Genomic DNA, 57671 nt, shown 5'->3' with positions numbered 1-57671 from the left:
CGATGAAAAAAACGGTTATTGACATAAACGACCTTCAAGGAATGTCACCTTTCTTCCGCACCCGCTTCGGGACGTTCCTGGGAAAACTGGCTATCCGATGGTTCCGGATCGACCGGGTGAACCGGGTGCATGAGAACAGTTGCCATCTGCGCGGGGCTGACTTTACCTCGGGCTTACTGAGCGATCCATTGATCGACCTCAACTACCGGATTCATAATGAAGAGATTCTTGATACGCTGCCCGAAGGGGCGTTCGTCACGGTGTCGAACCATCCGATCGGATCGCTCGACGGCATTATCCTGATTGATATCTTTGCTCGCCGGCGTCCGGACTTCAAAGTGATGGTGAATGGCTTCCTGACGAATATCGGGGCGATGGCGGATAATTTTATCTCCGTGGTGCCCGAAGCGACCAAGACCGATCCCGACGCCTTGCCTTCGACGAATATCAACGGGGTGCGCCTTTCCCTGCAACGCCTGAAAGAGGGGCATCCGATGGGATTCTTCCCGGCAGGGGCCGTCTCGATGTATAATAAAGAACGCCGCATCGTGACCGATCTGCCCTGGACGCATAGCGTAGTGCGCCTGGCCCGCAAAGCAAGGGTGCCGATCTATCCGGTTCTTTTCGACTTTTACAATACCCGCTTTTTCTATTTCCTGGGCACGATCGATTGGCGGATCCGCTCGCTGCGTATGCCCTGGGAAGCCTTCAACAAACGTGGCCGTACGGTCGATGTGTATATCGGTCAGCCCGTTATGCCCGAAGAGATTGAAGCGCTGACGGATGAAGCGCTGGCGGAATTCCTTAACCGGCGGACTTACGCATTAAAAAAGTAATCACTCTCCTCTCACGAGTCCTCTCTGATTACCTTTGTTTTTTCGGAGAAGATTTGTAATTTTGTCAGGTAAAACGGAAATAATTGCAGTTGCAAAGAAAGTAACGCGTTTCATGGTAAAAACAGACGTACAACAAATCAAACAGCGTTTTGGCATTATCGGTCATAATCCGAATTTAGACCGGGCGATCGATGTGGCTCTGCAGGTGGCGCCTACCGATCTGTCGGTTTTGATCACCGGAGAGAGTGGAGTAGGGAAGGAGACTTTCCCGCAGATCATCCACCAGAACAGTGCGCGCAAGCATGGACAATATATCGCCGTGAACTGCGGCGCGATCCCCGAAGGCACGATCGATTCGGAACTGTTCGGGCACGAGAAAGGCTCGTTTACCGGCGCCTTGGCCGACCGGAAAGGGTATTTCGAAGTGGCCGACGGCGGTACGATCTTCCTCGATGAGGTAGGCGAATTGCCCATCCCGACGCAGGCGCGCTTGTTGCGTGTGTTGGAGAGCGGGGAGTTTATCAAGGTAGGCTCTTCGAAAGTGTTGAAGACCAATGTGCGTATTGTGGCGGCAACGAATGTCAACCTGGTGCAGGCCGTGGGCGAAGGGAAGTTTCGCGAAGACTTGTATTACCGCCTGAATACCGTGCCTATCCAGATTCCTCCTTTGCGCGAGCGGGGGGCGGAAGATATCCTGTTGTTGTTTCGGAAATTCGCCGGCGACTGCGCGGAGAAGTACCGGATGCCGGCGATCCGCCTGGACGATGAGGCGAAAAACCTATTGGTCGCTTATCGTTGGCCGGGCAATGTGCGCGAACTGAAGAACCTGACCGAACGCATCTCGGTGATCGAAGAAGACCGGGACCTGACGGGACCGGTATTGCGGCAGTACCTGCCCGACCTGAATATGGAGAAGTTGCCCGTATTGGTCAGGCAAGACCCCGATCAGAAGATCTTTAACAGCGAACGGGAGATCCTTTATCAGGTGCTTTTCGATATGAAGAAGGATGTGACTGAACTCAAGAAGCTGGTACACGATATCATGACCGGAAGCCATCCGTTGGTGCCGGAAGAAGATCCGGGCTATTCGCATCCGATCAATGCCCGTCCGATGCCGATGGAGCCGCATATCCAGGAAGCGGAGGATGTGGTGGAAGAAACCCTTTCATTGGAAGATGTGGAGAAAGAAATGATTCGCAAAGCCCTGGAAAGACATAACGGACGGAGGAAGAATGCCGCCGCCGACCTGAAGATCTCCGAGCGCACCTTATACCGGAAAATAAAAGAATATGAATTGGAATAATATACCGAAGAAACGGTTGGCCGGCGTCCTTTCGCTGGTCATACTGTGTCTGGCAACGGCTTGTACGATCTCGTATAAGTTCAATGCCGCCTCGATCGACTATACGAAGATCTCGACGATCACGATCAATAACTTCCCCAATCAGGCAGCGATGGTCTATCCTCCGTTGGCGCAGGTGTTTACGGAGAATATGAAAGACCTGTACAACCGGAAGACCCGCCTGCAGCAGGTGAACCAGAACGGCGACCTGGAACTGGAAGGCGAGATCACGGGATACGACCTGACACCCACGGCGGTCAAAGAAGATGCCTGGGCTTCGCAGACCCGCTTGAATATCACTGTGCGGGTGCGCTATACAAACCGGAAAGAAGACGATAAAGACTTCGAGCAGTCGTTCTCCGCTTACCGCGAATTCGACGCCAGCCGGATGCTGACCGATGTACAGGACGAATTGATACAAGAAATCTCGGAAGAAATAGCCGACCAGATATTTAATGCGACAGTAGCCAACTGGTAAAATGAAAACGGATGATTTTTATCGACTGATGAAGGACTCTTCGGAACTTACGGAAACAACACTTCCGGTTTTGAAGGAGATAGTCGATGAATATCCCTGGTTTCAGGCTGCCCGCATCCTTTACCTGAAGAACCTGATTGCGACGGAAGACATCCGTTTCCCCTCCGAACTGCGTAAGATGGCGGTATCCGTTCCGGATCGCCGAAAATTGTTCCTGTTGTTGGAAGGGGAGAAATATGGTTTGACCGTTCCCGTCCGGGCGGAAGAGCCCGCTCAACCGCAGGAAGACAATACCTTCTCCCTGATCGATACCTTCCTTTCGACTTACGAAAAAGAAAAAGAATCCGGCGAGTCGCTGCTGATCCATTCCTCCGTCTCTTCGGATTATATCTACTGGACGATGACGAATAAAGAGGAAGCCGAAACTGAGCAAGCCCAGGCAGCGGATGTTCCCCTGAAGCATCAGGACCTGATCGACCAATTTATCCGCGAAGAGAAAGAAAGGCCTGCCGGCAACGTGCGCTTCGGCCTCGAAGAACTGCCGGCGGAAGCCCCCGAAATTACGCCGGATAAAGCGCCGGATGAGGGGGAAGAAGAGGCATTGGACGATTCGTATTTCACGGAAACACTGGCCGGTATTTATGTCAAACAGAAAAGATATGACAAGGCTTTGCAAATTATTAAAAACTTAAGCTTGAATTATCCGGAAAAAAGTATTTACTTTGCAGACCAAATCAGATTTTTGGAAAAGTTGATTATTAACACTAAAAAATAAGACTAAAGATGTACGTATTTATTGCTATCTTAATCCTGATTGCCGCAATCCTGTTGATCTTGATTGTGTTGATTCAGAACTCCAAAGGCGGAGGTTTAGCATCAGGATTCTCTTCTTCAAACCAGATCATGGGGGTACGGAAGACGACTGACTTTTTGGAAAAAGCAACCTGGGGATTGGCCGGTACGGTGATTGTACTGAGTATCCTGATCACTGCTTTTATCCCGCGTGGACAACAAACGCAACAATCGGAAATCCGTCAGCAGGTAAACGATGCGGTGGTGATCGACCCGAACATTGTGGCTCCCGACTTCGGTACGGCGCAACAGCCCGTTGCTCCGGTAGAAGAGACGGAAGGCGAATAAGTCCGTATAAAAGATAAAACGAAGAGACACGCTGGGGCAATCCTGGGGTGTCTTTTTTTTTGATAGGAAGTAGAACTTTTTTATATTTACCAAATAATCCATTAAAAGAGAACGTATGAGAAAGAAATGCTTTTGTGTTTTGTTTGGCCTGATGGCAGCGGTGAGCCTGCAGGCGCAACTCCGGAATGAGGAGGTGTATGAGGTGACGGAAATGAACCGCTCGGCGGTTCGTACCGAAGTGCGTATTCCCGGCTTTGACGGCTGGCAAACGCTGAAATGTGATTTTCATACCCACACGGTGTTCTCCGATGGACAGGTCTGGCCGGATATCCGGGTGGGCGAAGCCTGGCGGCAGGGATTGGATGCGGTGGCTATCACCGATCATATCGAATACCGGCCGAACAAAGAAGTGGTACTGGGCGATCTGAACCAATCCTATATCCTTGCGAAGAAAAGAGGCGATGCGATCGGCTTTATTGTGATCAAAGGCATGGAGATTACCCGCAGCAAACCGTTGGGGCACCTGAATGCCTTGTTTCTGGACGATTCTTTGCCATTGGATGTAGAGGATCCCTTGAAAGCGATCGATGCGGCAATCGCTCAGGGCGCGTTTGTGATGTGGAACCATCCGGGATGGCCCGATGATCGGTCGACCTTATATCCGGTGCATGAGCAATTGATCCGGGAGAAGAAGATCCACGGCTTGGAGGTGTTCAACAGTATGGAGTATTATCCGGTCTGTTTCAACTGGGCCCGGGATATGAACCTGTCTTTTATGGCGAATTCGGATATCCATGGATTGATCAATGACGATTACGGCACGGGTATGCGTCCGATGACCCTGGTCTTTGCCCGCGAAAAGAGTGCGGAGGCGATAAAAGAGGCGTTGTTTGCCGGTCGTACGGCTGCCTGTTTCAATCATGAGTTGGCCGGCCTGGCAGAATACCTTCGTCCGCTGGTGAAAGCCTCGTTGCAGGTCCGCAAGATCCATGAGGGCGCGTATGAAGTCATGAATGTGTCCGATATCAACTACCGGATGACGGCGGGTGGACAGCTTTTCATCGTGCCGGCGGGCAAAACGATCGCTTTCCGGCAGCCGCAAGCCGACGCGCTGGTGATCGAGAACTGCCATGTCGGATCCGCCGAGAGATTAACCCTGTCGATGGATGAGTTTCTGAACCGATAAATAAAAACAATGGATATACATTTCAAAGGCCTGCTGATTGGTATCGCCACCTTCCTGATCATCGGATTGTTTCACCCCGTAGTGGTGAAAGCAGAGTATTATTGGGGAACAAAGTCGTGGTGGTTGTTTCTTCTCATGGGCATTGCCGGCTTGATAGCCGCCCTGTTGATCGCGGATATCTTCTGGTCGGCATTATGCGGGGTGTTCGCTTTCTCTTCTTTCTGGAGCATAAAAGAGATCTTCGAGCAGGAAGAACGTGTAAAGAAAGGCTGGTTCCCGCGCAATCCGAAGAAGAAAGAGTAAGCGCTTAGATCCGCAATCTTCTGCCTGCGATTTCCGGGAGTCTCCTTCGGATTCCGGTAAGGCTGGCAGGAAAAAATAGTATGAGGTACCTCTAAAACGATTATGAGGTACCTCATAATTGTTTTTGACGTACCTCATAATCGTTTTTGACGTACCTCATAACAAAATTAGAAGACCTCTTTCTCCTTTTTGGAATCTCCCCGGAAAAGAAATCCCCCCCCGTATTATGGTGGGGATTCCATCCTTAATGATAACAGGGCCGCAGATGACGCAGACTAAAATACGGATTTCGCCCACAGCTTTCTGGGGTGCTCCGAGTTTCGACTGTTGGGAGTTGTATAAACAAAAAAAGAGACCTGAAATTCAGATCTCTTTTCATGAGAGCGGAAGACGGGGCTCAAACCCGCGACCCTCAGCTTGGAAGGCTAATGCTCTATCAACTGAGCTACTTCCGCATGTTAATTGACAATTGACAATTATTAATATGAAATAAAACATTTCATTGTCAATTGTCAATTTTCCATTGTCAATTTGAGCGAGCAAGCTCGCTCAGGTGGGCAGTGATGGATTCGAACCACCGAAGTCGAAAGACAGCTGAGTTACAGTCAGCCCCATTTGGCCACTCTGGTAACTGCCCCTATTCTAATTGACAATTAATCGTTCGTCATTCTTTCAAAAAACACCCCGACCGCTGTCGGTTATTGTCGTTGTTTTATTCATTGTCAATTGCCAATTGTCAACTGCCAATTAATTCGAGTGCAAAGGTAGGATTAATTTCTTAATTTGCAAGAAAAATCGATCATTTTTATTGCAGTAATTGCTGCTTCGTCGCCTTTGTTTCCGTATTTGCCACCGGCTCGATCCTCGGCCTGCTGCATGTTGTCGGTGGTTAAGAGACCGAAAATGAATGGGATATCATACATCAGATTGAGTTCGGTGATGCCTTGGGTCACACTGTCGCATACGTAATCAAAATGTGGTGTATCGCCTCTCACGACGCAGCCCAAAACGATGATGGCATCCAGCTCTTTGCTTTCGGCAAGGCGTTTGGCACCGAATACCAGTTCGACGCTACCGGGTACCCGTCCGATCACGATATTTTTTTCGCTGACCCCGTGCCGTTCTAACGTGTTACACGCACCTTCCAGTAGCTTCTCTGTGATGGTCTTGTTCCACTCCGCTACCACAATGCCTATATTCATTTCCGATGCGTCGGGAACGCTGTTGAAGTCGTAAGCGGATAGATTCTGATAAGCTGTTGCCATATTGTATGGGTTTTTAGGCTAAAAAACACGGAGGCATTTGGGTGTCTCCGTGTCTTTTTATAATGAGTTGTTGTTTTGTTCTTTTATTTTGCCGATAGCTTCGCGCGGGTGATATACTTATCGATATCCGCGGCTTCCATGGAGGTACTGTACTTTTCCTTGATCGTGGTGTACGCTTTCTCGGCTTCCTGGAATTGTCCCAGGCTTTCGTGCGCGATACCTGCTTTTTTCAGGAAAGAGGGGCTGACAACGGTGTTGTTTGCCGCTTTGGCTGCTTTCTCAAAATAAGAGATGGCGTCTTTGGCCTGACCCATATTCACGTAGCAGTCGCCAATCAGTCCGATAACGGCCGGAGAGATCATCTGGTCCTTTCCTTTGAATGCTTTCAGGTTTTTCATGGCCTGATCGAGTTCGCCCAGTCTGAAATGGCAGATGCCTGCGTATGCTTTAGCCAGGTTACCGGCTTTTGTATTTCCGTATTCTTTGATGATCGCTTCGAAACCTTCATAATCGGCTCCGTTTCCATTCAATGCCAAGGCAAAAGAGTCACGGGCAAAGTACTGTTCTCCTTTAAACAGGGCGCTTGTCGCTTTCTTTTCGCGCGGCATAAGATAGCCGTGCCGTACGCCCATGAAAAGAGCGATAACTGCCGCAATACCCAGGATAACATACAGGATGTGTTTTGAATGTTTTTCAATAAACTGTTCCGATCTGGAAACAATTTCTCCCACTTCCGCTTCTGCTTGTGTGCCTTTCTTTTTATTCGTAGCCATACGTTTATTTATAGTTTTTGTTTTTATTTTTTTCTTCTTCGGAATGCGCTGGGCAATTCAAAGCGCAAAAGTAGTTTTTTTTACCGAATAATCTACACATACGAAGTATATTTTTTAATTTTGTACGTCTAATCGCGGTATAGATGATACTAAATAAGCTTTCCATTCTTAATTACAAGAATATACTCCAGGCGGAAATCTCCTTTTCTCCCAAGATGAATTGCTTCTTCGGCAATAACGGGATGGGGAAGACCAATCTATTGGATGTGATCTATTACCTTTCTTTCTCCAAGAGTCATCTGCATACGACTGACAGTCAGATTATCCATAATGAACAGGAATACTGTGTCATACAGGGGGAGTATCTGTATGATGAGCGTCTGGAGGATATCTTCTGCGCCATCCGTCGACGTCAGCGCAAGCAGTTTAAGCGGAATAAGAAGGAATACGATAAGTTGTCGGAGCATATCGGGCTGTTGCCGTTGGTGATGGTTTCGCCGGCCGATGCGGTATTGATCCAGGGGGGGAGCGAAGAGCGTCGCCGCTTTATGGATCTGATCATCTCCCAGCACGATAAGTCGTATCTGCAGGCTTTGATCTGTTACAATAAAGCGTTGCTTCAGCGCAACTCCCTGTTGAAAGAGCAGTCGCACGACGATGCCTTGTACGATATCCTGGAGATGCAACTCGATCTCTACGGAACCGCGATCTACGCCAAGCGCCAGCAGTTGATTGAAGAGTTTACTCCCCTGTTTAATTCCTATTACCAGGCGATCTCCGGGCCGGCCGAGCAGGTCGAACTGGCTTATCTCTCCAAGCTTGCGACAGGCGACCTGCCCACTTTGTTGCGCGAGAACCGGGAGCGCGACCGTATCCTGGGTTATACGAGCAATGGCATCCACAAAGACGAATTGGAGATGACTCTGGGCCATAGTTTGATCCGCCGTATCGGTTCGCAGGGACAGAACAAGACCTATCTGATCGCCCTGAAGCTGGCGCAGTTCGCTTTCCTGGCCGAGAAAGGCACGACCACGCCGATCCTGTTGTTGGATGATATCTTCGATAAGCTGGATGCTAACCGGGTGGAGCAGATCATTCAGTTGGTGAGCGGTAATCGTTTCGGACAGATCTTTATCACGGATACCAACCGGAAATACCTGGATGAGATCCTGGCAGCGATGCATCACGATTATGCCTTATTCGAAGTAGAACAAGGAGTTGTTACCCCCTTAGACCAGACCACATGAAACGGAAAAATGCACAAACACTGGGCGAAGTCATCCGTGATTTCCTGGAAGAAAACCGGGCGTTGCGCGAAAAGATCTATGAAAGCCGTGTGGAACGCGCCTGGACGGAAGTGCTGGGCGATATGGTGATGCGTTATACCCGGAATATCTATGTGAAGAACCGGATCCTCTATGTTTCCCTCTCTTCGTCGGTTCTCCGCAGTGAGTTGAGCCTCTCCCGTGAGCGCCTGGTCAAAAGTCTGAACGAACAGGCCGGCGCCGAGGTGATTGATGATATTATTATTCGGTGATTGCCGCCTCTCTTCTCCAAAGAACGGTTTGAATAACCCCTCTTAAGATCAGATAAGTCAGGAAGGCCAGCCATAAGGCATGGTTTCCCATCCGGTCGTAGAAGCTATAGAAAAGGATAAAGAACGTGGCCGAGGAGATCAGCATGGCATATAACATCAAGCGGGAGGCAGTCGCCCCGATCAGGATCCCATCCCAGAGGAACGCCGCAAATCCGGCCAAAGGAATGGCCAATACCCAATAGTAATAAGCCGCAGAGGCCTCGATCACCGACGTGTCGTTGGTCAGTAGCCCTAGGAATTGCTGTCCCCCTATACTATATAATAAGGTAAAGAACAAAGCCAGGCTGATGCCCCAGATGAAAAGGTAACGAATCATGCGCTGTAAGGCTTTCGGGTTGCGCCCGCCGATATAAAGCCCCGTCAACGCCTCGCCGGCATACGCAAAGCCATCCATGAAATAGGAGAATAAGGTGAAAAGCTGCATCAATAGCGTGTTTACGGCCAGTATCACATCGCCCTGCCGGGCACCGAAGGAGGTGAAAAACGTTGTGACGGCAACCAGGCACAACGTGCGCAGGAAGATATCACTGTTCAGGCTGAAGAAACGTTTCATTTCTTTCCTGTCCCATACTTCTTTCCACCGGGCATACACCTTCAGGCGACCGTAAGCATGAAACCACAGGCCGACAGCCATAAAGAAGCCACTGTACTGCGCGATCAGCGTTCCCCAGGCTATGCCTTCGACTTTCATGCCCAACCCAAACACAAAGATCAGGCTGGCAAGGATATTCACAAGGTTCTGGGTGATGGCAATAAGCATGGGGAAACGGGCGTTCTGCATGCCGATAAACCAGCCCGAGAAGCCATATAACCCCAATACCGCCGGCGCTCCCCAGATACAGATCCGGAAATAAAGGTCGGCCCAATAGGCGATTTCATCGCTCGTTTGGAGCAGGAAGAAAGCGATCTTCCGGATCGGATATTGCAACACGATCAGGGTGGCGGCAATCAGCAGCCCGACGCCGACCGCACGCAATAAGAGACGCATCACCTCCTGCAGATCATGCCTCCCGTAAGCCTGCGAGGTGAATCCGCTGGTCCCCATCCGCAGGAAACCAAACAGCCAGTATATGATATTGAACAGCATCCCGCCAATTGCAATGGCCCCGATAAAGGAAGCCGAGCCCAGGTGTCCGGCTATCGCCACGTCGATCAGGCCCAACAGGGGCACGGTGATATTGGAGATAATGGCTGGAAGTGCTAACTGAAGTATCTTTTTATTCATGTTTTCCTCTTTCTGACGTCGTAACAAAAACAAAGGTCGCGAGATTCACATCCGACGACCTTCTACACTAACCCTTAACTTTAACCAATGAAAAACAATAATTTCTTATTAATCGGTATGGCAGCATTAATACTGCTTCTACCTCGATGCAAACATATCGATAATGTTCGAATTATACAAAAGGATGGTAGTTAAAGCTTGTTGTTTTAACAAATTTTAATCCCGGAAAGGGGTTGCAAACTCTATATTTGCGCCCAAATAGAAGTGAAAATGAAAAAGCGTCAAATCCCCCATACGTATGTAATCGTATTCTATATCATTTTGTTTTGTGCGTTGCTGACCTGGTTCATCCCGGGCGGGCGTTACCAGGAGACTGTCGATCCGGCCGGAAACAAGGTGATGGTCTATGAAACGGTCGAGAGTGTGCCGCAGAGCTGGCAGGTCTTTGCCGCGCTTTTTGACGGATTCGTCGAGCGGGCGGATATCATTGTTTTTATCCTGATCATCGGCGGAGCCTTTTGGATTATCAACGACAGCAAGGCTTTTGATATCGGTATTGCCGGTTTCCTGAGGCGGGCGCGGCGGTTGGAGAGCAATCGCCTGATACGCCGACTGGGCATCGAGAATGTGTTGCTGGTCTGCATTATGCTGTTGTTTAGCCTTTTCGGTGCGGTTTTCGGGATGAGCGAAGAGACCATTGCCTTCTGCTTGGTGTTGGTCCCCCTGGCCATCTCGATGGGCTACGACTCGATCACCGGGGTGTGTATGGTTTTTGTTGCGGCCGGCCTGGGTTTTGCCGGCGCGATCCTCAACCCGTTCACGATCGGGATTGCCCAGGGGTTGGCGGGACTGCCTTTGTTTTCCGGCATCGAGTATCGGATCGTTTGCTGGCTGGTGATCAATGCGGTCGGCTTTGCCTGGATCCTGACGTATGCGAATAAGGTAAAGAAAAATCCCCGTTTGTCGCCGGTATATGAAGAAGATCAGTACTGGCGCGATCTGCATGGGGCGGCTTCGCCGGAAGAGGCGGGGCATACGCCGCGGGTGGCCTGGGTGAGTCTGCTCCTGGTGGCTGTGATTTTGTTATTCTTCTCCGTTTTTTATCCTTCGACGGATATCCGGATCGGCAATACGGTCTTCAGCGATCTGCCGCTGGTGCCTGTCCTTTCGGTACTTTTTGTGGGCGTTTCTGTTTGCTGTCTGCGCCGGACCGTTCATTATTATATCCTGAATCTATTGTTCTTCACTATCTTTTTCCTGATCGTGGGTGTGATGGGATATGGCTGGTATATCATGGAGATCGCTACGCTCTTCTTCGCTTTGGGCCTGGCAGCGGGCCTGGCGGCAGGTCGTTCGCCGAATGAACTGGTCAAACTTTTTCTCGACGGTTGCAAAGATATCCTGAGCGCGGCGATGGTAGTCGGCCTGGCGGGTGGCATCATTGTGATCCTGCGCAACGGCATGGTGATCGATACGATATTACACCGTTTGGCCGGTGGCATGGAAGGGCTGGGTGATGTGGCTACGGTCGAAGTGATGTATGGAATTCAGACATTGATCAACCTGGTGATCCCTTCGGGTAGCGCCAAGGCAGCGTTGACGATGCCGATCATGGCTCCTTTCTCCGAACTGATCGGGCTCTCGAAGCAGGCTACGGTCATGGCTTTCCAGTTTGGCGACGGCTTTACCAATATGATCACCCCGACTTCCGGCGTATTGATCGCTGTTTTGGGCGTGAGCCGCATCCCTTACGACAAATGGTTTCGTTGGGCCTGGAAATTTATTCTCGTCCTGACCCTCCTGGGTGCTATATTGTTGATTCCTACGGTGTTGCTCTCGATGAACGGCTTCTGACCGTCTGTCTTTCCCCCGAACAATATCCAACTGTGCCGAAGCTGCAGTAAACGGGCTTTTTTTACCTTGTTTTTCGTAGGGTTGTAAATGCCAAATTACCACTGCAGGTAATCCGCAAAAGTCATGCCTTCGAAATTGGGGATAACGTCGTGTACTTTGTCTTTCAATGTTTCGGCGGGATTGGTGGTGGAGAGGCCGATCACGCGCATGCCGGCCGAGTTGCCGGCTTGTATCCCGGCGAAAGAGTCTTCGAAGACCAGGCATTCGGCGGGAGCGACATCCAAATCCGAGGCAGCCAGTCGGTAGCACATCGGGTTGGGCTTTCCCTGGGTGATCCGGTCGGCGGTGACGATCGTGTCGAACAGGTCTTTCATGTCGTACATCTCGAAGGCACGGTCGATCTTCCGTTGATCCGAGCTGGTGACTAAGCCCATTTTTACTCCTTCGGACCGGAGCAGTTTCAGGAATTCCAACGAGCCGGGCATCAACGGGAGCGGCATGGTGCTTTCATAGGCATCGGCTTCGTCCCAGACTTTTTGTTGGAATTCTTTCGTGTGAGCGGAAAAATAAGTCTCCATGATATTCGGCATGGTCGTGCCTTTGATCCGGTCGGCGAAGTCGGGGATACCCAGTCCGTAACGTTCGCCTGCTGCATTCCAGAAAATATCGTAGATCGGCTCCGTATCTACGATCACACCATCAAAATCAAATAATGCGGTTTTAAAGTTTGCCATTGTTGTTTGCTTTGAATTCGGGCGCGAAGTTAGCCCTTATTCTCTGTTTATTCCTGTTTTTTAGCATTTTTATGTCTTCTCATAGCCTTTGTAATTCCAAATACTATATCTTTGTGTGCGAACACAATCTCAGAATCTTTTACATATATAATATAATGAAACATGAAAAAGCTTTTTAATTTATCAGTGATTGCAGTGTTACTGTTCTGCAGTTGCCAGCCGAATGACGGTTGGCAAAAACTATTCAACGGGAAAGACCTCACCGGTTTTGTTCAGTTAAACGGGGAAGCCCCTTACCGGGTGGAGGATGGTTGTATCGTGGGGACTTCGGTGTCCGGCCAGCCGAACAGTTTCCTGGCGACTGATCGTAACTATGGCGATTTTATCCTGGAGTTTGAAGCCTGGTGCGATCCGAGTTTGAATTCGGGTGTTCAGTTCCGCAGCCAGAGTTATCCGGAGTATCAGAATGGGCGTGTGCACGGCTACCAATGCGAGATGGACCCGTCGGACAGAGCCTGGAGCGGAGGCATTTACGATGAAGCAAACCGCGGATGGTTGGTTACGCTAACGGATAATCCTGCCGGGCAGGCCGCTTACAAACGCAGCGACTGGAATCAGTTCCGGATCGAAGCGATCGGCCATAATATCCGTATCTGGCTGAACGGTGTGAATACCGCTAATCTGACAGATAGCCAGTATCCGGAAGGCCTGATTGCTTTCCAGGTGCATGGCATTGGCAATAATAAAGAACAGGAAGGCAAAGAAATCAAATGGCGCAATATCCGCATCAAAACGGAAGACCTGGAAGCCAGCCGTCTGACGGGACAATTGGTGGCGGAAGTGAACCGCGTGCCGAATACCTTGAGTGACCAGGAAAAGGCGGAAGGCTGGAAATTGCTTTTCGACGGAAAAACAACCAACGGATGGCGCGGCGCGCATAAAGACGCTTTCCCCGGTCACGGTTGGAAAATCGAGAATGGCGAACTGATCGTATTGAAATCCGGTGGCGGCGAATCGACCAATGGTGGCGATATCGTGACGGTGGATGAATTTAGCGCTTTTGAACTTTCAATCGAGTTCAAGATTACCCCGGGAGCCAATAGCGGTATCAAATACTATGTAACGGAAAAAGAAAAATCAAGCGGTTCGGCCTTTGGCTTGGAATATCAGCTCCTGGACGACAAACTGCATCCGGATGCCAAGCTTTATACTTCGGTTCCGGGAAGCCGTACGCTGGCCAGCCTGTACGATATGATGCCGGGCAAGAACAAACGTTTCAGCGGCGTGGGAATCTGGAACCAGGCGGTATTGAAGGCATTCCCCGACAAACGGGTGGAATATTGGTTGAATGGCTTCAAGACGTTAGAGTTTGTGCGCGGTTCGGATGAATTCCGTGAAGCGGTGAAAGGCAGCAAATATGCCGCTCCGGCTTATAATGAATTCGGTCGTTTCGGCGAAGCGGAATCCGGGCATATCCTCCTGCAGGATCATGGCGACGAAGTGGCTTTCCGCAGTATAAAAATCAAAGAACTGAAATAAATAAAGAAATATTCCCATGACAACACGAAGAAACTTTTTGAAGCAGAGCCTGATCGGAACGGCTGGGCTGACCCTTGGCGGGCTGACCTTCAGCCGCGAAAGTTATGCCCGCATCGTCGGGGCGAATGAGAAGGTACGGGTTGGGATTGTCGGTTTCTCCGACCGTAGCCGGCATTCATTGATCCCTTCTTTTCAGGCGTATGCTGATGAGCTGGGCTTCGAGATCGTGGCGGTATCCGACCTTTGGAGCCGCCGCCGGGAAGAGGCAGCTCAATTCTTCAAGGAGAAATATGGGAAAACAATCCAGACATTCCGCAACAATGAAGAACTGTATGACGCCAAGATCTGTGACGCGGTGATTATCGCCACGGCCGACTTTCAGCATGCGCTTCATTGTGCGGAGGCTGTCCGGGCGGGTTGCGACGTGTACGTGGAGAAACCTTTTGCCGAAACCATGGCCGATGCCCGCGTGGCGCGTAAAGCTGTGCAGGAAACGGGCAAGATCGTGCAGGTCGGTTCGCAACGCCGTTCGGCACCCAACTATCATGCGGCAAACGATTTCATCCGTTCCGGAAAGTTCGGGCAGGTGACGATGGTCGAAATGACCTGGAACGTCAACCAGCCGGGACGCTGGCGCCGTCCGGCCCTGGTGGCAGAGTGTTTCGAGAAGGATACGGACTGGAAACGCTACCTGATGAATCGCCCTTTCGAGGCGTGGGATCCCCGCAAATACTTGGAGTACCGCTTGTTCTGGCCCTATTCTTCCGGCATACCCGGACAGTGGATGGCGCATCAGATCGATACGGTCCATTGGTTTACCGGCCATGCCCATCCCCGCAGTGTCGGAGCAAACGGAGGCATCTATCAATGGAAAGACGGGCGAAGCAATTACGATACGATGACGGCAGTCTTCGATTATGGCAATGACGACGGCTCGAATGCTTTTCAAGTGGTCTATTCCTCCCGCATGCACAATAGCGCCGGCGACGTGAAGGAACTTTATTTCTCGAACGGCGGCACATTGAATCTGGATACGAATAAGGTCACGCCGGAAGGCGGCTTGACGCAGCGCTTTGCCCAAGCGATGGGAATGGAAGCCAACCTGATCGAACCGTTCGACCTACCGTCCATCCAGGTCGCAACCGACTCGAATACCGGCTCCGACCCGATGACCAATCTGCATATGCGCAACTGGATGGAATGTGTACGCAGCCGCAAACAACCGAACGCCCCGGTCGAAGCCGGCTATAACCATTCGATCGCCAATATCATGTGTACCGCCGCCTTGCGCACCGGCGAAAAGGCGACCTTCGACGAGGCCCGCCAGGAAGTGTTGGCTGGGGGGAAGGTGTTTCAGTTTTGAGGATTTTAAGTCTTTTAGGTCTTTTAGGTCAGCGGGAAGGCTTAAAAGACCTAAAAGACCTAAAAGACCTAAGATCCTATCTCCTCTCAAAACTGCTCAATACAATCTTGCGACGAACCTCCTTGTTCCTGTCCGGAGTGATTGCCAGGGGTTGGAATACATAGGTGTCTCCGTATTTGAGTTCGATCTTTTTCAAATCACTTTCGGTGGAGAGAAAATAACCGGCGCCGGGTTGTACGGTCTCGAAGTTATGGAAGATATTACCCATATAGAAGTTCATTCCATAGAGGTTGGTGTATTCACGCAGGTCGTTTGTGACGTAGATATTCTTTTTATTCAATGGGAACTCGTTCATGATCTTCTCGGCAAAAGGGCGAGAGGAATTGCTCATGCGTTCTCCACGCATGATGATACCGTCGATCATAAAGTGGATGCAGATCATCAAACCGATGGTCGCATAAAGGATCTTGAGGTTGATCTTCCGGAACATCTGGTAACAGACAACGCCCAGTGAGGTGGCAACACTCAGAAGGATGACGATAGTCAATAGGTCGGGCGAAGTGAACAGGCCGGCAATCGTACTGACGGTATGATGTATATCTGTTCTTGGGGTGAACCGGGCGGTGAGGGCTACCGGATCGATCACGCCAAAGGCGGTCAATAGCAATGCGACCAGTGCAATAGCGGTGACCGAAGCCATGAAAGCGGCGAAGATCCGGGTCACTTTCGTCCGGTATTCGGCCAGATACAAGATATACTGCGCCAGGAAAAGAGCGATAAACGGGTAAGCGGGCATCAGGTACACGCTTCGTTTGCTGGCCGGGATGGAGTAAAAGAACAGGACACAGACTACGACCGCCAGGCTGAAAAGATAGACCTTTTCCATCGAACGTATCTTCTGCCAGCAATCTGCCAGGATCTGCTTGAACGACTTCTCCGGTTTACGGATCTTTAGGCCGAAGAGCGAAAAGAATACGATAAAGGTCCAGGGGATAAATCCGGCAATCAAGGTGGTGAAGTTGTAATAAATTGGTCTTTCATGCCCCAATTCGTAATGGATATCCGGCGTATCCATGCTAAAGAAGCGGCCGAAGTTCTCGGCTAAGACCACTTCGAGGAAGTCTTCCCCTCCTTGCTGCCAGGCCGCTACGTACCAGATCATCGGCAGGAACAGCGAAGAGATCGTGATATAAAATAAAGCTTTCACGATTCGCCAGAAACGATACTTGCCCAGGATCAACAGGTAAACGAAGAACACAAACAGGGGAAGGATAAGCCCCACGGGCCCTTTGGTCAGTACGGCGCATCCCAGAAGGATCGGGATGGCGATAGGCAAGCCCTTTAATTCCAGCATCTCTTCCCACCGGAAAAGCTGGATCAGCCCGATAACCATAAAAGAGGTCAACAGCATATCGACCCGGGTGGTCATGGCCGCCCGGTGGATCTCGATACAGGTGATCAACAGGAAAGCGGCTATGATGGGGATCTGAAACTTCTCTATCCGCTTGCCGAAGAAGCCCAGGATAAATCCGATCATCGTGATAAAAGCTAAAGCGGAAGGCAGGCGCGCGGTGAATTCCGATACGTGTCCCTGCGGCAGCGAGAATACGGCCATCAGCCAATGCGCCATGGGAGGCTTGTAGGCAAATTCCTCGGCATACGTCTTGGGTAAGATATAATTCCCTGTCTCCATCATGGAGATGGCTACGGCTGCTTCTCGGGGTTCTCCTTTGGTAGAAAATTCCCCCAAACCGATCCAGGGCAATACGGTTAGCGCGCAAAGGAGAATCATAAGGGTTACGGGCCTTTGCAGGTAAAGACTCTGTAGAAAAGAAGTACGCATAGAACTTGTTTTTATCTTTTATAAAGTACAAAAGAACGGCTTTTTACCGACTTTTCTTATATCCCGCTCAGACTTTTTTACCTTTTGATTATTTTACTATATTTGCACGTACTAATTTGAATACCAATTCTAAAAATTAAAACAAGATGAAACAAGGATTTATGGCTGTCAGTTTAGCGCTTTTAGTGTGTGCCTCTGCCTGTACGGAGAAGAAGGTAGAGAAAGCAACGGGAGGAAACCCATTCCTTTCCGAATATACTACTCCTTTTGGTGTGCCTCCTTTTGAGGAAATCAAACTGGAACATTACAAACCGGCTTTCCTCCAGGGAATGGAAGAGCATATGGCCGAGATTGAAGCGATCTGTAACAATACGGAAGCGCCTACTTTCGAGAATACCATCGTGGCGATGGACCAGGCCGGCGAACTGTTCAGCAAGGTACGTATCGTGTTCGGTGGACAGAGCAGCGTGAACTCAACGGATGAACTGGAAGCCCTGAGCCGCGAGATGTCTCCTTTGTTCTCCAAACATAGCGATGATATCCGCCTGAATCCGAAGTTGTTTGCCCGTGTCAAAGCGGTTTATGAAAAGAAAGACCAGTTGGGACTCGATAAAGAACAGGCTAAACTCCTGGAAGAAACCTATAAGAGCTTTGTGCGCGGTGGCGCTGACCTGCCGGCCGACAAGCAGGATAAACTGCGTGAGTTGAACAGCGAACTCTCTATGCTTCAGCTTACTTTCGGTCAGAATATGCTGAAAGAAACCAATGACTTCCTGTTGCTTATCGATAAAGAAGAAGACCTGGCCGGACTGACTCCTGCCCTGATCGCCAATGCGGCAGCAACGGCTAAGGCCAAAGGACACGAAGGCAAATGGGCGTTTACCTTGCATAACCCCAGTGTGATGCCTTTCCTGCAATATGCTGAGAATCGTGAGCTGCGCGAAAAGATCTTCAAAGGATACACCATGCGCGGCAATAACAACAATGCAAACGATAACAAAGAGGTCGTTAAACAATTAGTTGAGAAGCGCCTGGAAAAAGCCCGTCTGATGGGTTATGATACCTATGCCGACTTCACGCTGGAAGAACGGATGGCGAAGAACGAAAAGAATGTATTTAACCTCTTGAACGAACTCTGGACGCCGGCTTTGAATAAAGCGAAAGACGAACTGAAAGATATTCAGGCAGAGATCGCCAAAGAAGGTAAAAATTTTACCGCCGAAGGTTGGGACTGGCGTTATTATTTCGAGAAAGCAAAGAAAGCGAAGTTCGATCTGGATGAAAACCAGGTACGCCCGTATCTGAAACTGGAAAACGTGCGCGACGGGGCTTATTATGTAGCCAATAAACTGTATGGCATCACCTTCACGCAGTTGGATAATATGCCTCTGCCTCACCCGGATGCCACGGTGTTCGAATGTAAAGACAAAGACGGTACGCTTTTAGGCCTATTGTATTGGGACTTCTTCCCACGGGAAAGCAAAAAGGGCGGTGCCTGGTGTGGCAGCTACCGTTCACAGACCTATGACGAGAAAGGCAAACGTGTTGTTCCCCTGGTGACGATCGTATGTAATTTCAGCCAGCCGGCAGCCGGTCAGCCCGCTTTGTTGAGCGCCGACGAAGCCAATACCTTATTCCATGAATTCGGACACGGCTTGCATGGCTTGTTCCGCGATGTACATTATTATGGTATCGGCGGTGTGCCTCGTGACTTTGTGGAGCTTCCTTCACAGATCATGGAGCATTGGGTGTTCGAACCGGAAGTATTGAAAGTATATGCCAAGCATTATGAAACGGGCGAAGTGATCCCGGCTGAACTGATTGAGAAATTGGATAAGAGCGGCAAGTACGGACAGGGTTTCGCTACGACCGAATACCTGGCGGCTTCTTTGTTGGATATGGATTTCCATGTGTTGAAAGAGGTACCGGCGAACTTCGATGTGGTGGCTTTCGAAAGTAAAGTATTGGGCGATCGCGGCCTGTTGAAACAAATCCCTTCCCGCTATCGTACGACCTACTTCAATCATACGATGGGTGGTGGGTATACGGCTGGTTACTACAGCTATATCTGGTCGGAAGTATTGGATTCCGATGCTTATCAGGCATTTGTCGAAACCGGTGATATCTTCGATCCCGAGACGGCTCGTAAGTTCCGCAACTATGTACTGACACCGGGTGGAATCGACGACGCCATGGTGATGTATGTCAACTTCCGCGGCAAAGAACCGAATACGGAACCGCTGTTGAAGAATAGAGGACTTAAATAATAATTGATAATTGACAATTGACAATTGACAATTGACAATTGCTTTGCGCTTCGCTAAGCGAACGTTGTATGACAATTAGAAAAACAAAGAGGATGAACAACCCTGTGTTCATCCTCTTTTTTTATATCTTTGCCCGTACGAATCTAATATAGAAGCTTAAACAATTTATGAACGCACAAACTAAAGATCAGATAATTTCCCTGATTAAGAGGGAAGTAATACCGGCAATTGGCTGTACGGAACCTGTAGCCGTTGCTTTAGCAGCCGCCCGCGCTGCCGAGCTATTAACAGAAACTCCCCAACAAATCGAAGTCTGGCTCTCGGCCAATGTGTTGAAGAATGCGATGGGCGTAGGCATTCCGGGAACCGGTATGGTCGGCCTGCCGATTGCCATTGCATTGGGCACGCTGATCGGCAAGTCCGCCTATGGATTGGAGGTCTTGCGCGACCTGACACCCGAAGCGCTGGAGCAAGGCCGGGCGATGGTCGATAGCCGTTGTATCACGATCCACCTGAAAGAGGGAGTGGATAAACTCTATATCGAAGTCCGGGCTAAAGCCGCGGGTGCCGACTCATGCGCCATTATCGCTTGTTGCCATACGGATATTGTCTACGAAGAGAAAGACGGTGAGGTGGTTAAAGACAAACGGAAAAAAGACTGTTCGCTTACAGAGGAGCCAGAAGAAGAACAAGACCTGACGCTGACATTCGACCAGGTATATACCTTTGCTACCGAGACTCCCCTGGACGAGATCCGCTTTATCATGCAAGCTGCCGATCTGAACCGCAAAGCCGCCGAAGAATCGATGCATAACAACTTCGGGCATACGGTAGGTAAGATCGTGGCCGGTCCGAACGGTCGGAAATGGCTGGGTGATTCCTCGTACACCCGGATGCTGGCGATGACAGCTGCTGCCTGCGATGCCCGTATGGATGGGGCGATGATCCCCGTGATGAGCAATTCGGGAAGCGGCAACCAGGGCCTGGCGGCAACGCTTCCGGTACTCTCTTTTGCCGAAGATATCCAATGCGGGGAAGAAGAATTGGTCCGCGCGATGATGTTAAGCCACCTGATGGTGATCTATATGAAACAAAGCCTGGGCCGGTTGTCGGCGCTCTGCGGCTGTGTGGTGGCGGCAACGGGCGCCAGTTGCGGCATCACCTACCTGATGGGTGGCAGCCGCGAACAAATTATCTATGCGATAAAGAATATGATCGGTAACCTGACGGGCATGATCTGCGACGGCGCCAAGCCCAGTTGCGCCATGAAAGTGTCCAGTGGCGTGTCGACGGCCATGCTCTCCGCCCTGATGGCGATGGAGGATAAGGTGGTGTCCTGTGTCGAAGGCATAATCGATGAAGACGTGGATAAATCGGTGGCCAACCTGACCGTTATCGGCTCGAAAGGAATGGAAGCGACCGATAGGCTTGTCTTGGATATTATGATCGGAAAATGAGGTGATCTTATATTATAACCAATGAATTCATAGTTGAGAAGAGATAATATGAACGAAAAATATTACCTTAGCCTCGTTTTTTCGATGTTTTATGTATAACTAAAGAATAGAATTATGAAGAGGAATCTATTGTATTTATTCACCTTATTGTGTAGTTTGGGATTGTTTGTGGCTTGTAGTGATGACGATGATGATCCTGTGATCCCCACACCGGAAGAACCTGAAGTGCCGGTTGTTGATGAAAGCTGGAAAGATCTTTCAAAGACGTATAAGGTTGCTGAGCATAGTATAACTTTGACAGGAGTTGCTTTGACGAGCGCTGAAAAGGAAGTCGTGGTTGCTGCTACTTCGGCTACAGCGGCTTCGGTTTCCCTGAAGAATGTTGTGCCTGATGCAGCGGAGGTATCCATCTCGGCTACGTTGGCCAAATCGGGTGAAACCTATTCGGTCAATGGAAATGCGACTGTTGACGATTGCAAGATCGTGATCAGCGGTGAGATCGACGCCTCAAAGAAGATGACGCTGGCTATTACGCGTACCCTTTCTTCTGCGGTGACCGGTAATCTGGCACTTTTGGTTACCGAAGCGGAACTCTATCCCGAGCAGGCGCCGGGCGTGATGATGCCTTATGTGCCGGTGTACTGGCATGCGGTTACGGGTGATCCGGCAACGGATGCAGCCTTGGAAACTGTTGGCCCGATGTTGGGTGGACTGATCGCCGGAAAGGTGAGCGCGGTGAATGCAACATTGAGCCCCGAAGGTGTATTCAATGTGAACTGGACCAAACTGGGTGAGACTGAACCGACCGGAATGCCGGAATTTGTCGCTCAGCTTACTAATATCTACTACACAGCTAAAGACGGTGTGATCTATGTCGCATTGGATAAATCAATCGTGGCAATGGTTGGAATATTGGGTGGTGCGTTGGAGCAATACGGTATCAACGTAGAGCAAATCCTGGCGCTGTTGACTGATATGGGTGGCTATTACGGATTGCCGATCGCTTATGTCGAGGCGGATGGTATCATTACCTTTAAGCTGGCCAAAGAGCAGTTATTGGCTGTCTTGGAATTGGCTGGTCCGGCTTTGGTTGGTAGTCTGCCCGAAGAAATGCAAGGCTTTGCTCAACTCCTTCAGGCACTGCCTATGGCGCAGGAGCTGGAGCTGGGGTTGCCTTTTATTAAGCAATAAGGAGATTAAGGGGATTAAGGGGATTAAGGAGATTAAGGGGCTTAAGGGGTCCAAGGGGCTTAAGGGATCCAAGGAGTCTAAGGAGTCTAAGGGAGCCAAGGGCCTTAAGGGATTTCTTAAAAAAGGAGAAGGGATAACCGCTTAGTGGTTATCCCTTCTTTCTTGTGTTTTTTAGCTTCCTTAGGCCCCTTAAGCCCCTTAAGCCTCTTGGACCCCTTAAGCCCCTTAGGCCTTTTAGCTTCCTTAAGCCCCTTATTTCTCAATCCTTATCCGCGCATCCACCGCAAACAGTCCGCGGTCGGTTGAGATCAACGGATTGATATCCATCTCTTTGATCTCCGTGGCGAAGCGCAGCATCAATGACAACCGCACGATAATATCGGCATATTGTTGCTGGTCGATGCCTTTCTGTCCGCGTGTGCCCTGAATGATCTTATAGCCGCGTAAGGCTTGGATCATCGAAGTGGACTCTTCGTAGGAGAGAGGCGCCAGACCGTAGGATACGTCTTTCAATACCTCCACAAAGATACCGCCCAAGCCGCATAAGACCACATGTCCGAAGCGCTCTTCGTATTTCGCGCCCAGGAACAATTCCTGTCCGCTCAACATCGGCTGCACCAGGATGCCGGTTACTTCCGGCAGTTTCATCATGCGCTCGATCTCCAACAACAGATGGTCTTCCGTGCGGATATTCAAGGCTACCCCGCCGATATCACTCTTATGTACCGGTCCGACCACTTTGGCCACCACCGGATAACCCACCCGTTTGGCAAAGGCCAAGAGTTCTTTTTTGTCGGCCGAGGTGATCTCTTCCGCCATCGGAATCTGGGCAGCGCCCAACAGGATCCGTACGTTCTCCGGACTCAGGTAGCCGCTACTGGGCAGTTCGTCGATGATGCGCCGGATCTTGGGCACGTCTACATTATATAATTGTATATCGGTCGATGCCGGTTTGGGTGTGTTGATGATGCGTGAAAGTGCCGCTCCCAGGGTTACCTCGTCCGAGAAGTTGACATGGCCTTTCTTAACGAACGCTTTGGTTTCCGGCCCTGCCGTAACGATCGACGGCAATACGGGGAAGATCGGTTTCTGGCATTCTTCCATCTTTTTATGCAGTGTCTCGTAGGCATCGTACACCTGTACCAGTCCCGGATTACCGAAGATCACCATCATCAGGTCGATATTGTCGAATTTGTTCTCGCAGTAATCGATCGCTGTCGCCAGGTGCTCGGGTGTTCCCGTACCCACAATATCGATCGGGTTGCCCACGGCGGCGCCCGGGATCAGTTTCGATTTCAATTCGGCAGCCAACGGACCTTCCAATGCCGGTACGTTCAGGTTACCTTTCGACAGGGCGTCGGCAAGCATCACCGCCGGTCCGCCGGCATGGGTGATGATGGCGCAGTTTTTGCCTTTCACCTCTTTGAGGGTGAAGATACTGGCTACGGTCGTCAATTCCTCGCGGCTGAAGCAGCGCACGATACCCGCTTTGCGGAACAAAGCTTCCACAGCAGAGTCCGAGCTGGCGATGGCTCCCGTATGTGAGGAAGCGGCACGCTGTCCCGAATCGGTACTGCCCGATTTGATCGCGGCGATCTTACAGCCTTTCTTGATCAGGGAAGAAGCGTGGAACAGGAGTTTGTCCGGATCTTTGATCTGTTCGATATACAACATCTTGATGCGTGAGTCGAATACCGGATCGAAGTTGCGGTCCATGTGTTCCAATACATCCTCTACGCCGATTTGTTTCGAGTTGCCGACTGTCCAAACGGAAGAAAAGCGCAATCCCTTGGTCAACGCCGACTCCATGATAAAGAGTGCCGTCCCTCCGGAGCTGGAGATGAAATCGACCCCTTCGGGATGAAATTCCGGTACCGGACGGGTGAATACCCCGTGGTAGTTCGTGTTCATCACCCCGATACAGTTCGGCCCGATCAATGAGGCACCGGCATTGTTTACCGTCTCTAAGATCTTGTTTTCCAATACTGCCCCTTCTTTAGTCTCTTCGCCGAAGCCGGCAGAGACGAGAATGAACGCTTTGACATTTTTCTTATTCGCCAGAATATCAATTACCTCCGGACAGGCAGCGGCAGGGATGGCGATGATGGCCAAATCGGCTTCGGGCACGTCGTTGACGCTGGCGTACGATTTAATACCTTGTACATCAGATTCTTTAGCGTTTACCGCGTAAAGCGTTCCTTTGTATTTCCCATCCAATAGGTTTCGCATCAGGCGGCCGCCCGGTTTGTGTACGTTGTTCGAAGCACCAACTACGATGATGCTTTGCGGGTTGATTAATCCTTGATTGATCATAACATAATGTTTGTTTAGATGTGTTTTTCTGAAACAAATATAAGATTTAAATCCTAAATATACGCATTTCTGGTGTAATTTATTTACACTTTGATTATTCTGACCTTCAGCCTCCCTGATGGATTGTCACGAAAAGGAATCCTTTAAAAAGACATTGTTATTTCAAGCTGCCTTCCTGTTTTATCTTCTTATTTTAAGGCTGAAAACGTTGATAATTTAACAAAATGAGCGTGCCCGATTTTTCCCTCCGCAACCCTCTTTTTCAAACCAGTATTTTGTGCACAAACTACTAATATTTTGTCGATAAACTACCGGTATTTTGTGCACAAACTACCGGTAGTTTCGGAAGGGGATATTAATGTTTCATTTTCAGGGAATTAGAAATCTGCTATAAATCGTTATTTCGTAGGCCGTTGGCCTTATGGAAAAAAAGAAGGGATGATCCGAAAAAAGGAGCCGCAATAGCCCCTCTATAAAAAAATTAAAGGCTGTCTCCCGACAACCCCTAACCAACTTTGTTAACCTTAAATCTAATACTATTATGAAAAAACCACGATGCAAAGATAAGGGTTGTTGAATACGTGGGCTAACTATTTGTATTAAATAATGTTGAGTAATGATTAATAAACCATAAGAATGGAATGGAGTGGAATGAAAATGCTTTCGATATTTATGTTTGAAATTGTGGAATTGTAAGTGAAAAGGCTATTTTACGAATAAAGATAAAGGATTTTGGGTGAATGGATGAGAAAAAGTAGTTACTTTGTGCCCGAATAGAAGGATTTGTAAAACGACTAAATATTGGAATGGAATGATGTGGAATGAGATGATCGAAACGATGAGTCGCGCAGATATGCATAAATTGCAGAGTCACAGACTGAAACGCGTGGTTGAACATGCGTATCATAACTCGACTTTTTATCGCCGGAAGATGCAAGAAATGGATATTACTCCGGATGATATTCAATCGATTGATGATATTGTTAAATTACCTTTTACTGTCAAGCAGGACCTTCGCGATAATTATCCTTTCGGGCTGATGGCTTCTCCGATGTCGGAGATCGTACGCTTGCATGCCTCTTCGGGCACGACCGGCAAACCGATCGTTGTGGGCTACACCCGCAAAGACCTGTCGATGTGGTCGGAAGTGGTTGCCCGCTGCCTCTGTGCTTACGGTGCCACGAAAAATGATATCGCCCAGATCTCTTACGGCTATGGCCTGTTTACCGGCGGCTTGGGTGCCCATTCGGGCATGGAAGCCTTGGGCGGTACGGTGATCCCGATCAGTAGCGGGAATACGGAGAAGCAGATCCAGCTGATGCACGACTTCGGGGCGAATATCCTGTGCTGCACACCGTCGTACGCCCTGTATCTGGCGGAAACGATCCATGCGTCGGATATCCCCTTGGAAGAGTTCAAGCTGCGGATCGGCGTTTTTGGCGCCGAGCCCTGGACGGAGAATATGCGCAAGGAGCTGGAAGAAAAACTGAATATAAAAGCTTATGATATATATGGTCTGACAGAGATTTGCGGTCCGGGAGTAGGGGGCGAGTGCGAATGTCAGAACGGTACCCACCTGTGGGAAGACCATTTCTTTCCGGAGATTGTAGATCCGGTCACGCTGCAACCGGTCGCACCGGGCGAGCAGGGGGAATTGGTGTTCACGACCCTGACCAAAGAGGGTATGCCGATGTTGCGCTACCGGACACGCGATTTGACTTCGTTGAATTACGAAAAGTGCGCCTGCGGGCGGACGACCGTGCGCATGGGTCGTATTCTGGGCCGTAGCGACGATATGCTGATCATCCGCGGTGTGAATGTGTTCCCGTCGCAGGTCGAGTCGGTGATTCTGGAATTGCCCGAGTTCGAGCCGCATTATTTTATTGTGGTCGATCGGGTGAACAATACGGATACCTTCCAGGTGCAGGTCGAACTGCGTCCGGAATTCTATTCGGATGGAATGAATAAAATGCTGGCGTTGAAGAAAAAGATTGCCGCCCGGATGCAGAGTGTGATCGGCATCCAGCCGGATATCAAGATCGTCGAGCCCCGCAGCATCGAGCGCAGCATGGGGAAAGCCAAGCATGTTCAGGATAATAGGAAACTGTATTAATAATTAAGAAGATATGATAGCAAAACAATTATCAATTTTTCTGGAGAATAAAAAAGGGCGCTTTACGGAAGTGGCCCGGATATTGGGGGATGCCGGTATCAATATGACGGCGTTTACGGTGTCGGAGAATTCGGATTTCGGGATCCTTCGCCTGATCGTGTCGGATACGGAAGAGGCGATCCGGGTGTTGCGCGATAAATTGTATGGCGTCAGCGTGACGGATGTGGTCTGTCTGCGTTGTCCCAATGTGGCGGGATCGTTGGCCAAAGCGATGGAGATAATCACGGCGAATGGTATTTTTGTGGAATATATGTATGCTTTTTCGGAAGGAGAAACGGCCAATGTAGTGATCCGTCCGGACAATCTGGAGAAGTGTATCCAGGTGTTGCAGGACAATAAGGTGGAATTGTTAGGCGCCAGCGATCTCTACAAGTTGTAAATATTTTAACGTTTAGTGTTTCGTTTATTGCCGGGATTACACTAACTTTGCCGGCTAAAAGTATCCGAATGAAGAAGAGTCTGTTTTTTTTGATGATGATGACCGTGTTGTTTTCCTCGTGCGGAGAATATAACCGGGTGTTGAAGAGTACGGATTACGAATATAAGTATTCGTATGCGAAAAAGTATTTTAACGCAAAGCAATACTCTAAATCAGCCACTTTGCTGGAAGAGTTGTACCCGATTTTCCGGGGATCGGCTTATGCGGAAGAATCTCTTTATCTATTGGCGCAAAGTTATTACGGCCAGAAGGATTACCAGACGGCCGCCCAATATTTCGAAACGTATTACACGACTTACCAGAAAGGGGAGTACACCGAATTGGCTCGTTTCTATTCCGGATACGGCTTGTACCTGGATTCGCCGGATCCCCGTTTAGACCAGGCACAGACCTATAAAGCGATCGAGCAATTGCAGATTTATATGGAATATTATCCGCAAAGCGAACGGGCTGCCGAAGCGCAGAATATCCTGTTCGAATTGCAGGAGAAGCTGGCCTATAAAGAATTGCGGGTAACGGAATTGTATTACAACCTGGGGACCTATATGGGAAATAACTACCTGTCCAGTATCATTACGGCACAGAATGCGTTGAAAAACTATCCGTATAGCAAATACCGGGAAGAGTTTATGTATTATGTGATCCGTTCCAAGTACGAGCAGGCACTGATCAGTATCGAAGAAAGACTGCAGGGCCGCTACCGGGATGTGGTAGATGAATATTATAATTATGTAAATGAATATCCCGAAGGGAAATATCTCCGCCAGGTGCAACGCTATTACGACTACGCCAGCAAGCGGATTACAGATACTTATTGATGAAATTTAATTAACAAGAATAAGAATATGGATTACAGAAAATCAAATGCTCCTGCCAATACGGTGACCCGTGACATGATTCAGCTGTCGGCTGATACGGGTAACATTTACGAAACGGTAAAGATCATTTCGAAGCGTGCCAACCAGATCAGTGTGGAAATGAAAGGCGACCTGGAAAAGAAATTACAGGAATTTGCTTCTTACAATGATAACCTGGAGGAGGTTTTTGAAAACAGGGAACAGATTGAAATCTCACGTTATTACGAAAAACTTCCCAAGTCAACGCTGATCGCAACCCAGGAATACCTGGAAGGAAAGGTTTACTTCAAGAACCCGGCGAAAGAAAAAAATAACTTCTAATTTAGTTGAAAGTTGAAAGTTGAAAGTTGAAAACGGAGGAGTATTCTCTTTCATTTTCAACTTTCAATTTTCAACTTTCAACTTTCAACTGATAAAGTAATGTTACAAAGAATACAAACCGTATATCTTCTGATTATAGTAGCCCTGTTTGTGGCTACTCTTTTTATGCCTTTGGCTGTATTGCAGTCCGGCGTCGAGTTATTTCGTTTTGATGCCACGGGGCTGACTGCCATGACGGGCGAGATGCAACTGATCTACCCTACCTGGGGGCTGTTCGGATTGGTGGCGATCATTTCCCTGGTGGCGTTTGTGACTATTTTCCTGTTTCGGAACCGGATGTTGCAAATCCGCTTCTGTATTTTTAATATGCTGTTGATGATCGGCTTCTACGGATTGTTTATCTTCTTTATATACAACCTGAAAGGCGATATGGAAAACGCCTCCCTGAGTGTGAAGTTCGCGCTCTCTTTCCCTTTTGTCGGCATGATCCTGAATTATCTGGCTATCCGTAATATCGGGGCAGATGAGGCATTGGTGCGCTCATTGAACCGGCTGCGGTAAAACCGTGCAGCATTTCACTGTTTCTTCGCATCTATTTATAATAAATGTTTTTGTGTACGCGCCCTAACGTTAAAAAAGATATATATAGGTCGGACCTATTGTTATTTCATTATATTTGTGAATAGGATGAACAGATCTATATTTAGTGCGTACAAGGCATTAAACCAATTTATCGGAACGAAGTCTAAGAAAAAACAGATAGTATATATATTTTAAAAGAGGAGAAACAGGTTATGAAACGAATGAAATTAACATCTATGCTTTTGATGCTCCTTGTTGCATTCAGCAGCTCGGCGCAGGAGTTCTTCGATGATGTATATTTCTCTTCCGGAAAAAACAAAAAGAGTACTGCGGTAGAAGAGAAAAAAGTGATACAACCCAAAGAAGAAGTGGTCTATGTGGCTGCTGCCGGCAGCACTACTTCCCGGACTGCAAGTGCCGACCGGGATATCGATGAATACAACCGTCGTTATAGTGGAGCAGAGGCAGAAGAAACCTATTATGAAGACGGTGATTATTATCCCGAAGACACAGAGGTGGTCACAAAGGCTGAACGCCGTTCGGACATGGAATATTCCGAACGTATCATCCGCTATCATTCCCCCAGTAAGATATCCATTGTCGGAGCAGATCAGGTTGATCTCTATCTGAGCGACGGCTATTACGGGTACGGATATGATACGGACTATTCGGACGGAGGAGCCAACGTAAGCTTCAATATCAATATTGGTAACAGCTGGGGAGGCTGGGGATATAATTCCTGGTACGATCCCTGGCATTACGGCGGTTGGGGATATAACCCCTGGTGGCACACTTCCTGGCATTATAATCCCTACTGGAGTTACGGCTGGGGCTTCGGCTGGGGCTGGGGCGGATTCTACGCCGGCTACTACCCGCATTATTACGGCGGATGGGGTGGATACTACGGTGGATACTGGGGACATCATCATCATCACGACTATTATTCATCAGGCTATTATGGCGGAGGACGTCATTATGCCAACGGACGCTCTTCCTCTTTGCGGGGGAGACATAATTCAGGCACAACGACAAATGCGAATGTCGCAAACAATAACGGACGCTCTTCAGCTTCCTCGTTGAGAAGCGGAACGACGACAAGCGGATCCCGCGGCAGCAGTGTGGGCACGACCTCTACGGAGCGTATGTCACGCCGGGACGCTGCGGTGAATTCCGGAGCCGGTTCCCGCTCAACCACCCGCCAGAGTGGGGTAACCACCCGCCAGAGCACTACGAATGCAAGCCGTCAGAGTACATCAACCGTTGGAACACGTGAAGCACAGTCCAGCTCATCCCGTACACGGGTAGCCGGCAGCAACAACCGTTCCAGCTCTACCCGTCAGGCGGTGACTTCCTCCTCGGGCAGAAGTTCATCGAACAGCGGAACGTACTCCGGACGTTCTTCTTCCTCTTCACAGAGTAGATCCTATAGCGCACCGGCTCAATCCAGAAGCAGTAGCTCTTCTTCCGGTTCGTATAGCTCCGGTGGCGGAGGCGGCCGTTCAAGCGGTGGAGCTTCTTCTTCCAGTGGTGGTGGCGGTGGCGGAGGCCGCTCAAGCGGTGGCGGTCGTCGCTAATGCATGGAGAGAGTGTGTGAATATGTGTGTTGGTTGATTAAATCTATAAACAATGATGAAACGATTTGGAATAATATTAGTAGCGCTGACACTTTGTGGCAGCGTTGCTTTTTCGCAAGGTATGCTGGAAGCGTATCGCTTTGGGCAAACAGACTTGCACGGGACTGCCCGTTATATGAGTATGGGTGGAGCCTTTGGCGCTTTAGGCGGAGATATCTCGGCCATGAGTAAGAACCCCGCCGGATTGGCCGTGTACCGGACATCGGAGGTGGTCACAACGATGAGCGTGACCTCTGCTCAGGCTAAAACCGATTGGCTGGGTGTCAGTATGGATAAGACGAAAACCCGGTTCAACTTCGATAATATCGCGTATGTAGGCTATTTCCCCACCGGACGCGATGAAGGCGTGATCGGATGGAATGCCGGCTTTGCTTATAATCGCGTGAAAAGCTTCCATCGAAACTATTCGATGCGTTCCGGAGGCAACCTGGATACTTCCCTGAGTGATTATATGGCCGCCCGCGCTTATGGCAATCATAAGAATGACCTGTTGGAAACGACCACTTATAATCCTTATAATTCGGTGTCGGACTGGCTTTCGGTTTTAGGTTATGAGGCCGGATTTATGGATGCTTACAGCAATGATCCGGAATCGTATTACAGCTCTTTCAACGATAGAGGACCGAATGGCCCGGGAGCACCCTATGGTATCGACGATGCGTTGTTGAATGTGTACGAGTCGGGGGCGATAGATAAATATGATCTCTCGTTCGGTTTGAATATCTCGGATATCGTATTGCTTGGCGGTACATTCTCAGTGACGGACATCAATTACGATATGAGTTCTTCTTATGATGAGCTTTTTTCGAATGATAACTATCTTTATCTGGACAATGGCTTGAGTACGGATGGTAGCGGATACAGCTTTAATGTAGGAGCGATCGTGCGACCGACGGACTTCCTGCGTTTAGGAGTGGCTTATAATTCTCCGACCTGGTATAAGATGACCGACTATTATTATGCGAATGCCGGAGCGTATCTGACCTGGAACGACAGTGAAGGGCAACATGAAAGAGACTGGGAAGGAGAGACGCCGACAAACAAACCTTATACCGATTATGAGTTCCGTTCGCCGGATAAATGGATCTTCAGTATTGCCGGTATTATCGGACAATCGGCTTTGATCAGCCTGGATTACGAGATGACCAATTACAAGAACATGAAGATGTATGATCTTTACGGTGAGGAAACACCTTATTACAGTGATGTAAATGGTGATATCAGCAATAACTTCAAAATGGGTAATACCATCCGTTTGGGTGCGGAGGTACGGGTGACGCCTCAGTTCTCCGTACGTGCCGGTGGAAGTTTTACGGATAGCCCGGTCAAAGATCCTTTTAAGAATAACGAGATCACGGTTTATACCGTAGGTACCGTTCCGCATTATACGGTGGATAAAGGTTCTTCAAGTTATACCATTGGTTTCGGTTATCGCTTTACGCCGCAGTTTTATACCGACCTGGCCTGTGTGTTGACTTCGTACAAGGAGGATGCGTATGCGTTTTCAAGTATAATAGAAAACACAGACGCTAATCAGCTGTCTTATGTTATCAAAGCTCAACCCGCCTCCTTAAAAACCAATCGTACACGGGTGGCGCTTACTTTCGGGTATAAATTCTAAATACTTTTTTTATTATCTTTGGATTCAGAATTAAATCGGAATGAAAGATGAATAGAAAACACGTATTACTCCCGGTACTCGGCTCGATCGCTCTGGGCGCCCTGGCTGCCGATCATACCAATTTTATCGTTATCTATCTGGATGATATGGGATATGGTGATTTGAGTATTACCGGGGCAACCGGTTATCAAACACCCAATATCGACCGTATGGCATCCGAAGGGATGTTCTTTACGCATTATTATTCGCCGCAGGCGGTAAGTAGTGCCTCCCGCTGCGGGTTGATGACCGGTTGTTATCCGAACCGTATCGGTTTTGCCGGGGCTATCGACCATTCTTCTACTTACGGATTAAGCAATAAAGAAGAGACGATCGGCACGGTATTGAAGAAAAAGAATTATAAAACCGCAGCCTTTGGTAAATGGCATCTGGGCTGTGTGCCGGAATATATGCCGTTGCAAAACGGTTTCGATGAGTTTTTTGGCATTCCTTATTCACATGATATGTGGCCCAACCATCCGACCACAAAGAACTATTATCCGCCACTACCGCTTTACGAAGGAGAAAAGGTGATTGAGACTATGCCGGATCATAACCTGTTTACGGCACGATTCACCGAAAGAGCAGTTCAATTCATCGAACAAAACCAAGAGAACCCCTTCTTTCTCTACCTGCCTCACCCTCTGCCCCATGTTCCTTTGGGAGTATCCGACAGGTTCAAAGGCAAGTCGGAGGAAGGTATGTACGGAGATGTGATGATGGAAATAGACTGGAGCGTTGGACAGATACTGCAAGCAGTCGATAAAGCAGGCCTTGCGGAAAACACATTAATCATCTTTACCTCCGACAACGGCCCGTGGATCAACTATGGCAACCATGCCGGAAGCACCGGTGGACTGCGCGAAGGGAAAGGCACCACCTACGAAGGAGGACAACGCGTTCCCTGCCTGATGCGCTGGAAAGGTACTATCCCCGAAGGGATTGCCTGCAATAAACTGATAGCAGGAATGGATATTCTCCCTACACTGGCAGCAATTGCCGAAGCCCCCCTGCCGGAAAAGCGGATCGATGGAGTAAGTGTTTTGCCGTTAATGATGGGAGATATGGAGGCTACACCCCGTGAGTCGTTCTATTTCTATTACCGCAAAAACAACCTCGAGGCGGTTACCAACGGCGAATGGAAGCTGGTATTTGCCCATCCGGGACGCACCTACGAGGGATTTTCACCGGGTAATGACGGACGCCCGGGCGGAGCCAACGAGAACTTCAACCATGAAGGTGGACTCTATGACCTGCGCCGTGATCCGGGAGAGCGCTACAATGTGAAGTTTGCCAACCCGACCGTTGTGAAAGAACTGGAAAAGATAGCCGAAGAGGCACGCCGGGATCTGGGTGACGACTTGACTGGAAACCCGGGAAGTAACAGACGTCTGGCTTATTAATAATCACAACATGCATAAACTAACTTTCTCCTTAGGATTAGCTATTGCTCCTTTGGCCCTTTTCGAGCAGACAGAAGCGAAAGAAGCCACTACGGAACGCCCCAATATCCTCTTCATCTTGTCTGACGATCATACCTCGCAGTCGTGGGGGATCTATGGCGGAGTCTTGGCTAACTACGTGAAGAACGAGAATATCCGTCGCCTGGCGGATGAGGGCTGTGTATTGAATAACTGCTTTTGTACCAATTCGATCTCCGTACCCAGCCGCGCGGCGATCCTGACGGGCGCTTATAGTCATGTGAACGGTGTCTATACGCTCTCGGATGCCTTGTATCCGGAGGCGGACAATATCGCCAAGCAGATGCAGGCGGGAGGTTATCAGACCGCATTGTTCGGTAAATGGCATTTGAAGAAGAAACCCGCGGGTTTCGACAACTTCTATGTCTTTCACGATCAAGGCGAATACCACGACCCTATCATGAAGAATGAAACGAACTGGGCCGACGATGATGTGCGCAAGCAAGGCGATACCATTCCCGGCTTCTCGACGGATATCGTGACGGATATGACCATCGATTGGATGCGCAACCGCGACAAAGACCGCCCTTTTATGATGCTCTGTCATTTCAAAGCGACACACGAGCCCTGGGATTTCCCCGAGCGGCTGCGACATCTCTATGATGATGTGGAGTTTCCTGAACCGGAGAACATGATGGAATTCGGTCCTGCAGCGTCGGGACGTACCTTCCCCGGCCAGCAACTGGAGAATATGGGCTGGCGTTGGGAGACGGCCTCGAAGGACCCCGATGCCTGGTGGTGCCGCTATCCTGAACTGCCCTTCTCGACGCAGGGTATGGACAGTATTGCTGCCCGGAAAGCGATCTACCAGAAGATGATCAAGGACTATCTGCGTTGTGGCGCGGCGATCGACGATAATATCGGGCGCCTGTTGGACTATCTGGATGAAGCGGGACTGCGCGAGAACACGATCGTGGTCTATGTCTCCGACCAGGGCTATTTCCTGGGCGAGCATGGCTTCTTCGATAAACGCATGATGTTGGAAGAGTCGCTGCGTATGCCTTTTGTCATCCGCTATCCGAAAGAGATCCCGGCGGGAACGCGCAATAACGATATGATTCTGAATGTGGACTTTGCCGCGATGCTGGCTGATTATGCCCAGGTCGGCCTGCCCGAACATTCGCAGGGACGTAGCTTCCGCCCGAACCTGAAAGGAGAGACGCCGGCAGACTGGCGCGAGGCCATGTATTACCGTTACTGGACACAGCATCGGATCCGCCCCGCACACCTGGGGATTCGTGATCACCGCTACAAACTGATGTTCCTCTATGGCGATAAACTCGATACGCAAGGCTCCGACGATGTAGTTACAGCTCCGACGTGGGAGTTCTACGACCTGATGGTCGACCCGTATGAAGATAAGAACCAATACGATAATCCGGCGTATGCCCGGGTGATCGGTGAGATGAAAAAACAATTGTGGCAGCTTCGCCGGGAAGTGGGGGATACGGATGCGGATTCTTCGCGGATGCGGGAGATTATGGGGGAGGGGTATTGGTGAATTGAGGAGCTTAAGGGGATTAAGGGGCTTAAGGGGTTTAAGGAGATAAAAAAAGAGAAGGCGTTGAGCCTTCTCTTTTTTTGTTGACAGGAACATCCTGTCAATGTGTTAAATCCTGATCATCCTGATTCTGATCTCAGGCAGTTGTTGTCGGTTTGAAGTATCCCAGACTGCCACAATCGAAGTTCGTGATATACGAATAGTGCTTGTTCACTTCCGATTGTCCGTAAGTGATATACACTTCAGCCGAACGACGGAACGTTTCGTCTTTATTCGCATCCTGCAACAACAGGTATCCCATCACGCAATGCGCGGCTGATTCAACCAGGCGGCGGGCATGGAAATCCAATATCTCCTGATCTTTACGGTCGGTAACGATCTGTACCAACTCTTCGTATTTGTTGGTCATTTCGATCAGTTTCTGACGCATCAGTTCCAGTTCGGGTTTGTATTCCAACGCTTCGTACTCGCGGATCTGACCGAGGTACGTACCGGTGGTGACGTGGCGGATAGCCGCTACGACCTGCAACTGTGTCGTTCCTTCGTAGATATTGGTGATACGCGCGTCGCGATAAAGGCGTTCGCAAGCGTAATCTTTCATAAAACCGGAACCCCCGTGGATCTGGATCGCGTCGTAAGCGTTCTGATTGGCATATTCCGAAGTCATTCCTTTACCCATCGGCGTGAAGGCATCGGCCAAACGGCTGAATTTCTTCTGCTCCTGACGTTCTTCCGGTTCCAGTTTACGCTCGCGGGCGATATCTTCCAACGCTTTATAGATGTCAACGAAACGGGCTGTTTCGTACAACATCGCGCGGGAAGCATCGGTCTTGGCACGCATCAATGCGACCATTTCATACACGGCGGGGAATTCGATGATCGCTTTGCCAAACTGCCGGCGTTCGGTTGCATAGCTGTAACCTTCCCGGTAAGCGGCTTCGCAAAGACCTACCGACTGCGCCATGATACCCAGACGGGCACCGTTCATCAACGCCATCACGTATTTGATCAATCCCAATTTGCGGTCGCCGCAAAGTTCGGCTTTCGCGTTCTTGTAAACCAATTCGCAAGTGGGCGATCCTTTGATACCCATCTTATTCTCGATGCGGCGCACGTTCACGCCACCGTTGCGTTTGTCGTAGATAAACATCGAAAGACCACGGCCGTCGCGGGTTCCTTCTTCGGAACGCGCCAATACCAGATGCACGTCGGCATCACCGTTGGTGATAAAACGTTTCACACCGTTCAGATACCAACAGCCGTCTTTCTCGCTATAGGTCGCTTTCAACATCACCGACTGAAGGTCGCTTCCCGCATCCGGCTCGGTCAAGTCCATCGACATTGTCTCGCCACCGCAGATACGGGGGATATAACGTTCGCGCTGGTCTTCGTTACCGAACTCATACAAGGTCTCGGCGCAGTCCTGCAATCCCCAAAGGTTCTCAAAGCCCGCATCGGCACGCGATACCATATCGGCCGCCATGATATACGGAACGATCGGGAAGTTCAAACCACCATAACGGCGCGGCATAGCCATTCCCATTAGGCCGGCTTTGCGTACGGCGTCGAGGTTTACCTGTGTGCCCGAAGCGTAGGTCACCCGTCCGTCTTTTACGGTCGGTCCTTCGTGGTCGACCCCTTCGGCATTGGGTGCAACGATCTCGTCGCAGATCTCTCCGACAATCTCCAGTACTTTTTCGTAGCTGTCCATTGCATCTTCGAAATCAAAAGGCGCGTAATCGAATTTATCTTTGTCGGTATAGTTGCGTTCCTTCAATTCTACAATCCGTTTCATTAACGGGTGATGAAGGTGGTGCTTATAACCGGGAGTGTCTAAAAAGTAATTAGCCATAACTATTTCGTATTTTTCTTGTAGTATTTAATCATTTTGGGAAGAACCTCTTCTACCGTACCGGTGATCACATAATCGGCAATCGTATTGATCGGTGCGTTCGGATCATTATTCACGGAAATGATGATCGAGCTTTCCTGCATACCTGCAATGTGCTGGATCTGTCCGGAGATACCACAGGCAATATAGAGTTTCGGACGAACGGTAACACCCGTTTGACCGATCTGACGTTCGTGTTCTGAATATCCGGCATCGACAGCGGCACGTGAAGCGCCCACTTCGCCACCGATCGTTGCTGCCAGGTCGTGCAACAGTTGGAAGTTCTCTTTCGAACCCACACCATAACCGCCGGCCACGATGATAGGCGAGCCTTTGATATTGGTTTTGCTCTTCTCCATCTGACGATCGATCACAGCGACTACAAAATCGGTATCGCTCACGTATTTATTGACCTCATGACGGATCACTTCTCCTTTATAATCGGCACTGACGATCTCTTTCTTCATCACCCCTTCGCGAACGGTAGCCATCTGCGGGCGACATTCCGGGTTGATAATCGTAGCCACGATATTCCCTCCGAAAGCCGGACGGATCTGATAAAGCAGATTCTCATATACTTTATTCTCTTTTTTCTCTTCGTGCGGGCCGATCTCGAGCGACGTACAGTCGGCCGTCAATCCGCTACCCAATGCGGAAGATACACGCGGACCCAGGTCGCGACCGATCGAGGTAGCCCCCATCAAGGCGATCTGCGGTTTTTCTTCTTCGAAAAGTTTGACCAATACCGAAGTATGCGGCAAGGATGTGTAAGGCGCCAGGCGGGCATCATCGAAAAGATGCAATGCGTCTACGCCGTATGGGAATACCTGCGCGCCGATCCCCTCCAGGTTATGACCTGCGGCTACGGCTTCGAGCTTGCATCCCAGTGTATTTGCCAAACCACGTCCTTTGGTCAATAATTCCAAACTTACATCGGCCACCTGGCCGTCTTCTATTTCACAGTATACAAATAAATTATTCATTGTATTCATAATTTATGGTAGTTAGTAGTTGGTAGTTAGTAGTTAGTCGTTGAGTGGAAATATCGCATGCGACTACTCACTACTAACTACCAACTACTCACTACTTTTTTACTAACCAATCGTGTGGTTCAAAATTAATTCTCTCATCAACGTATCGATCGCTTCGTCGGTTGGTTCCAAGGTCATGTTTTCTTTGGCCTGGAAGATAACGTTCTCGATCTTCTTTACTTTTGTCGGCGAGCCCGAAAGACCGCAGAGTTTTACATCCGCATCCACATCGGCTACGCTCCATTCCGTGAGGTTCAGATACGGACGGCTGTCGTAGAGGTTCAGATAATCCGCGTCGGCTTCCTGCTTCTCGGTTATCGTTTTCGCATGTTTGTACTGTTGTACGAACTTCGCGTTACGCGGACGGCAGTCGGGAGCCGAGCCGTTCACAGTCACCACCAAGGGCAACTTTCCTTCGACAACCTCCACACCCCGTTCCAGGCGGCGTTTGATTGTGATCTTACCCCCTTCAACTTTCTGTATCTCTTCTGCATAAGTAATCTGTGTCAGCCCCAGTTTCTCTGCCACCTGCGGCCCTACCTGAGCGGTGTCGCCGTCGATTGCCTGACGTCCACAGATGATCAGGTCGTATTCCTTGATCTGGCGGATCGCCATGGAAATAGCATACGAAGTGGCCAATGTATCAGCTCCGGCAAACGCGCGGTCGGTCAACAAATAACCGCCGTCAGCCCCGCGGTACAAACCTTCGCGGATAATTTCGGCGGCACGTCCCGGACCCATGGTCAACAGCGTGATCGTTGTGCCGGGATACGCATCTTTCAGGCGCAAGGCCTGCTCCAACGCATTGAGGTCTTCCGGATTAAAGATCGCAGGCAACGCCGCACGGTTCACCGTACCATCCGCCTTCATCGCATCTTTCCCCACATTGCGTGTGTCCGGAACCTGTTTCGCAAGTACAATAATTTTTAAACTCATATTATTCTTGTTTGTAGTAGTTCTTCAAACTCATTTAGTCGGCTGCAAAAGTAATCAAACATTCTTGAAATCAAAACACGAAAAAACATAATATGCACACTTTTAGCATTTTTGAGCATTTGTTGACTTTGAACGCTTCGCCACCTGAAAAGGCGCATTCCGGCATCAGGTATTTTTACCCCGGTCTTCACCTTTCACCCTTTATCGAGATTCCTGTATTGATCAGCATTTTGGGTGAAAGGTAAAGGCATACCTTAAAAGAACAACAGATCTTCCCGAAAAAAGGCCGTCGGCCTTTTAGAAAACCCTGCCGGCCTTTTGCAAAACTCCGGCGGCCTTTTGGAAAACCCTGCCGGCCTTTTTCGGGAAGCTTCTACCTTTCACCCAAAACGCTGATCAATACAGGGATCTCGGTAAAGGGTGAAAGCTGAAAGGGGACGCGAAATTTTTATGTGTAGGCCTTCCCAAAAAAAACATCGCACTTTGGTCGACCAAAGCGCAATGTTTTGTCGGCCAAAGTGCAATGTTTTTTCGAACAAAGTGCAATGTTTTATTCAAAAACCGAAATCACCGGGCGGCCGGTCCAGACCTGCGGTTGTTCGACGCCCAATAGATAAGCGATGGTGGAGGCGATATCGTAGATCATGGTGCTTTCTTCGATGGTATGGCCTTGTTTGATGCCTTTGCCCCAGAAGATCAGGGGGCGCTCCATCTCTTTCATCGTTTTGCCGCCATGGCCTTTGTCGATGCCGCCGTGGTCGGAGGTGACGATAAAGACGGTCTCATCCAGGATGCCGGCTTCTTCGGTGGCCTGAATGATCTGTGCCAGGCATTGGTCGAGGTGATTGATCTTCGCGAAGTATTCGGGCGACTCCCAGCCCTGTCCGTGTCCGGTGCCGTCGGGCTGATCGTAGATGACAGCCAGGAAGTTAGGCTTCTTCTCTTTGATATAGTTCACGGCAAAAGGCGTACAGCCGTCGGGGTTTTCCACGTTCATGGCAGCCTGCTGCACATAGTCCATCGCCAGGGTATCGACCAGAAATTTGATACCGATCCACTCATAGACCAGTCCGATCTCGGCCTGCGGTGCCTGCTGGCGGTAGAGCCCGAAGATATTGGGGAAGATCTCATAGTTGCCGATCGTACGCGAAGGCAGTTCGGGCACGCGCGAGCCCCATTCGGTATAACCATGCAATTCGGGACCGGCACCCATAAACATCGACGCCCAGTTGACGGCGCTCGACGAAGGCAATACCGAACGGCTCTTCAGGTCGGTCGATCCTTCGGCCATCAGGCGGCGCACGGTAGGCATATCGGCACCGTTATTCACACTGTATGCGCTCCAACCGTCGAACCCGACGAGGATCACATGTTTGGGTAAGTTTTCGACTGGGGCGGAGTCGTTTGACGAAGAAGAAAGACAAGCCCAGAAACAACAGGCAAATAAGGCGCAGATTGCCAGATAAATCGTTTTTTTCATGTGTAATCTAATTAATAAGCTTTATCGGGGGTAAAGATACACAAAATATACAGCCTTTCAAGAACAAATCCTCACACCGGCTTGTTTCAATAGTATAGAAGCAACCATACTAAATAGTTACCATTATGATCAAAAGAGAAAAAAGCATTGAATTATTGAACAAAGCGATCGCTGGGGAAATGACTGCACTGAACCAGTACATGTATTTTCACTTCCTGTTGGAAGATATGGGTTATGATTATCTGGCGGCGTACTTCAAACGTACGGCTATCGCCGAGATGATCCACGTCGAGAAGTTTGCCGAACGTATCCTGTTCCTCAAAGGAGAGGTGGAGATGGAATATGCCAAGAAGGTAGAAAAGATCCACGATGTGAAAGAGATGCTCAAATACGCGGAAGGGTTGGAGATGCAGACGATCATCGACTACAACAACTACGCGAAGATCTGCTCCGACGAATCGGATGCGACAACAAAGAAATTATTCGAAAATATCCTGCTCGAAGAAGAAGATCATCAGGACCATTTCGATACGGAGATCGACAATATGCGCAACTTCGGCGACAAATACCTTGCGCTGCAGTCTATCGAACATAGCAAGAATGCAGCACAGAAAATTTGAAATTGCATTTCAAATTTTAGTTGAAAGTTAAAAGTTGAAAGTTGAAAGCGAACGGGCTATTGCTTGCGTCACTTTCAACTTTCATCTTTTAACTTTCAACTCTTTCAGTACTCCCTATCGCAATAGAAATCAATCATCTTAACGATCGCGCGGCTACAAGCCGGACAGAACGGGGCATAGTCGCGCATCATACAATGATCCATCGGACGGTAGATGCCTTTGGACAGGTATCCTCCTCCCTCGAATACACCCAGATCATTTTTATACTTCTCATTCAACGGCGTGGGAACCGGCAGGCCGGCAGGTAAGAGGTCTTTCCACTTCTTATCGAAGTCGACCAATGTGGTGATATTGGGCTCCCACGGCTCTTTCTCCAGGTTATAAAAATCATTATAGGCCACCTCGGACGAGAAATACTCATCGGCCAGTCCGCCAAAGCTATGCCCGAACTCATGCACGAAGACCACCGGCGTACGGGGGTTATCGGCCGTACCGATGGCATAGAAGTTGTACATTCCGCCACCGCCATAGGTATCGGTATTCACCAGGATAAAGATCGCGTCGCAGGCCACGTTCCATACCGCGTCGCGGATGGATTTCATATCCGGCGTGGTCAGGTAACGATCGACACCGAAGGTATAATACCCCGAGTTCAACGCCGTATTGCGGAAAATCCCCTTGCCGGAGATATCCGTTCCTTTTTCTTCAGAGACCAGGCTGACCGACCAGACATTGAAATCGTCGCGATGATCGGTATAAGGGGCGGTCTGGAAAAGCAGTTCGGTAAAGCGACGGGCATCGGCCACGAACTTATCCTGCTCGTCGGCGGTATACCCTTCGGCGAGGAACACCAGGTCGACTTTCTCCGACGACTCCCCTTTGTATTGAATCTGTGTGATCTGATTATTCTTCAGACTGCCCCGGTCGATAAAGATACTTGTCGGATCGATATCCATCTTCAATAAGGGATGGAAAAGCATATCTTTCTTATCGCGGGCGGCAATTTCGAGTACGACCGTCTTTTTGGGGAAAGGGATGGAGACCGTGTTGGTCCACGACTGTACCTCGGTCTTCGCCTGATCCGTGGTCATCCATTCTTCGAACAGGGTATTGAAACTGCGGGAATAGAGCAGTTCATTCGTCGTTTTATCGTACACATAGACGTGGTAGCCGCCGTAATTGAACTCATCAATCAGATTCTTTCGCGGACCGGCCCAGACGGGTTCTTCGCGCAACTGCTGAATGGCAGCCGCCTGATAGGTCGCATTTCCACTCAAGGCAAAATCAACGCGCAAACTCTTCCGCTCGAAATGCGTATCAAAGGTATCTTGCGCACAGACGCCCACGGCAAGAAGGCACGCGAGCCATACTAAGGACAGTTTATTCTTCATGTTTTCGTTTATAGATATTTGTTTAAGTGTATGGGTGCAAATATAAACATTTTCAAAGCGCTACAGAGAAAAATCAGCATTATGTTCAAGCCCGCCGGATAAAAACAGCGGACGAACGAATGCTGTCCTTGGAATAGATTCATTCTTTTTCCAATCAAATTATGTCATATTGTAAATTTATTTCTTCAAAGGCGAACAATCTAAAACTATAATTGTTTTCTTTGTTACAAGTGTAACCTCAATCCCTACCCAAATGGATACTATTAGACTCAAAAACCAATTATTGGAAGACTCTTTTATCTATTATCCGATAGGCATAGCTTTGTATAATAAGAATGGTGAAATTATCGATGTCAACCGGGCTATTTATACGAAATATGGGATTAATGATAAAGCGGATTTCTTAATTAATAATCTTTTCACAACGTCTCTGCTCAGTGATCTGCAGAAAGATCATTTGCGCCATGGCAGTATGGTTAAAGATATGTCGGTCATTTCATTTTCCGTTGTTCCTGCATTGGAAAAAAATGGAAACATAATGGGGTACACCCTTTTACTGACCGACTCTCCCATATCCGATATTGCTATCCGCCATGAACGGTTGAGTCGGGATCTACTGGATCTTTCGGAGAAGATTACCGAATCCATCCCCGACACGATTCTTTTGGTCAATAAACATTTGATAGTAGAACGCATCATTGCCGTTGCCTCGGAGACCCGGATCACTCCGGCTACGATCAATGGCAAATTATATGATATTCCGGGATATCTCTTTTCGGAGGAGATTATAGCCCGGTTCAAAGAGACGGCGCATACCTGCCTGGAAGAAGAGCGGGTAATGCTTATGGACCTCTCTCTGCCGCGAACAAACAGCCAATCGTTGACCCACCTTAAAATCCGTGCCGTCCCCATGCAAAGAAAACATATCGTCGTATACATCCGGAATATAACAGACATCATTGAGAAAGAGAAAGAAAATCAACAACTCTCTGAACGCTTATCCGAAAGCCGGATGATGATGGAGCTGGCGTTACAAAACAGTAAAATAGCGACTTACTCTTTCAATTTTGATCTGTTCAACCAATGTGACCGGGTCAATTGCCAACGTTGTTTCCAGTTTCATGGCGCAGCCAACGAGTTATTATTAAAGAATAAATACATCTGCCGGGCACTGACAACCCTGCGCCATCCGGACGACCGGAACGATTTCTTTTTCCTTTTCAAAGAGATGCGCGACCACAAACTGAAAGAGGAGAAAGTGGTTTTCCGGATGAAAAACGACGATGGCATATACCGCAGTTATGAAGTGACCGGCAAGACACAGGAATATGATGAGGAAGGATTCCCACGGTTGATTATCGGCTTGATCATTGACGATCAGGAACGCCTGGAATACGAAGCTTCATTGATCGAAGCCAAAGAAAAGGCGGAAACAGCCGATCAGCTGAAGTCGACGTTCTTAGCCAATATGACTCACGAGATCCGCTCGCCGCTCCATGCGATCGTGGGGTTCACCGATCTGTTGAACACCGAAGAGGATCAGGAGGTAAGGGAGGAGTACATGAACCTTATAAAAATGAATAATGATCTATTGGTGCGCCTGATCAATGACATTCTGGATATCTCGAAGATCGAGGCGGATATGATGACTTTCTCGTATATGAGTGTCAATGTGCCGCTGTTTATGAAAGATATATACGGGACATTGCGGTTGCGGATGCCCGACAACGTCATGCTGATCCTGGAGCCTTGCCCGGATATCGTACTGTTGACCGACCGGAGCCGGTTGTCGCAGATCCTGATCAACCTGATCACCAATGCGATCAAGCATACGGCAGAAGGCAGTATCCGTTTTGGTTATCAACTGATCGGTACGGATATTGAATTCTTTGTCTCCGATACCGGTGCCGGCATCCCGGAAGAGAAACTGGATCAGATCTTCTCCCGCTTCGTGCAATTGAAAGGAGCCAAGCAGGGGATTGGCTTGGGGCTTGCGATCTGTAAAGGATTGGTCACCAAACTGGGGGGAGAGATCTCGGCGACCTCCAAAGTCGGCGAAGGCTCGACCTTCCGTTTTAAACTGCCGTTGTATCGCGATCCCAAAGCAATGTAAGCATTCGGCGCAGAACGCCGAATGCGGAAGATAGAAGATAGAAGAAATTACTTTATTGGCAATGTAAACCAGAAAGTTGATCCCCGGCCGGGTAGGGAGTTCAAGCCGATCTGTCCGCGCAGGTCTTCTACGATGGTCTTGCAGATAGGCAAGCCCAGGCCGGTGCCTTGCGTGAAATCGTCGACCTTGACAAAGCGCTTGAAGATCTCCTCCTGATATTCCGGCGCAATCCCGATTCCCGTATCCGAGATGGAGATCCGCACCCGGTCGTCGACCACCCGGTAAGACAGTACGACACTGCCTTCGTTGGTGAACTTATACGCGTTCAGGATCAGATTTTGTATCACTTGCTTTACGCGCTCTTCATCCGTGTACAAAGGGATATCCGGATGCCTGTCGGGTTGGAAAATAAAAGAGACATTCTCCAGCGGATGCCCGAGAAGTTTCTTGGAAACAGCGATGCATAAGTCTTTCAGATTGACATTCGAGTATTCATAATCAAACGTTCCCGCTTCGATATCCGAGAAATCGATCATGTCAGAGAAGAGCTGAAGGAGCTGGTAGTTGTTCTTCTCCACGATCTTCAGGTAATGCTTGCGCTCGTCGGGGTCTTCGGTTTCGGCAATAACCGAAGAGAAGCCGACAATCGCATTCAAAGGCGTACGGATCTCATGACTCATATTCTGGATAAAAGCGGTTTTCGAGCGTTCCGCCTCTTTCAACTGCTCCAGCTCTTGCCGGTTTCGCACGATTTCTTCTTCGATAAAGTCCAACAGCTTCAACATCTCCGCTTCCGATTCGCCCTCAAGCGACCGGTGTACGAGTGACTTCATATCGAAAATATGCTGTTCTACAGGTTTTTGTTTATACATTATCCTCTTTTAATAGTTTATCCGCATTAGTCATTTGGCGTGACTCGACTAATCCATATACGTACGGCTTCAGCATTCGCTACTTCAAATGTACGAAAGATAAGTGTTACAGTAAAATCTTCATGCGCAGAAAATATAATAAACACGTATCCCGCTTCGTTTTGTTTACATACGGTTAATCGATTCGCTCAAATAAGCTTCAACGACATGAAAACAGAAAAAGCAATACTTTTGTTCGCTCAACGGATCAGGGCAATTTCACAAAATGGTCTGCACTATGCGTTAAGCAACTACGACACAGAAAGATACACTGAGCTACTGGAGATCAGCGATGCGTTGGTTTCTTGCGTGAGCGGACTCGACAAAGAAACGATCCAATCGCTTTTCCTTCCGATGAAAGAATATATTACGCCCAAGGTGGATATCCGCGCCGTTGTTTTTAATGATAAAGAAGAGATCTTGCTGGTCAGAGAAAAGGCCGACGGGTTGTGGTCTTTGCCGGGAGGCTGGGCGGATGTCGGATGCAGCCCGTCGGAAGTCGCCGTGAAAGAGGTGAAAGAAGAGACCGGCCTGGAGGTTCAGGCCGAACGTTTGTTGGCTGTTATGGATATGCGCAAACACGCGCACCCGCCTATCCCTTTTTATGTCTATAAATTTTTTATCCTCTGCCGGATAGGAGGGGGGGTATTTACTGAAGTCTTCGATATTCTGGATAAAGGATTCTTCCCACTAAATGATCTTCCGCCCCTGTCTCTGGAACGGATCCTGCCGGATCAGATCCGCCTGGTCGACGAATATCGGAGAGATCCGGCAAAAGGGGTTTATCTGGATTAACTATTCGAACATCCGGTCGATACCACCCAGATCGGGTGAGGTGACCCGGTTCTCCGGATTCGCTACTTCGGTATGGTTACACGGATCGATATATTCTTCGGGAATATCAAATTTCTCGTCTTCGGAATAGCCTAATGTTTTATCGGCATAAACCTTTTGCATGAACAATCCGTAGATCGGCAAGGCCATACTGGCTCCCTGTCCTTCCGTCATCCGGTCGAAACGGATCGAGCGATCTTCGCCACCCACCCAGCAGCCACCGACCAGGCTGGGCGTAAAGGCCATAAACCAACCGTCGGAATGATTCTGCGTCGTCCCGGTCTTGCCGCCCATATCCGCCTGTATCCCATAACGGGCACGGATGCGTCCGCCGGTTCCGCCATTGATCACACTGCGCAACATATAAAGCATCTTGAAAGCGGCATCTTCCGTCAGGATATCATCCATCTTCGGCGTGAAGGTTGCCACCGTATTGCCGTAGCTGTCTTCTATCTGCGTGACATAGACCGGATCTACCCGGAGCCCTCTATTGGCAAAGACAGAGTAACCGGTCACCATCTCGCCGACCGATACATCCGGCGTACCCAGACAGATAGAGACTACCGGATCCATTTCGTTCTGCAATCCGAAAGAGTGCAACAGACGTACGAAAGTATACGGAGATAACCGGCTCATCAGATAGGCAGTGACCCAGTTGGAAGAGTTTTGCAGTCCCCACTTGATCGTGACCCGCTCGCCGACATTCTTCGGACTCGAGTTCTTGGGCGTCCAGGCTATTCCGTTTTCATCGCGGAGGGTTTGTTCGACATGCAACATCTGTTCACACGGACTGATGCCTTCGAGCATAGCCAGTGAATACAGATAAGGTTTGATCGTAGAGCCCACCTGACGGCGGCCCCCATTGACCATATCGTACTGGAAGTAATTATAATCGATACCGCCCACATACGCTTTCACATGGCCGGTGCGGGCATCCATCGACATAAACGCCGTACGCAGGAAACTCTTATGATAACGGATCGAATCGATCGGTGCCATGACCGTATCCACAGGACCGGCCCAGCTAAACACCCGCATATCCACCGGCGTCTGAAAATCTTTCCGGATATCCTCTTCTTTCATGCCGGAGCCTTTCAATCCGCGGTAACGATCGGACTGTTGCATGGCGCGGATCATAATCGTATCGACCTGTCCGGCACGTAAATCCCGCGAGAACGGCGCATAGCTGCGTCCTTTTTTCTCTTTAAAGAATTCGTTCTGCAAGTGACCGCCAATATGTTCTTTGACGGCTTCTTCGGCATACTGTTGCATACGGGAGTCGATGGTCGAGTAGATCTTCAAACCATCCGTATAGATATTGTAATTCGATCCGTCTGCTTTCTTATTCTTATTACACCAACCGTAAAGCGGATCGGTTTCCCAGGCGACCGAGTCTTCTTTGAACTTCTGCATCTGCCAGCCGCGATAGTTTTTCTTATCCGGTTTCTTCGCCGTCAGAACCATCCGCAGGTGCTCGCGGTAATAAGGAGCCAAGCCTTCTTTATGGTCCATCCGCGTGAAATAAAGGGTGAGAGGCAAGGCTTTCAACGAATCGCAATCGGTTCTCGACAGGTAATCGGCCTTATACATCTGCTCCAACACGACATTACGACGGCCGCGCGTACGTTCATTCTGACGTACGGGATTATAATACGAAGGATTCTTACACATGCCGATCAGCGTTGCCGATTCTTCGATTTTCAACGTCTGAGGTGTTTTGCCGAAATAGACCCGTGCCGCCGACTGTATCCCTACGGCATTATAGAGAAAATCAAATTTATTCAAATACATATTAATGATTTCCTCTTTGGTATAGAAACGTTCCAGCTGCACGGCAATGACCCACTCGATCGGTTTCTGCAATACCCGCTCCAAGACATTCTCGGCATTCGGAGAGTAAAGCTGTTTGGCCAACTGCTGGGTGATTGTGCTGCCTCCTCCTCCGCTTTTCTGCATCAGGATTCCTCTTTTCACAAAAGCGCGAAAAAGACCGGTGGCATCAATCCCACTATGCCGGGCGAAACGGATATCCTCGGTTGCGATCAGCGCCTTGACCAAATCGGGCGAAAGATCTTCGTAATTGACGTGGATACGGTTTTCCATGCTATGCGCATAGACACCCAAGACTTTCCCGTCTGCGGAAACGATTTGTGAGGCGTATTTATCAATCGGATTTTCAAGTTGTTCCACCTTCGGCATATAACCGATCGAACCTTTTGCTATGGCAGAAAATATAAATGCAATCAACAATAAGGCTACAACGAATAGCCCCCATGCGGAAATCAGTATGATTTTTGTTGTCTTCGAAGTCATCTTTCCTTTATCAAACTTAGCGAATTAAGAGAAGGCAAAGTTAGGGAATTAATTGATATTACCCCCTATTGGCATACATTTGTTCGTAATACTTCAGGTAGTCGCCACCGGTGATTTCTTCTACCCAATCCTGGTGATCGAGATACCAACGGATGGTTTTGACAATTCCTTTTTCGAATGGCGTTTCAGGCGTCCAACCTAATTCTTGTGCGATCTTCGTCGGGTCGATGGCGTAGCGCTGGTCGTGTCCCAGCCGGTCTTTCACAAAAGTGATTAAGTCGTTATTGATCCAAGCGATCGAGATTTCTCCATCGGCGCCGATCTCTTTTTTCTTCAACACCTGGCGGTATTCCGGCTCTTCGGTAAGGATCTGCCGAATGGTTTGAATCGTCAGTTTTACGATTTCTATGTTCTGTTTTTCATTATGTCCGCCTACGTTATAGACTTCACCTTCGCGTCCCCGGTGCAATACGGCATCAATCGCTTTGCAATGATCTTCCACATACAGCCAGTCGCGCACATTCGATCCGTCGCCATAGACAGGCAAAGATTTTCCTTCCAGAATATTTTTGATAATCAACGGAATGAGTTTTTCCGGGAAATGATACGGACCGTAATTATTGGAACAGCGGGTGATCGTGACCGGCATCTTATAGGTATCGAAATAAGCCTTTACAAAAAGATCCGCACTTGTTTTCGAAGCGCTGTACGGGCTACGCGGATCTAAAGGAGTCGTCTCGTGGAAATAGCCTTCCGCGCCCAGGCTGCCATAGACCTCATCGGTCGATACCTGATGAAAGCGAACGCCTTCACGCCAGAGGGGATAACCCTGCGCATCTTTCCCCGTCACCCAGTAACGGCGAGCGGTATCCAACAGGTTTTGTGTGCCCAGTATATTGGTGATCAGAAACAGTTGCGGATTTTCAATACTTCGGTCTACATGGCTTTCCGCGGCGAAGTTTACGACATAATCAAAGGCGTATGCTTCGAAAAGACGGTTCGTCAACTCCCGGTCACCAATATCACCTTTAACAAAGAAACATCTTTCATCATCAATATCATCAGCAATCGTTCCCAGATTACCGGCATAAGTCAATAAATCCAAAACTACCAATCGTATTTCAGCAGGATTGGCCAACATATATTTAATAAAATTCGCACCAATAAATCCGGCTGCACCGGTCACCAGGTAAGTTTTCATGTTTCTGTATTATTAATTAACCGATATTCAGTTTGGCTTCACTTAACAAAGGTAGTAATTTATCCTTCTCCGACAGAATAACCGGTTCATCCGGTTCGATATTCCAGGCCACACCAATAGCCGGATCGTTATACAGGACACCGGCTTCATGGTCCGGTTTATAGACATTATCCACCTTGTATTGGAACAAAGCGCGATCGCTAATCACCTTAAAACCATGCGCGAAACCACGGGGGATAAACAATTGTTTCTTGTTTTCGCCCGATAATAAGACGGCCACATACTTTCCGAATGTCGGCGAACCGGGTCGCAGATCTACAGCCACATCCAGGACATCGCCTTCTATTACCCGCACCAGCTTCGCCTGCGCATAGGGAGGCAACTGATAATGCAAACCGCGCAAGACGCCTTTGCCCGAGCAGGATTCGTTCTCCTGGATAAAATCTATCTTTCCTATATGTTTTTCAAATTCAGCTTGCTTGAAGCTTTCCATGAAATATCCACGCTCATCCCGAAAGACTTTCGGTTCAATAGTCCAGACCCCGGGGATCTCCAATTCTGTAAATTGCATACGTTACCTTGTTTTGAGACGCAAAGTAAGTGATTTTTACGCTGAAAACAAGGAGATCGGCTTGCTTTAAAGGTTTGGATTTATAGAATTCCACTTGTCGACTGCCGGAATAATACCCGAGCCGATCAGTTCATCCCGGAGATGGCACAGATGCTGGTAACTTTGCTGCAAAGCCTCACGTTCTTCTTGAGTCCCTTTTACCGGATGAGAATGCACGCCATCTTTATCCAGCTTGGTTTCCATAGCCATCATAATATGCGAGAAAGCATCATTGTCCACATACACCCCTACCGGCCAATCGAACGGATCGCCACCCATCACCGCCTGTATCATCTCCAATGACAGATAAGACGGGCTCTGAAACGAAGAACGTCCCCTCAGTTCGATAATCCGTTTTCCGCCCTGCACCACCTTCTCTTTGATCGCTTGCCACTTCTCGTTTGTAAGCTGAGGCGTACCGATCAACTCATTCAGCGGTTTGCCGTCAACACTTGCCGTAGAAGAGAATACCGCCATCTGCTCGCCATGTCCCCCGTAGGTTCGGCAGTTCGTCACCTTATCCGGATGAATATGAAAGTGTTTGGCCAACTCATTGCGCAGCCGTGTACTGTCCAGAGCAGCGAGGGTAGAGACTTGCGAAGGTTTCAATCCGGAATACAACAAGACCAGCAAACCCGTGATATCGGCAGGATTGAAGATGACCACAACATGTTTCACATCCGGGCAGTACGTCCGGATATCTTTCCCGAACTGTATGGCTATTTCCGCGTTTCCTTTCAACAGGTCTTCCCGTGTCATCCCTTCTTTGCGGGCCGCTCCACCTGAGGTAATCACATATTTGCTGTCGCGCAACGCCTCAGCGATATCACTGGTATAGGTAATCGTCACCCCACGGAATCCACATTGCAACAACTCTTCGGCCACCCCTTCCAGCCCTTTGGCATAAGGATCGTACAGGCAAATATTTGAAGACAAACCCATTAAGATGGCAGATTGCGCCATATTGGAGCCAATCATCCCGGCAGCTCCAACAATTGTTAGTTTTTCAGATGTAATCGTTTTCATTTTTTTTATTTTAGATTATGACATAACAAACCCATAGCGCCCAATATTGATCCACCCTATAAAGAATAGAAAATCAACGCTATACTTAAATAACAAATGCCATTACCTATTGTTGTGGGAATGCCAGAAAGGATCTAAATTTTTATATCCCTAAGAGAATAGTTTTCATATTTGACAGAAAATCTCTAATCCTTCAATGATCTTAATACATATATCTGTTTTTCCGACTTATCCTCAAAAGCCTCTTCATTAAAACCTCCAAACTTGTGCATCGTACTAAATCCGGCCCATTCCAGATATGAATCTAATTCTTGCGGGAAAAACAGTCTCATATCCAAATTTTGGATTGAATGGAACTGGCCATTAATAAAATAATGCCATTCTATGCGATTTATCTGAGTCTTATTCTCATATCGCATGGTTTGTTTTATCAAGACTTCTCTTCCATCAATAGTAGTATATGCAGCAATTTCCTTCTGTTCTTTCTCTGCTTCAACGACGTATTGAATATTAGGATTAAAGCAATCTAATAGAAACAAACCTCCATCTTTGAGATGGTTTTTAACGGTGCGGAGTGCCTTAAACAGATCTTCATTCGTATATAAATGATGGATGGAATTAAATGGTATGAAAATAAGGTCGAACTTCTCTTGCAAATTTAATGTCCGAATATCAGCTTCAATGAAATTAATCTCTAATCCAGCGTCAGATGCTTTTGTCTTTGCTTGTTCAAGCATAGATGGGGTATAATCTACTCCGCAAATAGTGTATCCATCTTGTGCAATGGGAATGGTGAGCCTTCCTGTACCACAGCAAAGTTCAAGTATTTTTGCATCCTTATTTTTCGGTAGCCACTTTTTGTAAAATTGCAAATCAGACAGAAAGGTATTTAATCCATCATAAATATTTGCATCATAAATCAAATCACCAACTTTGTAATCTGTGTTCATTTTGTTCTTCAAATTAAAAAAGTGTCTTACTCATCTTGAAATTAGTGAGATACAATTGATTTGCTTTCCGTTTTTGCTCTTCATCAACTTGAAAACCTTGTTTTTCGAAAAATGGTTTTGCCGTGATGCTAACCTCCGATGTTAATATTTCTACACCTCTCGCTTTTGCATAGGTTTCTATGAACTTATACAAAGATGTTGCAATACCTTGATGCTGATAATCTTTGTGAACAAATAACGTGTGTATATAACCTGTATCATTAACAGAAGCAAAACCCACAATTACTCCGCTTTCATCTTCTGCTACTACGTAATGCTGTTCTTCAAAATGCTCAACTAAATGTTTGGTATCATCTACACACGAAGCCCAGTCTTCCACTTCTTCGACTGTATAATCTTTTCGGTTTACAGTCAGAATAGTATCCTGATATAACTTTTTTAGCTTTGGAATATCATACAGGGTTGCTTGGCGGATTTTATTCTTCTCTAAATTCATTTCCGGTTATCTATATATTCATCAATTTCGCTCATAATATAGTCTTTACCTTGTGTGTGCAGAGTGTCATAAACATCTCCTAAAAAGTTAAGTACATCATATTTGCTAAACAAAAATAAGACTTCTTCTTCACTAAGGCTCTTGTGTCCTTTGTAATTCTCTATGCAAAAGGATAAAAAAAGCAGTATATCGCCTGAATTGTCTTCTTTCAGTCTCTTTTCATTCTTTTCGGTTTGGAGCATATCGTATAAATTTGCCTTGCTCAACTGCCACAAATATGAATCTTCTAAAGACATTTGCTTATACAAATCAGAAGAATACAGATATTGTATTGCATCATTAACAGTCAACTCCTTTTCCTCTATAATCGCTTCAAGCAGTTGTTGTAATTTGTACGGAAGCATTTCTCTGACCAGGTTTTTCTCCATAACTTAGAACCTAGATTAATATTCTCCTGTTCGAAAATAACAGCCGCGATTATAACCGTGGTGATATTTTAGATTTACAGCACTTCACCTTTGCTGTATGACTCGTATAAGTAACCGGGGCTTTCGTAGTAAAGGCTACTGTTAAAATCTTCTATTTTAGGGGATAGCCACGAGTCGTACACTTCCATAAGGGCTTCAATCGGCTCTTTGTTTTGTTTCTCGGCAACATCAACAATTAAGCGTTTGTACACCTTGCCAATATCCCAATGAGTGGGTATAGCGTATTTCCCGGCAGCAACATTATCGAAGTCTCCTTCTTCTATAGCGTATTGTGTGATTAATTCATCACTCAACTTATCTATATTCTCGCTATGGTATACATCTGCTAAATCATATAGATGTTGCAGTCTCTCTTTGCCTATCGCATTAACGACTACATTCCGGTGATTCTTTGTTTGACGTCCGATATACTCTATCAGGCTGCAAACAAAGAAAAGGTCATTCTGTTCTTTCTTTTCTCTTCCTGTCATTTTCCTACCTCCTCGCTTCTTTTAAAGATTAAACATTTCAATGCAGCCGGAGTACAGAAGTTTATCTGATGTGTTGGATGTTTAAATTTGGCAAGTACCCAAAACTGTTCACGAGTAATTACACCGCTAACATAATCCGAGATGTAGTTGTATATTTGGTCGTTAGCCATCGCTCCAATAACAATATCGTAATTATGAGAAATCCCATTGCGACAGTCCACAATGAAGTCCAACCATTCTTCTGTCATTTCCGTAAAATGAAGGACATTCAGTTTGTCGTTCTGTTCAAAAGCATAGATACTTATGACTGGTGTATTATATCGCTTTGCCCATCGCACAGCCTGTTCTTTTAGTTCAGTACAATAAAAGCCTGTACCAAAATCTTTGGCATACTTTCCTTCCCTGATTTCAGGACTCGTAATGGGACAATATCCACCGTGAAAAAATTCCATAAATAGCTTATTTTCTAACAAATAACAACTATGCTGATGTACAAAGATACGGTTTTATGTCATTCTGACAAAGTGATTGATAAGGGGGCACCCCGTATTATTGTGGAGGACCTCGTTTGGGATTGATTTCGCAAAGGTCAACGACCTACGAAGTAACGAATAATGCCTAACTTCTAAATCGCTGAAAATGAGATGTTAATATTCTCTCCAAAAAGTACCGGTAGTTTGCGCACAAAGTACCGGTAGTTTGTCGACAAAATATTAGTAGTTTGCGCGCAAAGTACTGGTAGTTTGAAAAAGGGTGCTTTGGCGGGTTTCAAATCGGGTGAAACTTGAAGATTATTTAGCCCCGGATCACACGGATTTAATAGACTTTAACTAACTCATAATTCGTACTTCGTCCTCCTGATTCTTCTTGCTTTAAGACTCCTTTTTCTATTAAATCTTTGATATCTCTTAAAGCAGTATCAGGCGATGATTTTGTTATTTTAGCCCATTTAGACGTTTGAAGCTTCCCTTCAAAACCGTCCAAGAGCTTATTTAACATCAATCGCTGACGCGCATTAAAATCCGTATTTTTATGTCTATCCCAAAAATCGGCTTTATATAACACTTTCTGTAACGTTTCTTCTGTCACTAACAAACTGCGATACAGACAATTTAAGAACCAATCGAGCCATTCTGTTATATCCCCGCTACTATGTTGTACCCTCTTTAGGGTTTCATAATAGGTTTTCTTCTCCAATAATATTTGGCTGGACAAACTGTAAAACCGTTGGGCTGTATCATCAGAACGCGCTAGTAGCAAATCTGAAATAGCCCTGGCAATACGCCCATTCCCATCGTCAAACGGATGAATGATAATAAACCACAAATGGGCAATAGCGGATTTGAGAACAGGGTCTGTCGTTGCATCTTTATTTATCCACTCCAAGAATGTCCCCATCTCACTTTTAACTTTATCAGGAGATAGAGCCTCATAATGCACTTTCTCTTTTCCCATTGCTCCTGACACGACTTGCATTTCTCCATTCCGGTAACAACCGACATCTATTTTGAACATTCCACTTCTTCCTGTTGGAAATAAAGCCGCATGCCAACCAAATAAACGTTCATCATCTATGGGGGTATTATAATTCTGTGTTGCATCCAACATCATTTCTACAATACCTTCCACATCCCGATTAGAGTAAACCATTCCGGCATACTCTATGCCCAGTTTCCTTGCTATTGAAGAACGAACTTGTTCGTAGTTTAAGTTTTCACCTTCGATTTCGGATGACTTCAAAACATCAAGTGTCAAGGTAGTTAGCATTGTCTCTTCTTTCAAAGAAAAGCCCAAAACGCTCATCTGACCGAGGAGTTTCCCTTGCAAATAACGCACCTTGCCAAGTGTTACCTGTATCTCCTTTTCATTCCAAGTAAAACGAGGCCAATTTTCGTATTGATAAATGCATTTCGGCATCTCTGTCTTTGTTTGCGGCAAATATACGGCTTATTCTCCGCAAATATAATGGGAATAAGGTATTTTTTCTCCGCAAAGTCATTAAATGAGCTTCATGAAAGCCTACAGTCAATTTGCCTGTCTAACGAGCATTATACTATCTGAATGAATCTTCGTGGCTCTTCAAATAGGTTTTTAATTGTTTGATATTCTGCCCTTTTGTAGATGAGTTTACATTTTGCGCAGTGGAGTGCGTATTTTTACGCAGTGCGAAAACAATAAACACATCGGGACTATAACGGTGCATTACTCTCTATATACTCCTGCGATTGTTTCCGCCAATAAAGGATTATACTATTCTATTTCTTTAACCCGTTCAATCTGCCTATTCAGAAAATAATCGGAGTATATCGTATAGTCTTTCGTTTCGTAAAATGCTATCAATCCTTTTCTGTAGTTTAGGATATCAGCATCTTTGGCTGAATAAACCGGGATTATATCTGCATTCATCAAGGCAATGCTTTCCATCATGCGGGCTGTTCGCTTATTCCCGTCAATAAAAGGCTGTAAACGTGCAAGGTTACAATGCAGATATACAGCTTTCTCTAATGGGTTGGTATTATATTGCTCCTGATTAAACAGAATCTCATTTAATCCGCTTTTTATTTCCTGTAAGCTTTTAGGGGGAGTATACTCCGTCCCACTTATACGAACAGCACGTGTTCTTAACGCACCCGATTCTTCATTAGAAACCAATCCGGTTGAAATAGATTGATGTACCCTGAAAAGCGTACGTTCATTGATTACTTCTTGGTTTTCCCCTTTGTTTATGTATTCAAGCTCTGAAATGAATGCATTATAGAGGTTTTTAAGCATCTTAGCATCTTCATATCGCTTCTCGGAGGTAATACCGTCTTTCAATAAAGCTTCTGTTTCAACGTATGTATAAGTGTTACCTTCTATTTTTCCTGAATAATAACACCATACAACCGCCAAGTCTTTAATTTCATTAGAATAAAGCTCTGACAATTTAACTAAGGGACTTTGCAATATGAAAGCTGCTTTTTCTTGTTGTTCTTTATTGAATATGGTGTACATATTATTGTTTTCTGTTGTTTATATACTCATCTATTTCTCTCATGATATACTCTTTCCCTTGCAACAGCAATACAGGAGCAGATTTGTTCTCATGCAGCTTTATTTCGCTTTTTCCCATATAGAGCATATCGTATAGATTTGCCGTACTTAACTGCCATAGATACGAATCTTCGTCAGACATCTGTTTATACAACTTAGACGAATAGAGATATTGTATTGCATCTTTGACACTCAAAGCATTATTTTCTATTATCGTTTCAAGTAGTTGCTGTATCTTAAAAGGCAACATCATTTTAACTAAATTCTCTTCCATATTTCCCCTTGATTATTTCAGAATGTTCAATTGGGCAATATCCTCCGCGATATATTTCCATAAACAGTAAAGATAATACAAATTATGAAAGGATTGGATATAAATAAAAAAAGAAGGAATAGAAAAAGATCTATTCCTTCAACATATCCAGAGGTTCCTGGCGTAATAGTTTGTGACACAGCGTGAAACATAAATCCTTTAATTTTTCTTATCTTTTCGTAAAAAGTCCCATTTAAGGGGTTGATTAGT

The 57671-nt window shown here is 47.8% G+C and carries 53 protein-coding genes and 2 tRNA genes (1 of these 55 running past the window's edge); 28 read left to right on the top strand and 27 right to left on the bottom strand.

Annotation, left to right across the window (positions count from 1 at the left end; all coding sequences use genetic code 11):
• The 8 genes from M2133_RS15020 to M2133_RS14985 form a co-directional block, all read left to right on the top strand.
• Positions 1–6, top strand: the end of a protein-coding gene (locus tag M2133_RS15020; RefSeq protein WP_277467016.1) for a CDP-alcohol phosphatidyltransferase family protein. Its footprint begins 891 nt before the window's first position; only the last 6 of its 897 coding nucleotides appear in the window; its start codon lies beyond the left edge, outside the window; its stop codon occupies positions 4–6.
• A complete protein-coding gene (locus tag M2133_RS15015; protein ID WP_277467015.1) occupies positions 3–836 on the top strand; it encodes a lysophospholipid acyltransferase family protein in 834 nt (277 codons plus the stop codon). Before M2133_RS15020 ends, M2133_RS15015 begins: the two co-directional genes overlap by 4 nt.
• Before the next feature lie 112 nt (positions 837–948).
• A complete protein-coding gene (locus M2133_RS15010) occupies positions 949–2139 on the top strand; it encodes a sigma-54 dependent transcriptional regulator (RefSeq protein ID WP_277467014.1) in 1191 nt (396 codons plus the stop codon).
• Positions 2126–2656 (top strand): LptE family protein, encoded by a 531-nt coding sequence (locus M2133_RS15005; RefSeq protein WP_277467013.1) that lies wholly within the window; start codon positions 2126–2128, stop codon positions 2654–2656. Before M2133_RS15010 ends, M2133_RS15005 begins: the two co-directional genes overlap by 14 nt.
• Position 2657: 1 nt before the next feature.
• On the top strand, positions 2658–3431 hold the full coding sequence (locus M2133_RS15000; protein WP_277467012.1) for a hypothetical protein: 774 nt from the start codon (positions 2658–2660) through the stop codon (positions 3429–3431).
• An 8-nt stretch (positions 3432–3439) separates the two neighbouring features.
• Positions 3440–3796, top strand: a complete 357-nt coding sequence (gene secG, locus M2133_RS14995; RefSeq protein WP_277467011.1) for a preprotein translocase subunit SecG — start codon at positions 3440–3442, stop codon at positions 3794–3796.
• A 115-nt stretch (positions 3797–3911) separates the two neighbouring features.
• Positions 3912–4982, top strand: coding sequence for a phosphotransferase (locus tag M2133_RS14990; RefSeq protein ID WP_277467010.1), 1071 nt, complete (start codon positions 3912–3914; stop codon positions 4980–4982).
• A 9-nt stretch (positions 4983–4991) separates the two neighbouring features.
• Positions 4992–5285, top strand: coding sequence for a DUF4491 family protein (locus M2133_RS14985; protein ID WP_277467009.1), 294 nt, complete (start codon positions 4992–4994; stop codon positions 5283–5285).
• 382 nt (positions 5286–5667) lie between these two features.
• Here M2133_RS14985 and M2133_RS14980 read toward each other — a convergent pair.
• From M2133_RS14980 to M2133_RS14965, 4 genes are all read right to left on the bottom strand, one after another.
• Positions 5668–5740, bottom strand: a tRNA-Gly gene (locus tag M2133_RS14980).
• A 99-nt stretch (positions 5741–5839) separates the two neighbouring features.
• Positions 5840–5922: transfer RNA gene (locus tag M2133_RS14975), tRNA-Tyr, on the bottom strand.
• 133 nt (positions 5923–6055) lie between these two features.
• The gene (gene ribH / locus M2133_RS14970; RefSeq protein ID WP_277467008.1) at positions 6056–6550 is read right to left on the bottom strand and encodes a 6,7-dimethyl-8-ribityllumazine synthase; all 495 of its coding nucleotides are present in this window, start codon (positions 6548–6550) and stop codon (positions 6056–6058) included.
• 83 nt (positions 6551–6633) lie between these two features.
• Positions 6634–7323, bottom strand: coding sequence for a tetratricopeptide repeat protein (locus M2133_RS14965; RefSeq protein WP_277467007.1), 690 nt, complete (start codon positions 7321–7323; stop codon positions 6634–6636).
• A 143-nt stretch (positions 7324–7466) separates the two neighbouring features.
• On the opposite strand from M2133_RS14965, the gene recF reads away from it, so the two are divergent.
• Positions 7467–8570: a DNA replication and repair protein RecF gene (gene recF, locus M2133_RS14960; RefSeq protein ID WP_277467006.1), complete on the top strand. Its 1104-nt coding sequence runs from the start codon at positions 7467–7469 to the stop codon at positions 8568–8570.
• The gene (locus M2133_RS14955; RefSeq protein ID WP_277467005.1) at positions 8567–8860 is read left to right on the top strand and encodes a DciA family protein; all 294 of its coding nucleotides are present in this window, start codon (positions 8567–8569) and stop codon (positions 8858–8860) included. The genes recF and M2133_RS14955 overlap by 4 nt, the downstream gene beginning before the upstream one ends.
• Here the strand turns inward: M2133_RS14955 and M2133_RS14950 are convergent.
• A complete protein-coding gene (locus tag M2133_RS14950; RefSeq protein ID WP_277467004.1) occupies positions 8850–10145 on the bottom strand; it encodes an MATE family efflux transporter in 1296 nt (431 codons plus the stop codon). The genes M2133_RS14955 and M2133_RS14950 overlap by 11 nt on opposite strands.
• Before the next feature lie 270 nt (positions 10146–10415).
• Between M2133_RS14950 and M2133_RS14945 the strand changes: the two genes are divergently transcribed.
• The gene (locus tag M2133_RS14945; RefSeq protein ID WP_277467003.1) at positions 10416–11999 is read left to right on the top strand and encodes an AbgT family transporter; all 1584 of its coding nucleotides are present in this window, start codon (positions 10416–10418) and stop codon (positions 11997–11999) included.
• A 95-nt stretch (positions 12000–12094) separates the two neighbouring features.
• On the opposite strand, the gene M2133_RS14940 is transcribed toward M2133_RS14945, so the two are convergent.
• A complete protein-coding gene (locus M2133_RS14940; protein WP_277467002.1) occupies positions 12095–12733 on the bottom strand; it encodes an HAD family phosphatase in 639 nt (212 codons plus the stop codon).
• A 162-nt stretch (positions 12734–12895) separates the two neighbouring features.
• Between M2133_RS14940 and M2133_RS14935 the strand changes: the two genes are divergently transcribed.
• Together M2133_RS14935 and M2133_RS14930 are read left to right on the top strand one after the other, a co-directional pair.
• Entirely contained in the window at positions 12896–14272 is a 1377-nt protein-coding gene (locus M2133_RS14935) for a DUF1080 domain-containing protein (RefSeq protein ID WP_277467001.1), read from the top strand.
• A 16-nt stretch (positions 14273–14288) separates the two neighbouring features.
• The gene (locus M2133_RS14930; RefSeq protein WP_277467000.1) at positions 14289–15635 is read left to right on the top strand and encodes a Gfo/Idh/MocA family oxidoreductase; all 1347 of its coding nucleotides are present in this window, start codon (positions 14289–14291) and stop codon (positions 15633–15635) included.
• A gap of 76 nt (positions 15636–15711) precedes the next feature.
• Here M2133_RS14930 and M2133_RS14925 read toward each other — a convergent pair whose 3' ends face one another.
• Positions 15712–17478: a dolichyl-phosphate-mannose--protein mannosyltransferase gene (locus M2133_RS14925; RefSeq protein ID WP_346843246.1), complete on the bottom strand. Its 1767-nt coding sequence runs from the start codon at positions 17476–17478 to the stop codon at positions 15712–15714.
• 146 nt (positions 17479–17624) lie between these two features.
• Here M2133_RS14925 and M2133_RS14920 point away from each other — a divergent pair, with 146 nt between their 5' ends.
• From M2133_RS14920 to M2133_RS14910, 3 genes are all read left to right on the top strand, one after another.
• Positions 17625–19745, top strand: coding sequence for a M3 family metallopeptidase (locus M2133_RS14920; protein WP_277466998.1), 2121 nt, complete (start codon positions 17625–17627; stop codon positions 19743–19745).
• 167 nt (positions 19746–19912) lie between these two features.
• Entirely contained in the window at positions 19913–21202 is a 1290-nt protein-coding gene (locus tag M2133_RS14915; protein WP_277466997.1) for an L-serine ammonia-lyase, iron-sulfur-dependent, subunit alpha, read from the top strand.
• A 114-nt stretch (positions 21203–21316) separates the two neighbouring features.
• Entirely contained in the window at positions 21317–22393 is a 1077-nt protein-coding gene (locus M2133_RS14910; RefSeq protein WP_277466996.1) for a hypothetical protein, read from the top strand.
• A 252-nt stretch (positions 22394–22645) separates the two neighbouring features.
• On the opposite strand, the gene M2133_RS14905 is transcribed toward M2133_RS14910, so the two are convergent.
• Entirely contained in the window at positions 22646–24706 is a 2061-nt protein-coding gene (locus M2133_RS14905; RefSeq protein ID WP_277466995.1) for an acetate--CoA ligase, read from the bottom strand.
• 811 nt (positions 24707–25517) lie between these two features.
• Here M2133_RS14905 and M2133_RS14900 point away from each other — a divergent pair.
• The 9 genes from M2133_RS14900 to M2133_RS14860 all read left to right on the top strand — a co-directional run bounded on the left by M2133_RS14900 (position 25518) and on the right by M2133_RS14860 (position 35354).
• Positions 25518–26819, top strand: a complete 1302-nt coding sequence (locus M2133_RS14900; protein WP_277466994.1) for a phenylacetate--CoA ligase — start codon at positions 25518–25520, stop codon at positions 26817–26819.
• A 13-nt stretch (positions 26820–26832) separates the two neighbouring features.
• A complete protein-coding gene (locus M2133_RS14895) occupies positions 26833–27258 on the top strand; it encodes an amino acid-binding protein (protein WP_277466993.1) in 426 nt (141 codons plus the stop codon).
• Positions 27259–27326: 68 nt separating this feature from the next.
• Complete coding sequence (bamD, locus tag M2133_RS14890; protein ID WP_277466992.1) at positions 27327–28136, top strand: outer membrane protein assembly factor BamD; 810 nt, start codon at positions 27327–27329, stop codon at positions 28134–28136.
• A gap of 27 nt (positions 28137–28163) precedes the next feature.
• The gene (locus M2133_RS14885; RefSeq protein WP_277466991.1) at positions 28164–28496 is read left to right on the top strand and encodes a DNA-directed RNA polymerase subunit omega; all 333 of its coding nucleotides are present in this window, start codon (positions 28164–28166) and stop codon (positions 28494–28496) included.
• Positions 28497–28595: 99 nt separating this feature from the next.
• Entirely contained in the window at positions 28596–29057 is a 462-nt protein-coding gene (locus M2133_RS14880; protein WP_277466990.1) for a DUF4293 domain-containing protein, read from the top strand.
• A 233-nt stretch (positions 29058–29290) separates the two neighbouring features.
• Positions 29291–30652, top strand: coding sequence for a hypothetical protein (locus tag M2133_RS14875; RefSeq protein ID WP_277466989.1), 1362 nt, complete (start codon positions 29291–29293; stop codon positions 30650–30652).
• 55 nt (positions 30653–30707) lie between these two features.
• Positions 30708–32333: an outer membrane protein transport protein gene (locus M2133_RS14870; RefSeq protein ID WP_277467020.1), complete on the top strand. Its 1626-nt coding sequence runs from the start codon at positions 30708–30710 to the stop codon at positions 32331–32333.
• Between the two features lie 47 nt (positions 32334–32380).
• Complete coding sequence (locus M2133_RS14865) at positions 32381–33775, top strand: sulfatase (RefSeq protein WP_277466988.1); 1395 nt, start codon at positions 32381–32383, stop codon at positions 33773–33775.
• 10 nt (positions 33776–33785) lie between these two features.
• Positions 33786–35354: a sulfatase gene (locus M2133_RS14860; protein ID WP_277466987.1), complete on the top strand. Its 1569-nt coding sequence runs from the start codon at positions 33786–33788 to the stop codon at positions 35352–35354.
• Between the two features lie 136 nt (positions 35355–35490).
• On the opposite strand, the gene M2133_RS14855 is transcribed toward M2133_RS14860, so the two are convergent.
• The 4 genes from M2133_RS14855 to M2133_RS14840 form a co-directional block, all read right to left on the bottom strand.
• On the bottom strand, positions 35491–37206 hold the full coding sequence (locus tag M2133_RS14855; protein ID WP_277466986.1) for an acyl-CoA dehydrogenase family protein: 1716 nt from the start codon (positions 37204–37206) through the stop codon (positions 35491–35493).
• A 2-nt stretch (positions 37207–37208) separates the two neighbouring features.
• Positions 37209–38228 (bottom strand): electron transfer flavoprotein subunit alpha/FixB family protein, encoded by a 1020-nt coding sequence (locus tag M2133_RS14850; RefSeq protein WP_277466985.1) that lies wholly within the window; start codon positions 38226–38228, stop codon positions 37209–37211.
• Between the two features lie 111 nt (positions 38229–38339).
• Positions 38340–39212 (bottom strand): electron transfer flavoprotein subunit beta/FixA family protein, encoded by an 873-nt coding sequence (locus M2133_RS14845; protein ID WP_277466984.1) that lies wholly within the window; start codon positions 39210–39212, stop codon positions 38340–38342.
• A 550-nt stretch (positions 39213–39762) separates the two neighbouring features.
• Positions 39763–40692, bottom strand: coding sequence for an alkaline phosphatase (locus tag M2133_RS14840; protein WP_277466983.1), 930 nt, complete (start codon positions 40690–40692; stop codon positions 39763–39765).
• Between the two features lie 125 nt (positions 40693–40817).
• Here M2133_RS14840 and M2133_RS14835 point away from each other — a divergent pair, with 125 nt between their 5' ends.
• Entirely contained in the window at positions 40818–41312 is a 495-nt protein-coding gene (locus M2133_RS14835; protein ID WP_277466982.1) for a bacterioferritin, read from the top strand.
• Positions 41313–41416: 104 nt separating this feature from the next.
• Here the strand turns inward: M2133_RS14835 and M2133_RS14830 are convergent, their stop codons facing one another.
• Complete coding sequence (locus tag M2133_RS14830; RefSeq protein WP_277466980.1) at positions 41417–42703, bottom strand: M64 family metallopeptidase; 1287 nt, start codon at positions 42701–42703, stop codon at positions 41417–41419.
• Positions 42704–42956: 253 nt separating this feature from the next.
• Between M2133_RS14830 and M2133_RS14825 the strand changes: the two genes are divergently transcribed.
• Entirely contained in the window at positions 42957–44816 is a 1860-nt protein-coding gene (locus M2133_RS14825) for a HAMP domain-containing sensor histidine kinase (protein ID WP_277466979.1), read from the top strand.
• Between the two features lie 47 nt (positions 44817–44863).
• On the opposite strand, the gene M2133_RS14820 is transcribed toward M2133_RS14825, so the two are convergent.
• Positions 44864–45688 (bottom strand): HAMP domain-containing sensor histidine kinase, encoded by an 825-nt coding sequence (locus M2133_RS14820; protein WP_277466978.1) that lies wholly within the window; start codon positions 45686–45688, stop codon positions 44864–44866.
• Positions 45689–45895: 207 nt separating this feature from the next.
• Here M2133_RS14820 and M2133_RS14815 point away from each other — a divergent pair, with 207 nt between their 5' ends.
• Positions 45896–46522: an NUDIX hydrolase gene (locus M2133_RS14815; RefSeq protein WP_277466977.1), complete on the top strand. Its 627-nt coding sequence runs from the start codon at positions 45896–45898 to the stop codon at positions 46520–46522.
• Here the strand turns inward: M2133_RS14815 and M2133_RS14810 are convergent, their stop codons facing one another.
• The 13 genes from M2133_RS14810 to M2133_RS14750 form a co-directional block, all read right to left on the bottom strand.
• On the bottom strand, positions 46523–48874 hold the full coding sequence (locus tag M2133_RS14810; RefSeq protein WP_277466976.1) for a transglycosylase domain-containing protein: 2352 nt from the start codon (positions 48872–48874) through the stop codon (positions 46523–46525).
• Positions 48875–48932: 58 nt separating this feature from the next.
• Complete coding sequence (rfbB, locus tag M2133_RS14805) at positions 48933–50075, bottom strand: dTDP-glucose 4,6-dehydratase (RefSeq protein WP_277466974.1); 1143 nt, start codon at positions 50073–50075, stop codon at positions 48933–48935.
• Positions 50076–50091: 16 nt separating this feature from the next.
• On the bottom strand, positions 50092–50646 hold the full coding sequence (gene rfbC, locus M2133_RS14800; protein WP_277466973.1) for a dTDP-4-dehydrorhamnose 3,5-epimerase: 555 nt from the start codon (positions 50644–50646) through the stop codon (positions 50092–50094).
• Positions 50647–50712: 66 nt separating this feature from the next.
• Entirely contained in the window at positions 50713–51711 is a 999-nt protein-coding gene (locus tag M2133_RS14795) for a malate dehydrogenase (protein ID WP_277466971.1), read from the bottom strand.
• 185 nt (positions 51712–51896) lie between these two features.
• Positions 51897–52661 (bottom strand): class I SAM-dependent methyltransferase, encoded by a 765-nt coding sequence (locus tag M2133_RS14790; protein WP_277466970.1) that lies wholly within the window; start codon positions 52659–52661, stop codon positions 51897–51899.
• Positions 52662–52674: 13 nt separating this feature from the next.
• Positions 52675–53157 carry a GNAT family N-acetyltransferase gene (locus tag M2133_RS14785; protein WP_277466969.1) on the bottom strand — a complete coding sequence of 161 codons (483 nt, stop codon included), beginning with the start codon at positions 53155–53157 and terminating at the stop codon, positions 52675–52677.
• Positions 53154–53585, bottom strand: coding sequence for a DUF3791 domain-containing protein (locus M2133_RS14780; RefSeq protein WP_277466968.1), 432 nt, complete (start codon positions 53583–53585; stop codon positions 53154–53156). The genes M2133_RS14785 and M2133_RS14780 overlap by 4 nt, the downstream gene beginning before the upstream one ends.
• Positions 53586–53659: 74 nt before the next feature.
• The gene (locus M2133_RS14775) at positions 53660–54115 is read right to left on the bottom strand and encodes a hypothetical protein (protein ID WP_277466966.1); all 456 of its coding nucleotides are present in this window, start codon (positions 54113–54115) and stop codon (positions 53660–53662) included.
• The gene (locus M2133_RS14770; RefSeq protein ID WP_277466965.1) at positions 54112–54567 is read right to left on the bottom strand and encodes a DUF3990 domain-containing protein; all 456 of its coding nucleotides are present in this window, start codon (positions 54565–54567) and stop codon (positions 54112–54114) included. The genes M2133_RS14775 and M2133_RS14770 overlap by 4 nt, the downstream gene beginning before the upstream one ends.
• Positions 54568–54931: 364 nt before the next feature.
• The gene (locus M2133_RS14765; RefSeq protein ID WP_277466964.1) at positions 54932–56032 is read right to left on the bottom strand and encodes a Fic family protein; all 1101 of its coding nucleotides are present in this window, start codon (positions 56030–56032) and stop codon (positions 54932–54934) included.
• Positions 56033–56365: 333 nt separating this feature from the next.
• Positions 56366–57109, bottom strand: a complete 744-nt coding sequence (locus tag M2133_RS14760; protein WP_277466963.1) for a Fic family protein — start codon at positions 57107–57109, stop codon at positions 56366–56368.
• Position 57110: 1 nt separating this feature from the next.
• Positions 57111–57422, bottom strand: coding sequence for a hypothetical protein (locus M2133_RS14755; protein WP_277466962.1), 312 nt, complete (start codon positions 57420–57422; stop codon positions 57111–57113).
• 26 nt (positions 57423–57448) lie between these two features.
• On the bottom strand, positions 57449–57671 hold a 223-nt coding region (locus tag M2133_RS14750; RefSeq protein ID WP_277466960.1), incomplete at its 5' end, for a hypothetical protein.

Origin of the sequence: Parabacteroides sp. PF5-6 (genome assembly GCF_029504695.1) — a bacterium.
Taxonomy (GTDB): domain Bacteria; phylum Bacteroidota; class Bacteroidia; order Bacteroidales; family Tannerellaceae; genus QVMG01.
This window is presented reverse-complemented; position numbering and strand designations above follow the sequence as displayed.

What these genes read in the sequence shown, in the direction of transcription:
- M2133_RS15015 (WP_277467015.1), top strand. Translation starts at nt 3, where the DNA reads ATGAAAAAAACGGTTATTGACATAAACGACCTTCAAGGAATGTCACCT.
- M2133_RS15010 (WP_277467014.1), top strand. Translation starts at nt 949, where the DNA reads ATGGTAAAAACAGACGTACAACAAATCAAACAGCGTTTTGGCATTATC.
- M2133_RS15005 (WP_277467013.1), top strand. Translation starts at nt 2,126, where the DNA reads ATGAATTGGAATAATATACCGAAGAAACGGTTGGCCGGCGTCCTTTCG.
- M2133_RS15000 (WP_277467012.1), top strand. Translation starts at nt 2,658, where the DNA reads ATGAAAACGGATGATTTTTATCGACTGATGAAGGACTCTTCGGAACTT.
- secG (WP_277467011.1), top strand. Translation starts at nt 3,440, where the DNA reads ATGTACGTATTTATTGCTATCTTAATCCTGATTGCCGCAATCCTGTTG.
- M2133_RS14990 (WP_277467010.1), top strand. Translation starts at nt 3,912, where the DNA reads ATGAGAAAGAAATGCTTTTGTGTTTTGTTTGGCCTGATGGCAGCGGTG.
- M2133_RS14985 (WP_277467009.1), top strand. Translation starts at nt 4,992, where the DNA reads ATGGATATACATTTCAAAGGCCTGCTGATTGGTATCGCCACCTTCCTG.
- ribH (WP_277467008.1), bottom strand. Translation starts at nt 6,550, where the DNA reads ATGGCAACAGCTTATCAGAATCTATCCGCTTACGACTTCAACAGCGTT.
- M2133_RS14965 (WP_277467007.1), bottom strand. Translation starts at nt 7,323, where the DNA reads ATGGCTACGAATAAAAAGAAAGGCACACAAGCAGAAGCGGAAGTGGGA.
- recF (WP_277467006.1), top strand. Translation starts at nt 7,467, where the DNA reads ATGATACTAAATAAGCTTTCCATTCTTAATTACAAGAATATACTCCAG.
- M2133_RS14955 (WP_277467005.1), top strand. Translation starts at nt 8,567, where the DNA reads ATGAAACGGAAAAATGCACAAACACTGGGCGAAGTCATCCGTGATTTC.
- M2133_RS14950 (WP_277467004.1), bottom strand. Translation starts at nt 10,145, where the DNA reads ATGAATAAAAAGATACTTCAGTTAGCACTTCCAGCCATTATCTCCAAT.
- M2133_RS14945 (WP_277467003.1), top strand. Translation starts at nt 10,416, where the DNA reads ATGAAAAAGCGTCAAATCCCCCATACGTATGTAATCGTATTCTATATC.
- M2133_RS14940 (WP_277467002.1), bottom strand. Translation starts at nt 12,733, where the DNA reads ATGGCAAACTTTAAAACCGCATTATTTGATTTTGATGGTGTGATCGTA.
- M2133_RS14935 (WP_277467001.1), top strand. Translation starts at nt 12,896, where the DNA reads ATGAAAAAGCTTTTTAATTTATCAGTGATTGCAGTGTTACTGTTCTGC.
- M2133_RS14930 (WP_277467000.1), top strand. Translation starts at nt 14,289, where the DNA reads ATGACAACACGAAGAAACTTTTTGAAGCAGAGCCTGATCGGAACGGCT.
- M2133_RS14925 (WP_346843246.1), bottom strand. Translation starts at nt 17,478, where the DNA reads ATGCGTACTTCTTTTCTACAGAGTCTTTACCTGCAAAGGCCCGTAACC.
- M2133_RS14920 (WP_277466998.1), top strand. Translation starts at nt 17,625, where the DNA reads ATGAAACAAGGATTTATGGCTGTCAGTTTAGCGCTTTTAGTGTGTGCC.
- M2133_RS14915 (WP_277466997.1), top strand. Translation starts at nt 19,913, where the DNA reads ATGAACGCACAAACTAAAGATCAGATAATTTCCCTGATTAAGAGGGAA.
- M2133_RS14910 (WP_277466996.1), top strand. Translation starts at nt 21,317, where the DNA reads ATGAAGAGGAATCTATTGTATTTATTCACCTTATTGTGTAGTTTGGGA.
- M2133_RS14905 (WP_277466995.1), bottom strand. Translation starts at nt 24,706, where the DNA reads ATGATCAATCAAGGATTAATCAACCCGCAAAGCATCATCGTAGTTGGT.
- M2133_RS14900 (WP_277466994.1), top strand. Translation starts at nt 25,518, where the DNA reads ATGATGTGGAATGAGATGATCGAAACGATGAGTCGCGCAGATATGCAT.
- M2133_RS14895 (WP_277466993.1), top strand. Translation starts at nt 26,833, where the DNA reads ATGATAGCAAAACAATTATCAATTTTTCTGGAGAATAAAAAAGGGCGC.
- bamD (WP_277466992.1), top strand. Translation starts at nt 27,327, where the DNA reads ATGAAGAAGAGTCTGTTTTTTTTGATGATGATGACCGTGTTGTTTTCC.
- M2133_RS14885 (WP_277466991.1), top strand. Translation starts at nt 28,164, where the DNA reads ATGGATTACAGAAAATCAAATGCTCCTGCCAATACGGTGACCCGTGAC.
- M2133_RS14880 (WP_277466990.1), top strand. Translation starts at nt 28,596, where the DNA reads ATGTTACAAAGAATACAAACCGTATATCTTCTGATTATAGTAGCCCTG.
- M2133_RS14875 (WP_277466989.1), top strand. Translation starts at nt 29,291, where the DNA reads ATGAAACGAATGAAATTAACATCTATGCTTTTGATGCTCCTTGTTGCA.
- M2133_RS14870 (WP_277467020.1), top strand. Translation starts at nt 30,708, where the DNA reads ATGAAACGATTTGGAATAATATTAGTAGCGCTGACACTTTGTGGCAGC.
- M2133_RS14865 (WP_277466988.1), top strand. Translation starts at nt 32,381, where the DNA reads ATGAATAGAAAACACGTATTACTCCCGGTACTCGGCTCGATCGCTCTG.
- M2133_RS14860 (WP_277466987.1), top strand. Translation starts at nt 33,786, where the DNA reads ATGCATAAACTAACTTTCTCCTTAGGATTAGCTATTGCTCCTTTGGCC.
- M2133_RS14855 (WP_277466986.1), bottom strand. Translation starts at nt 37,206, where the DNA reads ATGGCTAATTACTTTTTAGACACTCCCGGTTATAAGCACCACCTTCAT.
- M2133_RS14850 (WP_277466985.1), bottom strand. Translation starts at nt 38,228, where the DNA reads ATGAATAATTTATTTGTATACTGTGAAATAGAAGACGGCCAGGTGGCC.
- M2133_RS14845 (WP_277466984.1), bottom strand. Translation starts at nt 39,212, where the DNA reads ATGAGTTTAAAAATTATTGTACTTGCGAAACAGGTTCCGGACACACGC.
- M2133_RS14840 (WP_277466983.1), bottom strand. Translation starts at nt 40,692, where the DNA reads ATGAAAAAAACGATTTATCTGGCAATCTGCGCCTTATTTGCCTGTTGT.
- M2133_RS14835 (WP_277466982.1), top strand. Translation starts at nt 40,818, where the DNA reads ATGATCAAAAGAGAAAAAAGCATTGAATTATTGAACAAAGCGATCGCT.
- M2133_RS14830 (WP_277466980.1), bottom strand. Translation starts at nt 42,703, where the DNA reads ATGAAGAATAAACTGTCCTTAGTATGGCTCGCGTGCCTTCTTGCCGTG.
- M2133_RS14825 (WP_277466979.1), top strand. Translation starts at nt 42,957, where the DNA reads ATGGATACTATTAGACTCAAAAACCAATTATTGGAAGACTCTTTTATC.
- M2133_RS14820 (WP_277466978.1), bottom strand. Translation starts at nt 45,688, where the DNA reads ATGTATAAACAAAAACCTGTAGAACAGCATATTTTCGATATGAAGTCA.
- M2133_RS14815 (WP_277466977.1), top strand. Translation starts at nt 45,896, where the DNA reads ATGAAAACAGAAAAAGCAATACTTTTGTTCGCTCAACGGATCAGGGCA.
- M2133_RS14810 (WP_277466976.1), bottom strand. Translation starts at nt 48,874, where the DNA reads ATGACTTCGAAGACAACAAAAATCATACTGATTTCCGCATGGGGGCTA.
- rfbB (WP_277466974.1), bottom strand. Translation starts at nt 50,075, where the DNA reads ATGAAAACTTACCTGGTGACCGGTGCAGCCGGATTTATTGGTGCGAAT.
- rfbC (WP_277466973.1), bottom strand. Translation starts at nt 50,646, where the DNA reads ATGCAATTTACAGAATTGGAGATCCCCGGGGTCTGGACTATTGAACCG.
- M2133_RS14795 (WP_277466971.1), bottom strand. Translation starts at nt 51,711, where the DNA reads ATGAAAACGATTACATCTGAAAAACTAACAATTGTTGGAGCTGCCGGG.
- M2133_RS14790 (WP_277466970.1), bottom strand. Translation starts at nt 52,661, where the DNA reads ATGAACACAGATTACAAAGTTGGTGATTTGATTTATGATGCAAATATT.
- M2133_RS14785 (WP_277466969.1), bottom strand. Translation starts at nt 53,157, where the DNA reads ATGAATTTAGAGAAGAATAAAATCCGCCAAGCAACCCTGTATGATATT.
- M2133_RS14780 (WP_277466968.1), bottom strand. Translation starts at nt 53,585, where the DNA reads ATGGAGAAAAACCTGGTCAGAGAAATGCTTCCGTACAAATTACAACAA.
- M2133_RS14775 (WP_277466966.1), bottom strand. Translation starts at nt 54,115, where the DNA reads ATGACAGGAAGAGAAAAGAAAGAACAGAATGACCTTTTCTTTGTTTGC.
- M2133_RS14770 (WP_277466965.1), bottom strand. Translation starts at nt 54,567, where the DNA reads ATGGAATTTTTTCACGGTGGATATTGTCCCATTACGAGTCCTGAAATC.
- M2133_RS14765 (WP_277466964.1), bottom strand. Translation starts at nt 56,032, where the DNA reads ATGCCGAAATGCATTTATCAATACGAAAATTGGCCTCGTTTTACTTGG.
- M2133_RS14760 (WP_277466963.1), bottom strand. Translation starts at nt 57,109, where the DNA reads ATGTACACCATATTCAATAAAGAACAACAAGAAAAAGCAGCTTTCATA.
- M2133_RS14755 (WP_277466962.1), bottom strand. Translation starts at nt 57,422, where the DNA reads ATGGAAGAGAATTTAGTTAAAATGATGTTGCCTTTTAAGATACAGCAA.